This window comes from Variovorax ginsengisoli (genome assembly GCF_030486595.1).
GTDB lineage: Bacteria > Pseudomonadota > Gammaproteobacteria > Burkholderiales > Burkholderiaceae_C > Variovorax > Variovorax ginsengisoli_B.
Map to the genome: position 1 here is coordinate 110,354 of NZ_JAUJZH010000001.1, position 56,030 is coordinate 166,383.

At 68.4% G+C, this 56,030-nt stretch carries 52 protein-coding genes (2 of these 52 running past the window's edge); 32 read left to right on the plus strand and 20 right to left on the minus strand.

Translation table 11 applies throughout. The annotated features are described in order from the left end of the window. The 3 genes in view from amaB to QZH52_RS00535 are tightly spaced (at most 26 nt apart) and all read left to right on the plus strand, a layout consistent with a single transcriptional unit that may run on beyond the window. Nucleotides 1-667, plus strand: the 3' portion of a protein-coding gene (gene amaB / locus QZH52_RS00525) for an L-piperidine-6-carboxylate dehydrogenase (RefSeq protein WP_301802333.1). The gene continues 878 nt to the left of window position 1, outside the view; the window shows 667 of its 1,545 coding nt (coding positions 879-1,545); its start codon lies beyond the left edge, outside the window; the stop codon is at nt 665-667. Nucleotides 668-669: 2 nt separating this feature from the next. After that, the gene (locus QZH52_RS00530) at nt 670-1,917 is read left to right on the plus strand and encodes a pyridoxal phosphate-dependent aminotransferase (protein ID WP_301802336.1); all 1,248 of its coding nucleotides are present in this window, start codon (nt 670-672) and stop codon (nt 1,915-1,917) included. Between the two features lie 26 nt (nt 1,918-1,943). Further along, the gene (locus tag QZH52_RS00535) at nt 1,944-3,632 is read left to right on the plus strand and encodes a thiamine pyrophosphate-binding protein (RefSeq protein WP_301802337.1); all 1,689 of its coding nucleotides are present in this window, start codon (nt 1,944-1,946) and stop codon (nt 3,630-3,632) included. A 46-nt stretch (nt 3,633-3,678) separates the two neighbouring features. Here the strand turns inward: QZH52_RS00535 and QZH52_RS00540 are convergent, their stop codons facing one another. The 4 genes from QZH52_RS00540 to QZH52_RS00555 all read right to left on the minus strand — a co-directional run bounded on the left by QZH52_RS00540 (nt 3,679) and on the right by QZH52_RS00555 (nt 8,825). Further along, on the minus strand, nt 3,679-4,191 hold the full coding sequence (locus QZH52_RS00540; RefSeq protein WP_301802340.1) for a universal stress protein: 513 nt from the start codon (nt 4,189-4,191) through the stop codon (nt 3,679-3,681). 91 nt (nt 4,192-4,282) lie between these two features. Beyond that, complete coding sequence (locus tag QZH52_RS00545; RefSeq protein WP_301802342.1) at nt 4,283-5,644, minus strand: FAD-binding oxidoreductase; 1,362 nt, start codon at nt 5,642-5,644, stop codon at nt 4,283-4,285. Next, nucleotides 5,628-6,905: an SAM-dependent methyltransferase gene (locus QZH52_RS00550; RefSeq protein WP_301802345.1), complete on the minus strand. Its 1,278-nt coding sequence runs from the start codon at nt 6,903-6,905 to the stop codon at nt 5,628-5,630. The genes QZH52_RS00545 and QZH52_RS00550 overlap by 17 nt, the downstream gene beginning before the upstream one ends. A gap of 27 nt (nt 6,906-6,932) precedes the next feature. Continuing rightward, nucleotides 6,933-8,825: an adenosylcobalamin-dependent ribonucleoside-diphosphate reductase gene (locus tag QZH52_RS00555; protein ID WP_436411525.1), complete on the minus strand. Its 1,893-nt coding sequence runs from the start codon at nt 8,823-8,825 to the stop codon at nt 6,933-6,935. Between the two features lie 401 nt (nt 8,826-9,226). On the opposite strand from QZH52_RS00555, the gene QZH52_RS00560 reads away from it, so the two are divergent. Then, on the plus strand, nt 9,227-9,967 hold the full coding sequence (locus QZH52_RS00560) for an ATP-binding protein (protein ID WP_301802347.1): 741 nt from the start codon (nt 9,227-9,229) through the stop codon (nt 9,965-9,967). A gap of 41 nt (nt 9,968-10,008) precedes the next feature. Here the strand turns inward: QZH52_RS00560 and QZH52_RS00565 are convergent, their stop codons facing one another. Next, complete coding sequence (locus tag QZH52_RS00565; RefSeq protein WP_301802350.1) at nt 10,009-10,248, minus strand: hypothetical protein; 240 nt, start codon at nt 10,246-10,248, stop codon at nt 10,009-10,011. 28 nt (nt 10,249-10,276) lie between these two features. Continuing rightward, entirely contained in the window at nt 10,277-10,771 is a 495-nt protein-coding gene (locus QZH52_RS00570; protein WP_301802352.1) for a methyltransferase family protein, read from the minus strand. 206 nt (nt 10,772-10,977) lie between these two features. Between QZH52_RS00570 and QZH52_RS00575 the strand changes: the two genes are divergently transcribed. The 4 genes from QZH52_RS00575 to QZH52_RS00590 are packed head-to-tail and all read left to right on the plus strand — an operon-like array spanning nt 10,978 to nt 15,876. Further along, on the plus strand, nt 10,978-12,300 hold the full coding sequence (locus QZH52_RS00575) for a C4-dicarboxylate transporter DctA (protein WP_301802355.1): 1,323 nt from the start codon (nt 10,978-10,980) through the stop codon (nt 12,298-12,300). A 7-nt stretch (nt 12,301-12,307) separates the two neighbouring features. After that, entirely contained in the window at nt 12,308-13,006 is a 699-nt protein-coding gene (locus QZH52_RS00580; protein ID WP_286536705.1) for a GntR family transcriptional regulator, read from the plus strand. A gap of 50 nt (nt 13,007-13,056) precedes the next feature. Next, nucleotides 13,057-14,133, plus strand: coding sequence for an AI-2E family transporter (locus QZH52_RS00585; RefSeq protein WP_301802360.1), 1,077 nt, complete (start codon nt 13,057-13,059; stop codon nt 14,131-14,133). 15 nt (nt 14,134-14,148) lie between these two features. Continuing rightward, nucleotides 14,149-15,876: a peptidoglycan D,D-transpeptidase FtsI family protein gene (locus tag QZH52_RS00590; RefSeq protein ID WP_301802361.1), complete on the plus strand. Its 1,728-nt coding sequence runs from the start codon at nt 14,149-14,151 to the stop codon at nt 15,874-15,876. On the opposite strand, the gene QZH52_RS00595 is transcribed toward QZH52_RS00590, so the two are convergent. Continuing rightward, the gene (locus tag QZH52_RS00595; RefSeq protein ID WP_301802363.1) at nt 15,833-16,771 is read right to left on the minus strand and encodes a LysR family transcriptional regulator; all 939 of its coding nucleotides are present in this window, start codon (nt 16,769-16,771) and stop codon (nt 15,833-15,835) included. The genes QZH52_RS00590 and QZH52_RS00595 overlap by 44 nt on opposite strands. 110 nt (nt 16,772-16,881) lie before the next feature. Here QZH52_RS00595 and gcl point away from each other — a divergent pair, with 110 nt between their 5' ends. The 8 genes from gcl to QZH52_RS00635 all read left to right on the plus strand — a co-directional run bounded on the left by gcl (nt 16,882) and on the right by QZH52_RS00635 (nt 26,368). After that, the gene (gcl, locus tag QZH52_RS00600) at nt 16,882-18,675 is read left to right on the plus strand and encodes a glyoxylate carboligase (RefSeq protein ID WP_301802365.1); all 1,794 of its coding nucleotides are present in this window, start codon (nt 16,882-16,884) and stop codon (nt 18,673-18,675) included. Nucleotides 18,676-18,698: 23 nt separating this feature from the next. Continuing rightward, the gene (hyi, locus tag QZH52_RS00605; RefSeq protein ID WP_301802367.1) at nt 18,699-19,478 is read left to right on the plus strand and encodes a hydroxypyruvate isomerase; all 780 of its coding nucleotides are present in this window, start codon (nt 18,699-18,701) and stop codon (nt 19,476-19,478) included. A gap of 31 nt (nt 19,479-19,509) precedes the next feature. Continuing rightward, on the plus strand, nt 19,510-20,415 hold the full coding sequence (locus QZH52_RS00610; RefSeq protein WP_301802369.1) for a 2-hydroxy-3-oxopropionate reductase: 906 nt from the start codon (nt 19,510-19,512) through the stop codon (nt 20,413-20,415). Between the two features lie 458 nt (nt 20,416-20,873). Beyond that, complete coding sequence (locus tag QZH52_RS00615; protein ID WP_286536711.1) at nt 20,874-23,174, plus strand: NADP-dependent malic enzyme; 2,301 nt, start codon at nt 20,874-20,876, stop codon at nt 23,172-23,174. Nucleotides 23,175-23,367: 193 nt separating this feature from the next. Continuing rightward, on the plus strand, nt 23,368-24,396 hold the full coding sequence (locus tag QZH52_RS00620) for an ABC transporter substrate-binding protein (protein WP_286536712.1): 1,029 nt from the start codon (nt 23,368-23,370) through the stop codon (nt 24,394-24,396). Then, the gene (locus tag QZH52_RS00625) at nt 24,396-25,232 is read left to right on the plus strand and encodes an ABC transporter ATP-binding protein (protein WP_286536713.1); all 837 of its coding nucleotides are present in this window, start codon (nt 24,396-24,398) and stop codon (nt 25,230-25,232) included. The genes QZH52_RS00620 and QZH52_RS00625 overlap by 1 nt, the downstream gene beginning before the upstream one ends. 7 nt (nt 25,233-25,239) lie before the next feature. Next, nucleotides 25,240-26,010 carry an ABC transporter permease gene (locus QZH52_RS00630; RefSeq protein ID WP_286369269.1) on the plus strand — a complete coding sequence of 257 codons (771 nt, stop codon included), beginning with the start codon at nt 25,240-25,242 and terminating at the stop codon, nt 26,008-26,010. A gap of 43 nt (nt 26,011-26,053) precedes the next feature. After that, the gene (locus tag QZH52_RS00635; RefSeq protein WP_286369268.1) at nt 26,054-26,368 is read left to right on the plus strand and encodes an EthD family reductase; all 315 of its coding nucleotides are present in this window, start codon (nt 26,054-26,056) and stop codon (nt 26,366-26,368) included. Between the two features lie 6 nt (nt 26,369-26,374). Here QZH52_RS00635 and QZH52_RS00640 read toward each other — a convergent pair whose 3' ends face one another. Genes QZH52_RS00640 through QZH52_RS00655 form a run of 4 tightly spaced genes read right to left on the minus strand, consistent with a single transcriptional unit; the run spans nt 26,375 to nt 29,253 of the window. Next, a complete protein-coding gene (locus QZH52_RS00640; protein WP_286536714.1) occupies nt 26,375-26,773 on the minus strand; it encodes an OsmC family protein in 399 nt (132 codons plus the stop codon). A 22-nt stretch (nt 26,774-26,795) separates the two neighbouring features. Beyond that, a complete protein-coding gene (locus QZH52_RS00645) occupies nt 26,796-27,533 on the minus strand; it encodes an FAD-binding oxidoreductase (RefSeq protein ID WP_301802376.1) in 738 nt (245 codons plus the stop codon). Continuing rightward, nucleotides 27,530-28,138 (minus strand): sulfite oxidase-like oxidoreductase, encoded by a 609-nt coding sequence (locus QZH52_RS00650; protein ID WP_301802378.1) that lies wholly within the window; start codon nt 28,136-28,138, stop codon nt 27,530-27,532. The genes QZH52_RS00645 and QZH52_RS00650 overlap by 4 nt, the downstream gene beginning before the upstream one ends. A 38-nt stretch (nt 28,139-28,176) precedes the next feature. Beyond that, on the minus strand, nt 28,177-29,253 hold the full coding sequence (locus tag QZH52_RS00655) for an aromatic ring-hydroxylating dioxygenase subunit alpha (protein WP_301802381.1): 1,077 nt from the start codon (nt 29,251-29,253) through the stop codon (nt 28,177-28,179). Between the two features lie 271 nt (nt 29,254-29,524). On the opposite strand from QZH52_RS00655, the gene QZH52_RS00660 reads away from it, so the two are divergent. The 9 genes from QZH52_RS00660 to QZH52_RS00700 all read left to right on the plus strand — a co-directional run bounded on the left by QZH52_RS00660 (nt 29,525) and on the right by QZH52_RS00700 (nt 40,930). Beyond that, nucleotides 29,525-30,553 (plus strand): ABC transporter substrate-binding protein, encoded by a 1,029-nt coding sequence (locus QZH52_RS00660; protein WP_301802384.1) that lies wholly within the window; start codon nt 29,525-29,527, stop codon nt 30,551-30,553. Beyond that, nucleotides 30,550-31,071, plus strand: a complete 522-nt coding sequence (locus QZH52_RS00665; protein ID WP_301802388.1) for a nucleoside deaminase — start codon at nt 30,550-30,552, stop codon at nt 31,069-31,071. Before QZH52_RS00660 ends, QZH52_RS00665 begins: the two co-directional genes overlap by 4 nt. A gap of 177 nt (nt 31,072-31,248) precedes the next feature. Then, a complete protein-coding gene (locus tag QZH52_RS00670; protein WP_301802391.1) occupies nt 31,249-32,010 on the plus strand; it encodes an SDR family NAD(P)-dependent oxidoreductase in 762 nt (253 codons plus the stop codon). Further along, nucleotides 32,007-32,774 (plus strand): SDR family NAD(P)-dependent oxidoreductase, encoded by a 768-nt coding sequence (locus QZH52_RS00675; protein ID WP_301802393.1) that lies wholly within the window; start codon nt 32,007-32,009, stop codon nt 32,772-32,774. The genes QZH52_RS00670 and QZH52_RS00675 overlap by 4 nt, the downstream gene beginning before the upstream one ends. 32 nt (nt 32,775-32,806) lie before the next feature. After that, on the plus strand, nt 32,807-33,940 hold the full coding sequence (locus QZH52_RS00680) for a DUF5938 domain-containing protein (protein ID WP_301802394.1): 1,134 nt from the start codon (nt 32,807-32,809) through the stop codon (nt 33,938-33,940). Nucleotides 33,941-33,954: 14 nt separating this feature from the next. Next, entirely contained in the window at nt 33,955-35,835 is a 1,881-nt protein-coding gene (locus QZH52_RS00685) for an acyl-CoA synthetase (RefSeq protein WP_301802395.1), read from the plus strand. A gap of 38 nt (nt 35,836-35,873) precedes the next feature. After that, on the plus strand, nt 35,874-38,609 hold the full coding sequence (locus QZH52_RS00690; protein ID WP_301802396.1) for a winged helix-turn-helix domain-containing protein: 2,736 nt from the start codon (nt 35,874-35,876) through the stop codon (nt 38,607-38,609). 19 nt (nt 38,610-38,628) lie between these two features. Further along, nucleotides 38,629-39,459, plus strand: coding sequence for an urease accessory protein UreD (locus QZH52_RS00695; RefSeq protein WP_301802397.1), 831 nt, complete (start codon nt 38,629-38,631; stop codon nt 39,457-39,459). Between the two features lie 49 nt (nt 39,460-39,508). Then, nucleotides 39,509-40,930 carry an MFS transporter gene (locus QZH52_RS00700; RefSeq protein WP_301802398.1) on the plus strand — a complete coding sequence of 474 codons (1,422 nt, stop codon included), beginning with the start codon at nt 39,509-39,511 and terminating at the stop codon, nt 40,928-40,930. Between the two features lie 62 nt (nt 40,931-40,992). Here QZH52_RS00700 and QZH52_RS00705 read toward each other — a convergent pair whose 3' ends face one another. Next, nucleotides 40,993-42,201, minus strand: coding sequence for a YVTN family beta-propeller repeat protein (locus QZH52_RS00705; RefSeq protein WP_301802400.1), 1,209 nt, complete (start codon nt 42,199-42,201; stop codon nt 40,993-40,995). A 129-nt stretch (nt 42,202-42,330) separates the two neighbouring features. Here QZH52_RS00705 and QZH52_RS00710 point away from each other — a divergent pair, with 129 nt between their 5' ends. Next, the gene (locus QZH52_RS00710; protein ID WP_301802404.1) at nt 42,331-42,885 is read left to right on the plus strand and encodes a sigma-70 family RNA polymerase sigma factor; all 555 of its coding nucleotides are present in this window, start codon (nt 42,331-42,333) and stop codon (nt 42,883-42,885) included. After that, entirely contained in the window at nt 42,872-43,543 is a 672-nt protein-coding gene (locus QZH52_RS00715) for an anti-sigma factor family protein (RefSeq protein ID WP_301802406.1), read from the plus strand. The genes QZH52_RS00710 and QZH52_RS00715 overlap by 14 nt, the downstream gene beginning before the upstream one ends. An 18-nt stretch (nt 43,544-43,561) precedes the next feature. On the opposite strand, the gene urtE is transcribed toward QZH52_RS00715, so the two are convergent. The 5 genes from urtE to urtA form a co-directional block, all read right to left on the minus strand. Continuing rightward, complete coding sequence (gene urtE / locus QZH52_RS00720) at nt 43,562-44,254, minus strand: urea ABC transporter ATP-binding subunit UrtE (RefSeq protein ID WP_286536738.1); 693 nt, start codon at nt 44,252-44,254, stop codon at nt 43,562-43,564. 19 nt (nt 44,255-44,273) lie between these two features. Then, entirely contained in the window at nt 44,274-45,149 is an 876-nt protein-coding gene (gene urtD / locus QZH52_RS00725) for an urea ABC transporter ATP-binding protein UrtD (RefSeq protein ID WP_286523266.1), read from the minus strand. After that, nucleotides 45,146-46,378 carry an urea ABC transporter permease subunit UrtC gene (gene urtC, locus QZH52_RS00730; protein WP_301802414.1) on the minus strand — a complete coding sequence of 411 codons (1,233 nt, stop codon included), beginning with the start codon at nt 46,376-46,378 and terminating at the stop codon, nt 45,146-45,148. The genes urtD and urtC overlap by 4 nt, the downstream gene beginning before the upstream one ends. Next, the gene (gene urtB, locus QZH52_RS00735; protein WP_301802416.1) at nt 46,375-47,958 is read right to left on the minus strand and encodes an urea ABC transporter permease subunit UrtB; all 1,584 of its coding nucleotides are present in this window, start codon (nt 47,956-47,958) and stop codon (nt 46,375-46,377) included. Before urtB ends, urtC begins: the two co-directional genes overlap by 4 nt. Nucleotides 47,959-48,043: 85 nt before the next feature. Beyond that, on the minus strand, nt 48,044-49,312 hold the full coding sequence (urtA, locus tag QZH52_RS00740; protein WP_286504981.1) for an urea ABC transporter substrate-binding protein: 1,269 nt from the start codon (nt 49,310-49,312) through the stop codon (nt 48,044-48,046). A 331-nt stretch (nt 49,313-49,643) separates the two neighbouring features. On the opposite strand from urtA, the gene QZH52_RS00745 reads away from it, so the two are divergent. Further along, nucleotides 49,644-49,754 carry an addiction module toxin RelE gene (locus QZH52_RS00745; RefSeq protein WP_366919254.1) on the plus strand — a complete coding sequence of 37 codons (111 nt, stop codon included), beginning with the start codon at nt 49,644-49,646 and terminating at the stop codon, nt 49,752-49,754. Next, entirely contained in the window at nt 49,754-50,044 is a 291-nt protein-coding gene (locus QZH52_RS00750; protein ID WP_286504978.1) for an addiction module antidote protein, read from the plus strand. Before QZH52_RS00745 ends, QZH52_RS00750 begins: the two co-directional genes overlap by 1 nt. Before the next feature lie 127 nt (nt 50,045-50,171). Here QZH52_RS00750 and QZH52_RS00755 read toward each other — a convergent pair whose 3' ends face one another. From QZH52_RS00755 to ppk2, 3 genes are read right to left on the minus strand one after another with little or no spacing between them, the layout of a single operon-like run. Beyond that, nucleotides 50,172-51,020, minus strand: coding sequence for a lipase family protein (locus QZH52_RS00755; RefSeq protein WP_301802423.1), 849 nt, complete (start codon nt 51,018-51,020; stop codon nt 50,172-50,174). 23 nt (nt 51,021-51,043) lie between these two features. Beyond that, nucleotides 51,044-52,087, minus strand: coding sequence for an extracellular catalytic domain type 1 short-chain-length polyhydroxyalkanoate depolymerase (locus QZH52_RS00760; protein WP_301802427.1), 1,044 nt, complete (start codon nt 52,085-52,087; stop codon nt 51,044-51,046). 59 nt (nt 52,088-52,146) lie between these two features. Then, entirely contained in the window at nt 52,147-53,064 is a 918-nt protein-coding gene (gene ppk2, locus QZH52_RS00765; RefSeq protein WP_301802430.1) for a polyphosphate kinase 2, read from the minus strand. A 149-nt stretch (nt 53,065-53,213) separates the two neighbouring features. On the opposite strand from ppk2, the gene QZH52_RS00770 reads away from it, so the two are divergent. The 3 genes in view from QZH52_RS00770 to QZH52_RS00780 are tightly spaced (at most 46 nt apart) and all read left to right on the plus strand, a layout consistent with a single transcriptional unit that may run on beyond the window. After that, nucleotides 53,214-54,227: a transporter gene (locus QZH52_RS00770; protein WP_301802432.1), complete on the plus strand. Its 1,014-nt coding sequence runs from the start codon at nt 53,214-53,216 to the stop codon at nt 54,225-54,227. 46 nt (nt 54,228-54,273) lie between these two features. After that, nucleotides 54,274-55,128, plus strand: a complete 855-nt coding sequence (locus QZH52_RS00775; protein WP_301802435.1) for a 3',5'-nucleoside bisphosphate phosphatase — start codon at nt 54,274-54,276, stop codon at nt 55,126-55,128. Beyond that, nucleotides 55,128-56,030, plus strand: partial view of a DMT family transporter gene (locus QZH52_RS00780; RefSeq protein ID WP_301802438.1) — the 5' portion only. It continues 33 nt past the right edge of the window; only the first 903 of its 936 coding nucleotides appear in the window; it begins with the start codon at nt 55,128-55,130; its stop codon lies beyond the right edge, outside the window. The genes QZH52_RS00775 and QZH52_RS00780 overlap by 1 nt, the downstream gene beginning before the upstream one ends.

Sequence of the window (56,030 nt, forward strand, 5' to 3'; positions counted from 1 at the left end):
GGGCACGGCCGGCCAGCGCTGCACCACGCTGCGCCGGCTCTTCGTGCATGACGGCATCTACGACACGCTGGTGCCCAGGCTCGCGAAGGTCTATGGCCAGGTGAAGGTCGGCGACCCGCGCGCCCCCGGAACGCTGGTCGGGCCGCTGATCGATGGCGCCGCATTCGACGGCATGCAGAAGGCGCTGGCGGAAAGCCGCGCGGCCGGCGCGACCGTCCATGGAGGCGAACGCGTGGCCGGCATCGGCGGCGATGGCGCGTACTACGTCCGCCCCGCGCTGGTCGAGCTGCCGGCCCACGCCGGCCCGGCCTTGCGCGAGACCTTCGCGCCGATCCTCTACGTCGTGCGCTACAGCAGCTTCGACCAGGCCATCGAGTGGCACAACGCGGTCGGCGCCGGCCTGTCGTCCTCGATCTTCACGCTCGACATGCGCGAAGCCGAGCGCTTCATGTCGTGCGCCGGATCCGACTGCGGCATCGCCAACGTCAACATCGGCCCGAGCGGCGCGGAGATCGGTGGCGCCTTCGGAGGCGAGAAGGAAACCGGCGGCGGCCGCGAAGCCGGCTCCGACGCATGGAAGGCCTACATGCGCCGCGCGACCAACACCATCAACTACTCGACCGCGCTGCCGCTGGCCCAGGGCGTGACTTTCGACATCGGGGACTGAGCGTGAGCGCCACCGCCACCCTGGCGCACGAAGCGGCGCCAGCGCCAGCGTTCGCGCCGTCGCAGCGCATTCGCGCCATCGGCGTCTCCGAGATCCTGCGCATCACCGACCATGCGAATGCGCTGCGCCGCGCCGGCCGTCCGGTGATCGTGCTGGGTGCGGGCGAACCCGACTTCGAGACGCCGGAGCACATCCGTGCGGCGGCCACGCGAGCCATCGCGCGCGGCGAGACGCGCTACACCGTGCTCGACGGCAGCAACGAGATGAAGACTGCCGTGCGCCACAAGTTCCAGCGCGACAACGCGCTGGACTACGCCCTCGACGAGATCAGCGTCAGCGCCGGCGCCAAGCAGGTGATCTTCAATGCGCTGATGGCCAGCCTGGAACCGGGCGACGAGGTGATCCTCCCGGCGCCCTACTGGACCTCCTATGCCGACATCGTCCGGATTTGCGGCGGTGTGCCGGTGGTGCTGCCCTGCAGCGAGGCGCGCGGCTTCCGCCTCGATGCCGGACAGCTCGACGCGGCGATCACGCCGCGCACGCGCTGGGTCTTCCTGAATTCGCCCTCCAACCCGAGCGGCACGGCCTACAGCGCGGCGCAGCTGCGACCTCTCACCGAGGTGCTGCTGCGTCATCCGCAGGTCTGGCTGCTGGCCGACGACATCTACGAACACATCCTCTATGACGGCCTGGCCTTCGCGACGCCGGCTGCCGTGGAACCCGGGCTGCGCGAGCGCACGCTGACCGTCAATGGCGTCTCCAAGGCCTATGCAATGACCGGTTGGCGCATCGGCTACGGCGCCGGCCCGCGCGACCTGATCGCGGCCATGGCCGTCGTGCAGAGCCAGTCGACGTCCTGCCCGTCTTCGGTCAGCCAGGCCGCCGCGATCGAGGCACTGACCGGGTCGCAGGCGCTCATCGGCGCGCGCCGCGCCGATTTCGAGGCCCGCCGCGATGTAGTCGTGGAAGCGCTCAACGCAATCCGCGGCCTGCACTGCCGCAGGCCCGAGGGCGCGTTCTACACCTACGCCAGCTGCGCCGGCGTGCTCGGTCGCTCCACCCGTCGCGGCATGCGACTGCAGACCGACGCCGACTTCTGCCGCTATCTGCTGGAGGACTTCGAGGTCGCGGTCGTGCCGGGCAGCGTGTTCGGGCTGGCGCCGTATTTCCGCATCTCCTATGCCACTTCGATGGCGCAGCTGCAGGAGGCCTGCGCGCGCATATCTGCGGCCTGCGCGGCGCTCGAATAACGGCCTCTCCCCGCTTGGAAACTCCCATGACAACCCTCCGCACCGGCGGCCAGATCCTGGTCGACCAACTCGTCGCGCATGGCGTGCAGCAGCTCTTCTGCGTCCCCGGCGAGAGCTTTCTCGCCGTGCTCGACGCCCTCCACGATGCTTCCATCGCCGTCACCGTCTGCCGCCAGGAGGGTGGCGCGGCGATGATGGCCGAGGCCCAGGGAAAGCTCACCGGCCGCCCCGGCATCTGCTTCGTCACGCGCGGGCCCGGCGCCACCAACGCCGCCGCCGGGGTGCACATCGCGCACCAGGACTCGACACCGATGCTGCTCTTCGTGGGCCAGGTGGCGCGCGACGCACTGGGGCGCGAAGCCTTCCAGGAACTCGACTACGGCGCCGTCTTCGGCACCCTGGCCAAGTGGGTCGTCGAGGTCGACGATCCTGAGCGGCTGCCCGAACTGGTGTCGCGCGCCTTCCACGTCGCCACGTCCGGCCGCCCCGGCCCGGTGGTCATCGCCTTGCCCGAAGACATGCTGACCGAAGCCACGGATGTCGCCGACGCCCAGCCGTATGCGGTGACCGAAACCCATCCGGGCGCGGGCCAGATGGGCGAGCTGATGCGGCGCCTGGCCGCGGCGGAGCGTCCCGTCATGGTGCTGGGAGGAAGCCGCTGGTCGGAAGCCGCGACGAAGCAGATCGCGGCCTTCGCCGAGGCCTTTTCGCTTCCGGTGTACTGCTCGTTCCGCCGCCAGATGCTGTTCAGCGCCGAGCACCCCTGCTATGCCGGCGATCTCGGCCTGGGCGTCAATCCCGCGGTGCTGGCGCGCATCCGCGCGGCCGACCTGGTCCTGCTGGTCGGCGGACGCCTGTCCGAAGTGCCGTCGCAGGGCTATGAACTGCTCGATATCCCGACGCCCCGGCAGGCGCTGGTGCACGTGCATGCCGACGCCGACGAGCTTGGCAAGCTGTACCGTGCGACGCAGGCCATCCACGCCACGCCGCAGGGCTTCGCCGAGGCAGCCGCCACGCTGCACCCCGCTTCGGCGCCGAGCTGGCAGGCCGCGACCGCCCAGGCGCGCGCGGCATTCCTGGCCTGGAGTGATCCGGCGCCGATCCGCATCCCGGGCCCCTTGCAGATGGGCGAGGTGATGACCCATCTGCGCGAGGTGCTGCCGGCCGACACGATCTTCTGCAACGGCGCCGGAAACTTCGCCACCTGGGTCCATCGCTTCTGGCCGTTTCGCACCTTCGCCAGCCAGCTGGCGCCGACCAGCGGCTCGATGGGCTACGGCCTGCCGGCCGGGGTCGGCGCCAAGCGGCTGTGGCCCGAACGCGAGGTGGTGGTGTTCGCCGGCGACGGCGACTTCCTGATGCATGGCCAGGAGTTCGCGACCGCCGTGCAGTACGGCCTGCCGATCATCGTGGTGCTGCTGGACAACGCCATGTACGGCACCATCCGCATGCACCAGGAGAAGCACTACCCGGGCCGCGTCAGCGCCACGCAGTTGAAGAACCCGGACTTCCGGGGCTATGCGCAGGTGTTCGGCGGCCACGGCGAACGCGTGACGTCCACGGCGGAGTTCGCACCGGCACTCGCGCGCGCACGGGCCAGCGGCAAGCCGGCGATCCTGCATTGCCTGCTCGACCCGGAAGCGATCACCCCGACCAGCACCTTGGAGGGCATTCGCGCCGCGGCGGCGAGAAACCTCGTGCGAATGGGTGCTTGAGTTCAGAGTCTGGAGTCGCGTATCGATGGCGCCCTCGTTCGCGGCGTCATTTGCCGGCCAGGGCGACCACAGAAGCGCTGGCGCGCAGCAAGTCGGCGGCGGCGTCCTTCTCGTCCGGCGGACGGACCAGCAGGACCGGGACGGGCGCGAGGCGCAGGATGCGTTCCGCCCCGCTGCCCAGCAACAGCCGCTTTGCGCCACGCCGTCCATGCGTTCCCAGGACGATGAGGTCGGCGCCCCAGTCGCGCGCCTCGGCCGCCACCTGGTCCTGCAGGGAAGAGGGGAAAGTGTCGCGAAAGCGCGTGTCCGCCTCCACGCCCGCAGACTTTGCCGTGGCCAGCGCCGCATCGAGAATCCGCTTGGCTTCCGAGCGCATGGTGTTCACCGCATCGCTGGCGTAGGCGGACTCGCTGCCCATTGCGAGCGCGAACGAAAGCTCGTCGATCACATAGAGGAGCCGAACCTGCCCGTCGGTCAACTTGGCAACGCGGATGGCTTCATCGAGGCCGCACATCGATGTGGCGCTGCCGTCGACGGGAACGAGGATTCGCTGGTACATGGCATCTTCCTTTGCACAGATCAAGGTGCCTTCCAGTATTGCCACCGCGCGCGCGCCCACCTTGACGCGGCGCAAACAGTCGTGCGCGGGCTCAGCGATTCAGTACGCACTTGTCGAACAGGTGCGGGGCGTGGCCCTCGGGGTCGTAGCGCTGCTTGAGCCGGGCGTACGCGTCCATGTCGTAGGCGCGGTCGAACTCCTCGCGCGTAAAGAAGCTGTCCGAGTAGAGCGACTTGATGCCGCCCAGGCGCAGCACTTCCTGCTCGACCAGCCGATTGAAATGGCCGGGCTCGTGGGCTTCGCGGCGCTCGACGACATCCCAGAAGCCGAAGTTGACATACAGCGTGCCTGCCCCGAGCGGAAACAGAGGAAACACCACGCCTGGGTCGGGGGCACGCATCGGGCAGATCCAGACAGGCAGGATGCCGATCTCGCGCTGCAGGAACTCCAGGAAGTCGGGCGCCGCGCGCAACGGAATGTCGACGTCCTGGATGACCGATTCGGTGTGCAGCCCGCGCCACCTGGCCAGGCGCCTGGTGATGCCCCAGCGGGCATTCAGGCGCATGAGCCGCGTGTAGGTCCGAGAGTTCAGGTGCCGGCGGCCAAACAGCTGGCGCATCACCGGGTTCTGCGCGCCAACGTTGCGCGAGCACCAGAACCAGTCGGTATCCCAGCGCCAGAGATAGTCATGCACGCTCAGGTGGTCCACCGGCATTTCCAGCAGCGACCGGTAGTAGATGCGCCTGAACTCGTAGTTGCTCAGCCAAGGCGCGGAAGTCTCGAAGCGCGCGACGTTCAGCACCAGCGAACGGGCGCCGAACACCACGCCGTCGACGAAATCGGCGTCGCCCATGCAGGCCTCGGCCAAGGCCGCGAAGAAGCCCTGGGGGTGGTCGAAGGCGACGTGCTCAACGCGTACGCAGGGCTGCACGGGCAAGGTGCGCAACACCAGCCGCAACGCGTAGCCGAGCGAGCCGTAGGAGTTGGGAAAGCCGAAGAACAGGTCGCGGCATGCGTTGTCAGGCGTGCAATTCACGATGCGCCCATCCGGCAGCAGGACGTCGAGTTCCAGCATCGAATGATGCACCAGTCCCTGGCGCATCGAAGTCGCCTCGATGCCCACGCCCGCCACCGCGCCACCCACCGTGATGGTCTTGAGCTGCGGCACCACGGCCGGCATCATCCCGTGCCGCAGCGTGGCCGCGACCAGGCTCTCATAGGTTGCCATGCCCTCGACCTCGACGGTGTTGCGCGCAATGTCGAGGCCGATGACGTGGTCGAAGTCTCGGAGGTCGATCCGGCGGCGCGGGCCCGCTTCGCGGTCGCGGAAGAGGTTGGACGTGCGCTTGGCAAGCGCAACCTGCGCCGCAGGTCCCGGCTCTCCTGCATTCAGCGCGGCCAGCAGGCGGGTTCTTCGCGCCGCATGGGCCAAGCCCTCAGCGCTCGGGACCATACAGATGTCCACGGCTCATCGGGTAGCCGCTGCTTGCATTGCCCTTGCTGAAGACGATCTGAAAAAGGTGCGTATAGCCTGCCGGCGAGCGGAACATCTCGGCGCAGCCCATCAGGTAAGTGCGCCAGAGGCGTCGAAAGCGCTCGTCGAAGCGCTGCGGATCCAGCGCCTGTATGGCGGGCCACTGCTGCTCGAACCGCTCGGCCCAGGCATCGAGCGTGGGGGCGTAGTGCCGCCGCAGGTTCTCGATGTCCAGCACTTCCAGTCCCCTGCGCTCCATTTCCACGATCACGTCGGCCAGGCTGGGGATCCAGCCGCCGGGGAACACGTGCTTCCGGATGAAGAGCTCGGTCTCGAATCGCCCCACATGGCCGATGAAGTGCAGGATGCCGAGGCCGCCCGGCTTCAGGAACTGCGCGTGCGCCTGGATCACTTCGGGGAGCTGGTCGCGCCCCGCGTGTTCGAGCGTGCCGATCGAGACGACCTTGTCGTACTGCGCGTCGACATCCCGGAAATCGGCCTCGCGCACCTGCAGCGATCCCTCCAGCCCGCGCCGCGCAATCTCGTCGCGCAGCCACTCGACCTGTTCGGTGGTGGTATTGAGGCCGACGCCCGTTGCGCCGATGGTTTCCTGGGCACGAAACATGAAGCCGCCGAAGCCGCAGCCGATGTCGATGAAGCGGTCTTCGGGCTTCAGCAGTATCTTGCGGGCCACATGATCGATCTTGTGGCGCTGCGCTTCTTCCAGGCTGCGCGTTCCCTCGGGCCAGTAGCCGCAGGTGTACATCATCAGCGGGTCGTCCAGCCACAGCCGATAGAAGCCGGTGCCCAGGCCGTAGTGCGCTCGCGCGTTCGCCTTGGCCTGGGCCGGGTTGCGGTTGGAGTGGCGGAATTCGTGCAGATTGTTCTCGATCCCGTTGAGCGCGCCGGCCTGCCGGTCGAATCCCGAGGCCATGCCGGCTGCCAGGCCGGCGCCGAAGTCGCCCTCGACATCCACTTCCTGGCCGAAGTAGGCCTCCATCAAACCAATGTGGCCCCGCGTTGCAGTGGCGAACAGGGCGGCCTCGGTATGGAATGTGATGGTGAAGACCGGGGCGCCCTCGCCAACCGGAAAACGGCTGCCATCGGGCATGACGACCGCGAAGCAGGTTGCCGCTCGCTCGCCGATGCCGTCCAGCATGTTGCGCAAGGGCGCTGACAACATCGTGGTGTCGCCGGCACGCTGGGCGTGCCGGTGTCGTTGAGAGGCGTCGTCGGGCATGGGCGTGTCGGCAGCGAGGATTCGATCCTAGGGTGGCATCGCGGGAGGCGCTTGACGCACATCAAGCAACGACGCGTCTCGTTCCCCGGCCCGGGCAGGTGCCTGGCGGCACCGCGCCCCGGCCGTTGCCGGGAAAGGAGTCAGTACCGCACCGAGCCCCGCGCCGGGCCGGAACGTCGCCAGGCCCTTGAGCCCGCAGCGCCAGGCGTGCAAGTACAAGTCCTTGAATTCCTCGTAGGAGCAGTCGGCGGGCACATTGACCGTCTTTGAAATGGCCGCGTCGATGTAGGGCGCCACCGCCGCCACCATCTCCACATGCGCCAGCGCGCTCATCTGATGCGCCGTGACGAAGGCCGGGCCGAGCGCGGCCTGCGCGCCCTTGCGCTGGCGAAAGAGCCTTAGCGCATGGTCCTCGACCGCATAGTCCTCGATGCCGCCCTCGGCCAGGCGCTTGCGCCGCACGAAGGTCCAGGCGTACGCCGGCTCGATGCCGTTGCTCGCGTTGTCCGCGAAGGCCAGGCTGATGGTGCCGGCGGGTGCGATCGACAGCAGGTGGGAATTGCGCATGCCGTGGGCGCGAATTCGCGCCTTCAGCGGCGGCGGAAGGCGGGACGCGAAAGTGTCCCGGCCCAGGTAGGCGTCGGCATCGAAAAGTGCAAACGCGCCTCGCTCCCGGGAGAGTTCGCACGATGCGACATAGGCCGCATCCCGAAGAGTCCGCGCAATTCGCCGCGCCGCTTCGCGGCCTTCGGGGTCGTCGTACCGCAGGTTGAGCATGACCAGCGCATCGCCCAGCCCGGTAAAACCCAGTCCGATGCGCCGCTTGCCGAGCGCCTCCTGGCGCTGTCGCTCCAGGGGCCAGGCGGTGATGTCCAGCACGTTGTCCAGCATGCGCACGGCCACGCCGGCCAGGCGGGCGAAGCCCACGTCATCGAATCGTGCGGAAGGCTCGAACGGATCCTCCACGAAGCGCGTGAGGTCGATCGATCCGAGGCAGCAGGCGCCATAGGGCGGCAAGGGCTGCTCGCCACAGGGATTGCAGGCCGCGAGTGTTTCGCACGCCGACAGGTTGTTATCGGCGTTGATGCGGCCCAGGAACAGCGCACCGGGCTCCGCATGCGCGTAGGCCGACCGCATGATCTGGTCCCACAGTGCTCGCGCGTGCCGCACCCCATACACCCAAAGCCCGTCGCCGCGCCGATGGTGGGCGCCGGTGCGGATGCGGGGGCCTGGCTCGGCCCGATGCACCAACTCGATGGACCGGTCACCGCAAACCGCCTCCATGAACGCATCGGTCAGCCCCACCGACAGGTTGAAGTTCGACAGTTCGCCGTGGTCCTTCGCGCGGACGAAGTCCTCGATGTCGGGATGGTCGCAGCGCAGCACGCCCATCTGGGCGCCGCGCCGGGCCCCGGAAGATTCGAGGGTCTGGCAGGAGCAGTCGAATACCCGCATGAACGGCACGGGCCCGGACGCGCTCGACTGCGTACCGGCCACCCAGGCGCCCCGCGGCCGGATGCGCGAGAAGTCGTAGCCCACGCCACCGCCACGGCGCATCGTCTCGGCCGCCTCGGCCAGGGCGACATAGATGCCTGGGTATCCCTCGTCATCCCCCGTGATCGAATCTCCTATGGGTTGCACGAAGCAATTGATGAGGGTGGTCAACAGCGTGGTGCCGGCTGCCGATTGAATGCGTCCCGCGGGCAGGAAGCCACTTCGCAGCGCCTGGAGAAACCGCGATGCCCAGGCCTCGCGATGCTCCGGCTTTTCGGCCTGCGCCAGGGCGCGCGCCACGCGGCGATGAATGTCGTCGATGTCGCGCTCGCCCTCTCGGGCGTATTTTTCGATCAGCACGTCGCGGCTGATGGGCTGTGCGGGCAACGCGGGAAATGACGGGCCGCCGGGGGCATCGATTGCCATGGGCATCACCAGGAGTGAGCACTTTGGAAACCCCATGATCGCCGCGGCCACCCCTTCGGACTTGCGCTAGCGCAACCGCGGGCGCTGCGTCGTGCCGCACAGATCCCGAGCTTGCGCAAGGCGACCCCTCATTCAGTCGACGGCACCGCCGATGGGTGGTCGCACAGCGTCATCAGGTCACCGAGCACCATGCGTGAGGGAACGAGTTGGCTGTCACAGATTCGAGCATCAAGCGCGGCGCCGAATTCGAACTTGATCTGGCGAAAGGACCGCCGCTTTGAAACGCGAACTGGACGCGCTATTGTTGATAGTTTCATTGGGAGAGATAGAATTTCTATCCCCCACGAAACGCCCCCCAACCTCGCCCTCCGGGCCTGGGTCGCGCAGGCGGGAGTTGATCTATGAACGCATGCGCTCAGGAGATTGGCAGTGATCATGATCGAGCGCTGTTGATCGCCGCTGCCAGAGCCGTCCAGGCCTTGGCAGCCGGGATGCGCGAGACCTTCACGGCGGCGCAGAAGGCGGCGGACGGATTCCCGAAGGACGATCGGATCATCGCGCCGCAGCTGTGGCCTTCTGTCCATCGGGCCGAGTTGTTCGCCAGCCAGATGCTCGCCTACGCCGGCGCGCAGTCCCTGGCGCCTGCCCGGCTCGAGTTGCTTCCCTTCCTGTCCGACCTGGGCAACAGCCTGTTTCAGACGCTGGACATGCGCGTGCGCGTGTTCGTCGACGTTGGCCACGACTGTCCACTGTGCTTCGCGGACGGTGAAGCCCTTCGGGATGCGCTCTTGAATCTGGTCATCAACGCGCGCGACGCCATGCGTGATGGGGGACGAATTCAGCTCTCGGCAAATGCCGCCACTGCCGACGACGGCAGCCCTGCGGTGGCCATCTCGGTGGCCGACGATGGTGTCGGCATGGCAGCCGATCTTGCGGGTCGCGCGATGCTCCCGTTCGTCACCACCAAGACCAACGACCCGAAGGCCGGCATGGGCCTCGCGGCCACCGATGGCTTCGCCCGTCAGTCGGGAGGACGCCTCGAACTGTCCTGTCGGCAGGGTGGCGTGACCGCGACCCTGATCCTGCCGCAGTCTGCCTCCGAGGGTCTCCGACAAGGTCCGGGTGACATGGCGAACGCGTGACGATCGAGTTGGGTCGGCAGACGCCGTCAGCCTCACGCGCTTCATCCATGCATCGCCCACTCCTTGCCGATGCCCGCTTTTCCGGCGGCCGCGTCCTTGCCCGTGGCGATGGCGCTGATCCCGGATGACTTCGCTTCGTCGCCGACCGGCTTCTTCGCCTTCCCTTGCGGGCGCGCGTCCACCTTGGCCTGTGCCCGGCTCTGCTGCTTGCTGTTGGTGATTGTCTGCTGCTCGGACGATGCACCTGGCGGATTCTGTGCATAGGCACTGGCCGCCAGCATCGCGCTCGGGCTGGATCGTCTTTGCCGCCTACCCGCGCCATGGGGTGATGCGCGGTAGCCATCGCCTCACGTTCGCCCGGTAGCGCTTGTACTCGTCGCCGAACTGCTCGCCCAGCACAGGCTCTTCGTAGGCGACAACGAACAAGAAGAATCCGGCCCACACGATCGCGCCGTACCCCAGCACCATGACGCTCCCGAACAGGAGGCCCTGGCCGGCGATCAACGCCGTGACTGCGACGTACATCGGATTGCGGACGTAGCGATAGAGCCCGGTGACGACGAGGCGCTTGGGAGGCATGACGGGTGCCGGCGTGCCGAGGCCCTGCAACGCGAAGCGAGCGAATGAATCGAGCAAGATGGGCAACCCGGCCACGATCAGGGCGGCGCCGAGCACGCGCGCGGTCGGGAACAGCGCAGGCGCGAAGTGCCAGAGAGTGAGGTACCAAGGGAGGTACACGGCGAGCGTGCCCGGAGCGATGACCAGGAAGATCGCGGAACCGATGATCGCGGGGGCGCGCTGCACGACAGGATCGTACTCAACGCCTCCGAGAATCGTGCGGATTGGGCGAGCGCTGGCGTCGCGTGATGTCCTGTGCGAGGTCGTCGTCGCCGCGAGTTCTACACCGCGCACCCGGGAATACCCTCAAACACCCCCTTTCGAATCTTGCCTACATTTCTTGTATGCAAGACAACGTGCAGCTTGCATGCAAACCTTCATGAGGAATCTTCATGCCACGTTTCGCCAAATCGCTTTTCGGTCAGGTGGTCATCGCGCTGGTGCTCGGCGTCGTGGCGGGCCTGTTCTTCCCGGACTTCGCCGTCAAGCTCAAGCCTCTCGGCGACGGCTTCATCAAGCTGATCAAGATGATCATCCCGGTGCTGGTGTTCTGCGTCGTGGTGCACGGCATCTCGGGCGCCGGCGACCTCCGGCGGGTCGGCCGGGTCGGGGTCAAGGCGCTGGTCTACTTCGAGGTGCTGACCACCGTCGCCCTGGCGCTCGGGCTGGTGCTGGCCTTCGTCTTCAAGCCCGGCGTCGGCATGAACGTCGACCCGTCCAAGCTCGACCCGGCGGCCATGAGCGCCTATGCCTCGACCGCCGACAAGCTCACCAGCGGCGGCACGGTCGAGTTCCTGATGAAGCTGATCCCGACCACGGTGGTCAACGCCTTCGCGACCGGCGACGTGCTGCAGGTGCTGCTGTTCGCGGTGCTGTTCGGCTGCGCGCTGACCTTGCTCGGCGAACGCGGCCGCCCGGTGGCGCAGGTGGTCGATGCGCTCTCGCTGGTGCTGTTCAAGATCATGGGCATCATCATCAAGCTGGCGCCGCTGGGCGTGCTGGGCGCCATCGCGTTCACCGTCGGGCAGTACGGCGTCGGCTCGCTCAAGCAGCTGGGCATGCTGGTGGCGCTGTTCTATGTCGCGGTGCTGTTCTTCGTCTTCGTGGTGCTCGGGCTGGTGATGCGCCTGTCGGGCTTCAGCCTTGTCAAGCTGCTGCGCTACCTGCGCGAAGAGCTCACCATCGTCTTCGCCACCACCTCCTCCGACAGCGTGCTGCCGCAGATCATGGCCAAGCTGCGCCACATGGGCATCCGCGACTCGACCGTGGGCCTGGTGATTCCGACCGGCTACTCGTTCAACCTCGACGCCTTCTCGATCTACATCACGCTGGCCGCGGTGTTCATCGCCCAGGCCACCAACACGCCGATCTCGATGGCCGACCTGCTGACCATCCTCGCGATCGCGCTGGTCACCTCCAAGGGTGCGCACGGCGTGCCGGGCTCGGCCATCGTGGTGCTGGCCGCCACTTTGCACGCCATCCCCGCGATCCCCGCCATCGGGCTGGTGCTGGTGCTGTCAGTCGACTGGTTCATGGGCATTGCCCGCGCGCTCGGCAACTTGATCGGCAACTGCGTGGCCACCGTGGCGATCGCCGCCTGGGAGGGCGACATCGACCGCGAACGGGCCCATGCGGTGCTCAACGGCACGCACTCGCCCGAAGACGAGCCCTTGGCCGAACCGGGCTCGCCGGCCGCCATCCCGGCCACCCATTGACCCGCCGATGACCGACGTCACGCCCACCCACATCGCCGAGCGCGTGGTCGAAGCCATCCTGGCGCAGAAGCTGGCGCCCGGGGAGCGGCTCGGCGAGCAGGCCCTGGCCGAGAACTTCGGCGTCAGCCGGACCATGGTGCGCGAGGCGCTGATGCAATTGCAGGCACGCGGCTTTGTAGAGGTCCAGTCGCGGCGCGGCTGGTACGTGGTCGAACCCTCGGCCGACGAGGCACGCGACGCCTTCGCCGCCCGCCGCATCGTCGAAGCCGGCATCCTGGCCGAAGCCGGCCGGCCGCTCGCCAAGGTGATCCGCAAGCTGCGCGAGCACATCGCCGACGAGCAGCGCGCAATCGCCGGCGCCGACGCCGCCACCCGCGCCTTTCTGCTGGCTGACTTCCACGTCTGCCTGGCCGACCAGATGGGCCACCGCCTGCTGTGCGACGTGCTGCGCGACCTGACCGCACGCACCACCCTGGCGGCCACCCTCTTCCAGTCGCGGCACGAAGCGGTCGAGTCGTGCGCCGAGCACGCCGCGATCGTGGCCGCGCTGGAAGCCGGCGACACGCCCCACGCCCGGCAACTGATGCTCGACCACATCGGCAACGTCGAGCAGGCGCTGCAGGTCGAGGCCCCGCCGCAGCCCGACGCCGACGAACGCCTGCGCAGCACGCTGGCGCCGGTCGCACTGCCTCGCGGCATCCGCTGACACGCGTCGACCCTGAAACGAAGGCGGTTTCGGCTAAAGTCGATCCGGCTATGAATTCACCAGCGCTGCAGCGCGGCACCTTTCTCTTCCTGCTGGCGGTCGTCACGATCGCCTTCGGATGGATCCTCTTCCCCTTCTTCGGTGCCGTGATGTGGGGCCTCGCCCTCGCGATCCTGTTCACTCCGATCTACCGGCGGCTGCTCAAGAAGATGGGCGGCCGGCGCAACCTGGCCGCCATCACGACGCTGCTGATGGCGATGGTGGTGGTGATCATCCCACTGGTCGCGGTCAGCCTGTCGCTGGTCGAGGAAGTGTCGCTGCTGTCGCAGAAGATCCGCTCCGGCGACATCAGCTTCTCCAGCTACTTCCAGCAGGTGGTCAACGCGATCCCGAAATGGGCGCTGAGCCTGCTCGACCGCTTCGGCCTCGGCAACGTCGAAGGCCTGATCAAGCAGGTCTCGCAGGCGGCCGCCCGGGGCAGCCAGGCGATCGCCACCCACGCCGTGGCGATCGGCCAGAACACTTTCGAATTCCTCATCAGCTTCGGCATCATGCTGTACCTGCTGTTCTTCCTGCTGCGCGACGGCGCCGAGCTGTCGAAGACGATCCGCGCCTCGCTGCCGCTGGCCAAGCCGCACACCCACTACCTGCTGAACAAGTTCACCACCGTGATCCGCGCCACCATCAAGGGCAACGTCGCGGTGGCGGCGGCGCAGGGCCTCATCGGCGGCGTTACCTTCTCGCTGATGGGCTTGCAGGGCTCGCTGCTCTGGGGGGCGCTGATGGCCTTCCTGTCGCTGCTGCCGGCGGTCGGCGCGGCGCTGATCTGGGGTCCGGTGGCGATCTACTTCCTGGCCGTCGGCGCCACGGCCAAGGCCCTCGGCCTGATCTTCGTCGGCGTCTTCGTGATCGGCCTGGTCGACAACATCCTGCGGCCCCTGCTGGTCGGCAAGGACACCCAGATGCCCGACTACGTGGTGCTGATGTCGACCATCGGCGGGATCGCGCTGTTCGGCATCAACGGCTTCGTGATCGGCCCGGTGATCGCGGCGCTCTTCATGGCGGCCTGGGATCTGTTCGCCTCCTCGAACGAAGCCGACGACAACGCGCCGCCCCCATTGTCCTGACAGGGAACCCGAACCATGAATCGCAGCGGGCCCAGCCTGCGCTACGCCACCAGCCCCTTGCTGGCGAGCAAGACGCCGGCCTGGCGCAGCAAGTTCATCGTCGCCGGCATCGCGCTGGGCTTCGCCGTGCTGGCCGGCCGCGCGATCGACGTGCAGGTGATCGACAACGACTTCTTCCAGCACCAGGGCGAGGCGCGCTACGCCCGCACGCTCGAGCTGCCGGCCAGCCGCGGCCACATCCTCGACCGCAACGGGCTGATCCTGGCCTCCGACGTGCCGGCGCCCAGCATCTGGGCGATTCCGGAAGACGTCGACCAGGACGACCCGGCGCTGGCCCCCCGCCTGCGCAAGCTCGCCGAACTGCTCGGCATGCCGGTGGCCGAGGTCTCGCGCAAGCTCGGAGAGGACAAGAGCTTCGTCTGGCTCAAGCGCCAGGTCGACGACGGCGTCGCCAAGCAGATCGCGGCGCTCGACATCAAGGGCATCTACCAGCGCCGCGAGTACAAGCGCCAGTACCCCGAGGGCGAGGCGGCGGCGCACGTGGCCGGCTTCACCAACGTCGAGGACGTCGGCCAGGAGGGCATCGAGCTGGCCTTCGACAAGGAACTGTCGGGCAAGGCCGGCTCGCGCCGGGTGATCAAGAACCGGCTCGGCGCGGTCGTCGAGGACCTGGGCGAGCAGGTGCCGCCGGTCGACGGCCACGATGTCCAGCTGAGCCTGGACGACCGGGTGCAGGCGGTCGCCTACGAGACGCTGCGCGACGCCGTGGTCGCCAACAAGGCCAGGGCCGGCAGCGCGGTGGTGGTCGATGCGGCCACCGGCGAACTGCTGGCGATGGCCAACTACCCGAGCTTCGACCCCAACGACCGCCGCAAGATGACCGGCGAGCAGCTGCGCAACCGGGCCATGACCGACGTCTTCGAACCCGGCTCGACGATGAAGCCGATCACCGTGGCGACCGCGCTGCAGCTGGGCCGGATCACGCCGCAGACCGTGATCGACACCAATCCGGGCCGCATCACGGTGGCCGGCGCCACCATCCACGACGACGAGAACTTCGGCGTCCTGACGACCGAGACGGTGATCCAGAAGTCGAGCAACGTGGGCGCCACCAAGATCTCGCAGCGCATGACGCCCAAGGAGATGTGGGACTCCTACACCTCGCTCGGCTTCGGGCAGAAGCCTCAGACCCAGTTCCCGGGCGCCGTGACCGGCCGGCTGCGGCCCTGGAAGTCCTGGCGCCCGATCGAGCAGGCCACGATGTCGTACGGCTACGGCCTGTCGGCCTCGCTGTTCCAGATCGCCCATGCCTACACCGCGTTCGCCAACGGCGGCAAGGTGATCCCGATCACCATGCTCAAGACCCATGAGCCACCGGTCGGCGTCCCGGTGTTCTCGGAGCTGGTCGCGGCCCAGGTCCGCAAGATGATGCACATGGCGGCCGCGCCCGGCGGCACCGCGCCGCTGGCGCAGACCGAAGGCTATTCGGTCGGCGGCAAGACCGGCACCGCCCACAAGCAGGTCGGCAAGGGCTATGCGAGCAACAAATACCGCGCCTGGTACACCGGCATGTCGCCGATCGACAAGCCGCGCATCATCGTCGCGGTGATGATCGACGAGCCGAGCGCCGGCAAGTACTTCGGCGGCCTGGTGGCGGCGCCGGTGTTCAGCGCCGTGGTGCAGCAGACGCTGCGGATCCTCAACGTGCTGCCCGATCTTCCGGTGGCGTCGCAGGCGCATTGAGCCACCACTGCTCGCCGAAGCGGCCCTGCAGGAAGGCGACGAAGCTCGACACCTTGCCCGGCACCAGCTTGGGCGAGGGGAACACGGCGTGGATCTCCTGCTCGGCCAGCCCATGGTCGGCCAGCACTTCGCTCACCTGCCCCGACGCCAGCGAATCGCTCGCCACGTAGCGCGGCATCAGCGCGATGCCGAGGCCGGCCCGCGCGGCGGCCAGCACGGCCGACACGTTGTTCGAGCGCAGTCGGCCCGACACCGGCACCGTGACCGGCTCGCCCTTGGGCGTGTGCAGGTGCCAGACGTCGTCGCCGACCACGCTGCTGTAGATCAGCGCCACGTGGGCGCTCAGGTCCTGGGCCTTCTTGGGCGCTCCGTGGGCCCGGAGATAGGCCGGCGCCGCCACCATCACCCATGGATTCATCCCGAGGAAACGCGCGCCCAGCGACGAATCGGCCAGCTTGCCCATGCGGATCGCCACGTCGATGCCCTGCGCCACCAGGTCGACATAGCGATCCTCGAAGCTCAGGTCGACCTGCACCTGCGGGTGCCGGGCCATGAATTCGAGCGCCAGCGGCACCACCACCCGGCGGCCGAAGGCGGTCGAGGTGCCGATCCGCAGCAGGCCCTGCGCCTGCGACTGGCGGAGCTTGACGATGCTCTCGGCCTCCTCGGCCTCGCGCACGATCGACTTGCACTTCTCGTAATAGAGCGCGCCCGCTTCGGTGAGGCTGACGCCGCGGGTGTTGCGGTTCAGGAGCCGGGCCCCGAGACGGGCCTCGGTGGCCGCGACCTGCTTGGTGACAGTGGGCTGGGTGGTGTTGAACTCGCGCGCCGCCTTGGAGAAGCTGCCGGTCTCCACCACGCGCACGAACATCTCCATCGCCAGCAATCGGTCCATCCCCGGATGGTAGCCAGTTATTCCACCCAGGAATAGGCTTTATGGCCGCGAGCCGTCTTCTGCAAACCGGCCCGAATTCCTACAGTCGAGCCCAACCCAAGGAGACTCGCATGGCAAAGATGACCGCGGCCCAGGCCGCTGTGCTCGTGATGGAAAAGGAAGGCGTGACCCAGGCCTTCGGCGTTCCCGGCGCCGCCATCAACCCACTGTATTCGGCATTGCGCAAGCAGGGCAGCATCGCCCACATCCTGGCGCGCCACGTCGAAGGCGCCTCGCACATGGCCGAGGGCTACACCCGCGCAGTGGCCGGCAACATCGGCGTGTGCATCGGCACCTCGGGGCCGGCCGGCACCGACATGATCACCGGCCTCTACTCGGCCTGGGCCGATTCGATCCCGATCCTGTGCATCACCGGCCAGGCGCCGCGCGCCCGGCTCTACAAGGAAGATTTCCAGGCGGTCGACATCGAGTCGATCTCCAAGCCGGTCACCAAGTGGTCGGTCACGGTGCGCGAGCCGGGCCAGGTGCCGCAGGTGTTCCAGCAGGCCTTCCACCTGATGCGCTCGGGCCGCCCCGGCCCGGTGTTGATCGACCTGCCCTTCGACGTCCAGATGGCGCAGATCGAGTTCGACATCGACAGCTACGAGCCGCTTACACCCTACAAGCCGGCCGCCACGCGGGCCCAGGTCGAGAAGGCGCTGGCGATGCTGAATGCCGCCGAACGGCCCTTGATCGTCGCCGGCGGCGGCGTCATCAACGCCGACGCCAGCGACCTGCTGGTTCGCTTCGCCGAAGCCACCGGCGTGCCGGTGATCCCGACCCTGATGGCCTGGGGCGCGATCCCCGACGACCATCCGCTGATGGCCGGCATGTGCGGCCTGCAGACCAGCCACCGCTATGGCAACGCGACCATGCTGGCGTCGGACTTCGTGCTCGGCATCGGCAACCGCTGGGCCAACCGCCATACCGGCTCGGTCGAGGTCTACACCAAGGGCCGCACCTTCGTGCACGTCGACATCGAGCCGACCCAGATCGGCCGCGTCTTCACGCCCGACTTCGGCATCGTGTCGGACGCCAGGGCGGCGCTCGAACTCTTCGTGCAGGTGGCCGAGGAGATGAAGGCGAAGGGCCAGTTGCGCGACCGCGGCGAATGGGCCGGCGAGTGCCGCGGGCGCAAGAAGACGATGCTGCGCAAGACCAACTTCGCCGACGTGCCGATGAAGCCGCAGCGCGTGTACCAGTGCATGAACAACAACTTCAGCCACGACACCTGCTATGTGAGCACCATCGGCCTGTCGCAGATCGCGGCGGCGCAATTCCTGCATGTGTACAACCCGCGCCACTGGATCAATTGCGGCCAGGCCGGCCCATTGGGCTGGACCATTCCGGCGGCGCTGGGCGTTCGCGCGGCCGACCCGACCCGCAAGATCGTCGCGCTCTCGGGCGACTACGACTTCCAGTTCATGATCGAGGAGCTGGCCGTGGGCGCGCAGTTCAAGCTGCCCTACATCCACATCGTGGTCAACAACTCCTACCTCGGGCTGATCCGCCAGGCGCAGCGCGGCTTCGAGATGGACTACTGCGTGCAGCTCGGCTTCGACAACATCAACGCGGCCGAGGATGCCGGCGTCGAGCGCAGTTATGGCGTCGACCACATGAAGGTGGTCGAGGGCCTGGGCTGCAAGGCGATCCGGGTCTACAAGCAGGAAGAGATGACGCCGGCGATCCAGCGCGCCGAGCAGCTGATGGCCGAGTTCGGCGTGCCGGTGGTGATCGAGGTGATGCTCGAGCGCGTGACCAACATCGCGATGGGCACCGAGATCGATGCCATCAACGAATTCGAGGCGCTGGCCGAAAGCGCCGAGGACGCACCGACGGCGATCGCGGCCGCGATGTTGGACTGACCGATTCACGAGGAGACAAACACATGCCCAAGTTCGCAGCCAACCTCACGATGCTGTTCACCGAGCTGCCCTTCATGCAGCGCTTCGAGGCCGCCGCCAAGGCCGGCTTCAAGGCCGTCGAGTACCTGTTCCCCTACGCCTACGAAAAGAAGGAGCTGGCCGCCGCCCTGCGCGACAACGGCCTGGCGCAGGTGCTGCACAACCTGCCGGCCGGCAACTGGGATGCGGGCGAGCGCGGCATCGGCTGCCATCCGGACCGCGTGGGCGAGTTCCGCGAAGGCGTGGCGCGCGCGATCGACTACGCCACGGCGCTGGGCTGCCCGCAGGTCAACTGCCTGCTCGGCAAGCTGCCCGAAGGGGTGACGCATGCGGATGCGCGCAAGGTGGTGGTCGACAACCTGCGCTTCGCATCGAAGGAGTTGCTGGGCGCTGGCATCCGGCTGCTGATCGAGCCGATCAACACCTTCGACATCCCGGGCTTCTACCTGAACCGCACCGACCAGGCGCTGGCACTGATCGACGAGGTCGGCTCGCCCAACCTGCGGGTGCAGTACGACATCTACCACGCGCAGCGCATGGAGGGCGAACTCGGCAACACGCTGGCCCGGAACATCGCCCGGATCGGCCACATCCAGCTGGCCGACAACCCGGGGCGCGGCGAACCGGGCACGGGCGAGATCAACTACCCGTGGCTGTTCAAGCACATCGATTCGCTGGGCTATGCCGGGTGGATCGGCTGCGAATACAAGCCGCGCGGCACGACGCTCGACGGCCTCGGATGGCGCACGGCGCTGACCCAATAACCAAAGACCAAAGACAAGGACATCTCGCGACATGACGCAAACGAACGCACAAAAAATCGGCTTTATCGGCCTCGGCATCATGGGTGCGCCGATGGCAGGCCACCTGCTCGATGCCGGCCATGCGCTCTTCGTGAACACGCGCGGCGATGTGCCGCAGCCGTTCGCTTCGCGGGCCAGGGTCTGCGTGTCGGCCACCGAGGTGGCGCGGCAGGCGGACATCGTCTTCATCATGGTGCCGGACACGCCGGACGTCGAGAAGGTGCTGTTCGGCGAAGGCGGCGTGGCCGCAGGCTTGTCCAAGGGCAAGGTGGTGGTCGATTGCAGCTCGATCGATCCGATCGCGACCAAGGACTTCGCGCAGCGGATCATCGGCCTGGGCTGCGGCTACATCGATGCGCCGGTCTCGGGCGGCGAGGTGGGCGCGAAGGCAGCAAGCCTCACGATCATGTGCGGCGGCGACGAAGGCACGTTCGGGCGCGTTCGGCCCTTGCTCGAGAAGATGGGCAAGAACATCACGCTGGTCGGCAACGTCGGCGACGGGCAGGTCTGCAAGGTGGCCAATCAGATCATCGTGGCGCTCAACATCGCGGCGGTCGGCGAGGCGCTGGTGTTCGCCTCCAAGGCCGGGGCCGATCCGGCGAAGGTGCGGCAGGCACTGATGGGCGGCTTCGCGTCGTCGCGTATCCTCGAAGTGCACGGCGAGCGCATGATCAAGCGCACCTTCGCACCGGGCTTCCGCATCGCCTTGCACCAGAAGGATCTGAACCTGGCGCTGCAAGGGGCGCGTGCGCTGGGGGTGGCGCTGCCGCAGACTGCGAGTGCGGCGCAGTTGATGAACGCATGCTCGGCGCTGGGGTACGGGCAAGAGGACCATTCGGCATTGGTGCGTGCCTTGGAGGCGATGGCGCAGCATCCTGTTGCGCCGGACGCTGGTTGACAGACCGGGGCGGCGGCGCGTTTCGGGGTGGCGATGGCGGGCGGTATGCCCTGTGCCTCAACGGCCGGCCCCGTAAATACCGCCCGCCACCGCTGACACGTTATGGTTGCATCGGCGTTGGAGACGTCATCGCGCTTTGAACACCCCCAAGCCCGGCAAGCGGTGCGGGACGGGCGATCCCCTCTGCGCCGCTGAGGAGCGCAGCTTCAGGCGGAAAAAGGGCCGCGCGTGTTTGAGCGAAGCGAGTTTGCGCGGACCCCGCCTGAAGCGAGCACCGCAAGGAAGCCCGAAGGGCCGGCGCAGTGGGGTCGACCGGCCCGCACCGCTTGCCGGGCCTCTCCTGGCGCACGCCTCTCCATCACACCCCCCACGCTTTCCCGAACCCACCCACCAAACCACCTCCGAGAGCGAACTTTGGGGTAGCCTCTACCCTGAGCCAAGACAGCAAGGAGACACCGATGGCAAACACCCTCTCCCCCGCCGAAGAAGCATTGCGAGATGCCGCGCGGGAATATCACCGATCGCCCGTCAAGGGCAAGATATCGATCTCGCCGACCAAGCCGCTGCTGAACCAGCGCGACCTGTCGTTGGCCTATTCGCCCGGCGTGGCCTATCCTTGCCTGGACATCGAGGCCGACCCCTCGCTGGCGGCGGAGTACACCTCGCGCGGCAACCTGGTGGGCGTGGTCACCAACGGCACCGCCGTGCTCGGCCTGGGCAACATCGGCCCGCTGGCCAGCAAGCCGGTGATGGAGGGCAAGGGCTGCCTGTTCAAGAAGTTCGCCGGCATCGATGTCTTCGACATCGAACTGGCCGAGAACGACCCCGACAAGCTGGTCGAGATCATCGCGGCGCTCGAGCCGACGCTGGGCGGCATCAACCTCGAGGACATCAAGGCACCCGAGTGCTTCTACATCGAGAAGAAGCTGCGCGAGCGCATGAACATCCCGGTGTTCCACGACGACCAGCACGGCACCGCGATCATCTCGGCGGCCGCGCTGCTCAACGGCCTGGAACTCGTCGGCAAGAAGATCGAGGACGTCAAGATCGCCGTCTCGGGTGCCGGCGCCGCCGCCATCGCCTGCCTCGACGTCATGGTCGGCCTGGGCGCCAAGCCGGCCAACATCTTCGCGGTCGACTCCAAGGGCCTGATCTACATCGGCCGGCCCGGCGGTTTCGACGACTCCAAGACACGCTACGCCCAGAAGGACACCGGCGACCGCACCCTGGCCGATGTCATGAAGAACGCCGACGTCTTCCTCGGCTGCTCGGCGCCCGGCGTGGTCGACCAGGACATGGTCAAGAGCATGGGCAGCCAGCCGATCATCCTGGCGCTGGCCAACCCCGAGCCCGAGATCCGGCCTGAACTGGCCAAGGCCGTGCGCCCCGACTGCATCATCGCCACCGGCCGCTCGGACTACCCGAACCAGGTCAACAACGTGCTGTGCTTCCCCTACATCTTCCGCGGCGCGCTCGATTGCGGCGCCAGCAAGATCACCGAGGAAATGAAGCTGGCCTGCGTGCGCGAGATCGCCGATCTCACCAAGGCCGACATCAGCGAGGAAGTGGCCACCGCCTACGCCGGCCAGGAACTCGCGTTCGGGCCCGACTACATCATCCCCAAGCCCTTCGACTCGCGGCTGATCCTGCGCATCGCGCCCGCGGTCGCCAAGGCGGCGCAGGCCTCGGGCGTGGCGACGCGGCCCATCGAAGACCTCGACACCTACCGCCAGCACCTGACCCGCTTCGTCTACCAGACCGGCATGTTCATGCGGCCGGTGTTCAGTGCCGCCAAGGTGGCGAGCCACAAGCGCGTGGCCTACGCCGAAGGCGAGGACGACCGCGTGCTGCGCGCCGCCCAGTTGGCGGTCGACGAGGGGCTGGCCAAGCCGATCCTGATCGGGCGCCCGGCGGTCATCGAGGCCCGCATCAAGAAGGCCGGCCTGCACATCACCCTGGGCAAGGAGGTCGAGTGCGTCGACCCCGAGGACGATCCGCGCTTTCGCACCTACTGGGAGACCTACCACCAGATCATGGGCCGGCGCGGCATCACGCCCGAGGCCTCGAAGGCCATGGTGCGGCGCTCCAACACCACCATCGCCTCGCTGATGCTGCACCTGGGCGACGCCGACGCGATGCTGTGCGGCCTGGTGGGGCGCTTCGACAGCCACCTGAAGATCCTGAACCAGGTGCTGGGCCTGAAGCGCGGCGCGCCGGGCTTCGCGACGCTCAATGCGCTCACGCTCGAGAAGTACACCCTCTTCATCGCCGACACCAACGTCCATGAAGACCCGAGCGCAGAGACCCTGGCCAACATCGCCATGATGGCCGCCGACGAGGTGCGCCGCTTCGGCCTGCCGCCCAAGGTCGCGTTCCTGTCGCATTCCAACTTCGGCTCTTCGGAACGCGCCTCGGCGCGCAAGATGCGACTGGCCCGCGACCTGTTCGCCAAGATGGCGCCCGACATCGAATGCGACGGCGAGATGCACGGCGACGCCGCCCTGTCCGAAGACGTGCGGCGCAAGGCGCTGCCCGAGACCCAGCTCACGGGCGAGGCCAACCTGCTGATCTGCCCGAACCTCGACGCCGCGAACATCCTGTTCAACGTGCTCAAGATGACTGGCGGCAACGGCGTGACCGTCGGCCCGATCCTGATGGGCGCGCAGGGCTCGGCCCATATCCTGACGCCGTCGTCGACGGTGCGCCGGGTGGTCAACATGACCGCGCTGGCGGTGGCCGACGCCAACTCGACGCGCTGATCTCCGCACCAATTTGGACGCCCCGCCGCGGTGCACGCGGCGGGGCGTTTTTTCGTGCGTTCTCCTCTGGCGGGTGGAAACCCGCAGTTACCGCATGCACCCGCATGGAGACATCGAGAGGGTTCGCACCAAGTGCGTGCCGGCACCGTTTTTGCTTGAATCCCGTGCATCCACCCTTTCATGGAATTCCTGAATGAACAAGCGCCATCTGCTCCAGACCTTCCTCGCCGCCTCCGCCCTCAGCTTCGGGCTGGGCACTGCGCATGCGCAGACGACGCCGATCAAGTTCCAGCTGGACTGGCGCTTCGAGGGACCCGGGGCCTTCTTCACGCACCCGGCCGCCAAGGGCTACTTCAAGGCCAGCGGGCTCGATGTCACGGTCGACGCCGGCAACGGCTCGGGCGGCGCGGTCACGCGGGTGGCCTCGGGCGCCTACGACATGGGCTTCGCCGACCTCGCGGCGCTGATGGAGTTCCACGCCAACAACCCCGACAGCCCGAACAAGCCGGTGGCGGTGATGATGGTCTACAACAACACGCCGGCCTCGGTCATGGCGCTCAAGAAGAGCGGCATCGCGAAGCCCACCGACCTGACGGGCAAGAAGCTCGGCGCCCCGGTGTTCGATGCCGGCCGCCGCGCCTTCCCGATCTTCGCCAAGGCCAACAACATCGGCGCGGTGAACTGGACCGCGATGGACCCGACCCTGCGCGAGACCATGCTGCTGCGCGGCGACATCGACGCCATCACGGGCTTCACGTTCACGTCGCTGCTCAACCTCGAGGCGCGCGGCGCCAAGGCGGCCGACATCGTGATCCTGCCCTACCCCGACTTCGGCGTGAAGCTCTACGGCAACGCGATCATCGCCTCGCCCAAGCTCATCAAGGAGAACCCGGCGGCCGTCAAGGCCTTCCTCTCGGCCTTCACCAAGGGCGCCAAGGACGTGATCGCCAACCCGGCGGTCGCGATCGAATCGATCAAGGCGCGCGACGGCATCGTCAACAGCGAACTCGAGACGCGCCGCCTCAAGCTCGCGATCGACACAGTGGTCAACACGCCCGACGCCCGCGCCGAGGGCTTCGGCCAGGTCAACGCCGGCCGGCTGTCGCTGATGGCGTCGCAGGTGTCGGACGCTTTCGGGACCAAGACCCGCGTGAACCCCGATGCGGTGTGGAATGGTTCGCTGCTGCCGCCCGCCGCAGAACTGAACATTCTCCGCAAGTGATGGCGGAGAACGCCAACGCGCCCTTCGTCGATTTCCAGGACGTCTGGCTCGCCTACAACGAGGAACTGCTGCGGGCCAACCACTTCGCGGTCGAGGCGATCGACCTGAAGGTCCAGCGCGGCGAGTTCATCGCCATCGTCGGGCCCTCGGGCTGCGGCAAGTCGACCTTCATGAAGCTCACGACCGGGCTTCGGATGCCCTCGATGGGCAAGATCCGGATCGATGGCCAACCGGTGACGGGGCCGCTGAAGATCTCGGGCATGGCCTTCCAGGCGCCGTCGCTGCTGCCCTGGCGCACCACGGTCGACAACGTGCTGCTGCCGCTGGAGATCGTCGAGCCCTACCGCTCGACCTTCAAGGCGAAGCGCAGGGAATACGTCGAGCGGGCCCGCAGGCTGCTGCAGAAGGTCGGCCTGGGCGGCTACGAGGACAAGTTCCCGTGGCAGCTCTCGGGCGGCATGCAGCAGCGCGCGAGCATCTGCCGGGCGCTGATCCACGAGCCCAAGATGCTGCTGCTCGACGAGCCATTCGGCGCGCTCGACGCCTTCACGCGCGAAGAGCTCTGGTGCATCCTGCGCGACCTCTGGACCGAGCAGCAGTTCAACGTGATCCTGGTGACGCACGACCTGCGCGAGTCGGTGTTCCTGGCCGACACGGTCTACGTCATGAGCAAGAGCCCGGGCCGCTTCGTAGTCAAGCGCGAGATCGACCTGCCGCGCCCGCGCGAGCTGGAACTGACCTACACCAAGGAGTTCACCGACATCGTGCACGAACTGCGCGGCCACATCGGCGCCATTCGCAGCCAGGCCATCGCCACCGCCGCGATCCCGCAATGAGCCATTCATGAAGAACAACAAGCAAATCGAACGCTGGTCGCCCTGGCTGCTGCTGGTCGCGGTCATCGTGCTGTGGCAGATCATCTGCTCGGGCTTCGGCGTCTCGGAGTTCATCTTCCCGAGCCCCTGGCGAATCTGGACCCAGTTCTGGGAGTTCAAGGAAATCATCGCCGGCCACGCCTGGCGCACCTTCTGGGTCACGATGGCGGGCTTCGGCCTGGCGATCGTGGTGGGCGTGCTGCTGGGCTTCGTGATCGGCAGTTCGCGGCTGGCCTACGCGGCGATGTACCCGCTGATGACCGCCTTCAACGCACTGCCGAAGGCGGCCTTCGTGCCGATCCTGGTGGTCTGGTTCGGCATCGGCGTCGGACCGGCGATCCTCACGGCCTTCCTGATCAGCTTCTTCCCGATCATGGTCAACATCGCGACCGGCCTGGCGACCTTGGAGCCCGAACTCGAGGACGTGCTGCGGGTGCTGGGCGCCAAGCGCTGGGACGTGCTCATGAAGATCGGCTTTCCGCGCTCGATGCCCTACTTCTTCGCCTCGCTCAAGGTGGCGATCACGCTGGCCTTCGTCGGCACCACGGTGTCGGAGATGACCGCCGCCAACGAAGGCATCGGCTACCTGCTGATTTCGGCCGGCTCGTCGATGCAGATGGGCCTGGCCTTCGCCGGCCTGATGGTGGTGGGCGCGATGGCGATGGGCATGTACGAACTGTTCAGCGCGGTCGAGAAGCACACGACGGGCTGGGCGCATCGGGGTTCGCAGGGGGAGTGAAATCCCGTAACCTTGCGGGTTCTTTTTCAGGAGAGACGAACCCATGATCAAGGTCAGCGTGATGTATCCCTTCTCCCCCGGCGCCCGGTTCGACCACGCCTACTACCGCGACAAGCACATGCCGCTGCTCGCGAACCGGATGGGCGACGCCTGCAAGTCCTACACGATCGACAAGGGGCTGGCCGGCGGTGCGCCCGGCCAGCCGCCCACCTACGTCGGCATGTGCCACGTCTTCGCCGACTCGGTGGAGTCTTTCCAGGCCGCCTTCGGGCCGCATGCGAAGGAGATCCTGGCGGACATCGCCAACTACACCGACATCCAGCCGGTGATGCAGATCAGCGAAGTGGTGGTGGGTTAGGCCCGTTCACACCAGCCGGGTCTCGATCTCGGTCTTGACCTCGGTCATCAGGCGGTGCACCGGGCACTTGCCCGCCACCCGCAGCAGTTCGGCGCGTTGCGCCTCGGTCAGTTCACCCGTGACCCGCAGCGTGCTGTCGAGGCGATAGACGCCGTGGCGCTCCTCGCTGTCGTCGCGGTCGACCGCGACCTCGATCTCCTCGATCGGCATGCCCTTGCGCCGCGCATAGATCAGCACGGTCAAGGCCTTGCAGGCCGCCAGCGAGGCATCGTAGAGGTCGTGCGGCGACGGGCCGGCATCGGCGCCGCCGCCGTCGGGCGAGGCGTCGACCGGGATCTCGTGGGCGCGGATCTTGAGGATGTGGCGGGTGCCTGTGACGCCGTCGCGCCGGACCGTGAGGGTCATTCGAATTGCTCCTGATTGAAATTCATTCGGCGCCACCATAGCGCTCGGTGCGGATCATGCCCGCTGCGAGCGCGGCATCGGCCAGGCCCCGGGTCACGCCCTCGACGAAGCGGTTCGAGCCGCACACGAAGACGTGGCGCGGCACATGGCCCCATTGCGTGATCAGTTCCCTCAGCGCGGGTGCATCGAGCCGCTGCGTCCGATCGGCGGGGCGGTGGCCGGGACCGCGCGTGATCGCGGCAACGAATCGGAAATCCGCGCGGCTTGCTTCGAGTCGCTCCAGCGCTTCGCCGAAGGGCAGTTCGTCCCACGTGCGAGCCGAACAGACCAGCATCATCGGCAGACCGGCCGCGGCGCGCGCCCAGTCGCGCACCATCGCCATCAGCGGCGCGATGCCCGAGCCGCCCGCCACCAGCAGCACGGGCCCGCCGTCCTCGGCGCGCCAGATGAAATGGCCGCCCAGCGGACCGCGCACCTCGATGGCGTCGCCGGCTTGGGCGATGTCGTGGAAATACGGCGAGACCTCGCCATCGTCGAGCTTCTCGATGATCAGCTCGACCGGCTGCCCGGGCGCCGAGGCGATCGAATAGCTGCGCTGGGCCGCGTAGCCGTCGGGCGCGGTCAGGCGCACATCGAGATGCTGACCCGCAACATGTCGCGCCAGGTCCGCCTTCAGCATCACGCTGACGATGCGCGGCGTCAGCGGCGCGATGCGCTCGATCACAGCCTCCTGCCAGCGCGTGGGCCCCTGCGCGCTCACGGATCGTCCGAGTAGCGCTGCTGCTTCCACGGATCGCCGTGCTTGTGGTAGCCGCGCAGCTCCCAGAAGCCGGCCTCGTCGCGCGCCGTGAAGCGCAGGCCCTTGAGCCACTTGGCGCTCTTCCAGAAGTACAGGTGCGGCACCAGCAGCCGTGCCGGCCCGCCGTGCTCGGCCGTGAGCGGCTGGCCGTCGAAATGGGTCGCCACCATCGCGCGCCCGCCGACCAGGTCGGCCACCGGCACGTTGGTGTCGTAGTCGTCGTGCGAGAGCGCCAGCAAGAAAGCACTGGGCGGCGCCACGCCCGCGGCGGCCAGCAGGTCGTCGATGCTCACGCCCTCCCAGCGGGTGTCGAACTTGGACCAGGTCGTGACGCAATGGATGTCGCCCTGCCACAGCGTGCGCGGCAGCGCCTGGAACTCGGCCCAGTTCCAGCTCGCGAGCGGACGCGGACCCTGGCTCAGCGTGAAGCGCCAGGCCGCGAGATCGATCTCCGGCGTCGGCCCCTTGGCCAGCACCGGAAAGTCGTCGGTCTCGAACTGGCCGGGCGGCAGGCGGCGGGCGAAGGCAGCAGTCGGACGTCGTCCTGTGAATCCACGCGTGACCATCGGCACTCCTTCGATTGGAGCGCCATGGTAGCGCCGCTTCAGGCGGCTTGCTGCAGCGGCACGACACGCATGCCGCGATGCACCTCGACCTCGCCGTGTTTCGCCAGCAGCTGCATCAGGTGCTTGCGGATCAGCATGCCCGGGCGGTCCGACTCCATCGAATACTCGACGCCGCGCCGGCGCGTGTCGACCAGCGCATCGGGGTCGGTCGACTCGAGGATGTCCTTGTCCTCGCGCGTGATCTCCTCGTCGAAGTCGATCAGCATCTGCGCCGCGCAGTCGGCCTCGGTGTCGTTGCGGAACAGCCACTGGCACAGCTGCATGCGGCCGTCGTCGATCGGCGTGAAGCAGTTGATGATGATGTGGCGGATGCCCGAGGGGTATTCGATGTCGAGCCGGCGCGAGAACGGCAGAAAGTAGGCGTTGCGCATGTGGCGGGTCGTGATCGGATCGGTCACGCCGCTGATCGCATGGAACTTCACCGGGTTGACCGCCTGGATCACGGTCTCGGCGTAGAAGCCCGATTCGTTCTCGACCAGTTCGTACTTGCTCGGCTTCGGGCTCGCGGCGACGCCGAAGGTCGCCCGGTGCACGAAGCTGAAGTGCGAGTTGTCGAAGGAGTTCTCGAGCGCGCGCATCGGGCTGGTCTGCCATTCCTCGTAGAACTGGTGAATGGTGCGAAAGCCGGGATCGTCGAACTCCGGGATCGCCGGGATCTCCGCGATCGGCTCCTCGAGCGCGACCCAGGCATAGCCGTAGCGCGCGCTGCAGTGGTAGGCGGTGGTCTTGTACTCGGGCGAGATCTTGCGGTCGGCCTCGTACTGGGGGATGCGGATCACCTGGCCGCTGCGGTCGTAGGTCCATCCGTGGTAGCCGCACTGGATCGCGCCCTGCCCGCAGGCCTTGCCTTCGCCATCGACGCACCAGCCCCTTGACAGCTTCGCGGTGCGGTGGCAGCAGCGGTCGCGCAAGGCGGCCGGCTGGCCGTCGGCATCGAGGAACAGGACGATGTTCTCGCCGAGCAGCGTGAAGGGCTTCGGGCCCTGCTGCAGATCGGCCAGGGGCATGACGGCATGCCAGAACTTGCGGAAAACGGGTTGCTGCGTGACGAGCATGAAAAGACTCCTTCGGTTGCGTGAGGACCAACTTGAAAGAGCAATTTCCCGCCATGGGCGCTTGCGCACCAAAGCTGAACGCTTCTACTCTGCGCCGATTCTCATGCAAATAGCGGGCCCGCGTCGCTGGCATGCGTCCTGCATGTGTTTGGCCAAGAGTAGAAGCGTTCAGCAGCGCACGCACCCACCGTGCGCCGCCCGGAAATTGCTCTTGAAGTGCCTCGCCGGCCCGGCGGGGTGTTCAAGACCCACCAATTCCGGAGATCCCTTCATGCAACGCCGCCACTTCATCACCTCGGGCGCCGCCTGTGCCGCCGCCCTCGCCGCCCCTGCCGTCCTCGCGCAGGTCGGCAAGCCGACGCCGCTCAAGTTCACCCTCGACTTCCGCATCAACGGCCAGACCGCGCCCTTCTTCCTGGCCGAGAGCAAGGGCTACTACAAGGACGAAGGACTCGACGTCACGATCGACACCGGGGCCGGCTCGGTAGCCTCCATCACCCGGATCGCGAGCGGCGTCTACCAGCTCGGGCTCGGCGACATCAGCTCGCTGGTCGAATTCAATGCGCAGAACCCGGGCACCCCGATGGTGCAGGCGGTCTACCAGTACTACAACCGCGCACCGTTCGTGATCATCGGGCGCAAGGACCGCGGCATCAGCGGCGACTTCAGGAGCCTTCAGGGCAAGAAGGTCGCCGCCGCGGCGGTCGAATCGACGCGCCGCGCCTGGCCGATGGTGGCGCGCAAGCAGGGCATGAAGCCCGACGCCTTCCAGTGGCAGACCACCGACTTCAGCGCCCGCGACAACGTGATGGTGCGCGGCGACGTCGATGCCGCCACCTACTTCCACGACTCCGCAGTCTCGCTGTTCGCGCGCATGAAGGCCGATGAGCTCTCGGTGCTCAAGTACGCGGACGCCGGCGTCAACCTGTACGGCAATGCGATCCTCGCCAGCAGCAACCTGATCGCCCAGAACCCGAAGGCGGTGGCGGCCTTCCTGCGGGCCACCAACCGCGCGATCGTCGAGACCTTCGCCCAGCCGGCGCCCAGCATCGCGGCGATGCGCCAGCGCGAGCCGATCCTCGACCCGAAGATCGAGCTCGATCGCTGGGCCATCACGGCGCAGTACGTCGGCGCGCCGGACACGCGCGGCCACGGCCTCGGCGACATCCGCAAACTGCTGCTCGAGCAGCAGGTCGACGAAGTGGCAGAGGTGTTCGGACTCAAGACCAGGCCGTCGGCCGACGCCATCTTCAACAGCTCGATGCTGCCGGCGCGCAATGAACGTAGCATTCAGGCATGAGTTCACTTCTTTCAGAAACCTTTCCGGCCGAGCAGCAGCTCGACGAGCGCGACGGCCGCTACCTGCGCAAGGCCATCGTCTGGTCGCATGCCGGCCGCCGGCGCGGCAACCGGCCCTTCGGCGCGGTGGTGGTCTCGGCCGCCGGCGAAGTGCTGGCCGAGGCCTACTGCAACACCGCCGAGACCGGCGACGTCACGGGCCATGCCGAGGTCAACGCGGTGCGCATGCTTGGCGAGCGCAAGCTGTCGCGCGACGAACTGGCCGGCGCCACGATCTACTCGTCGGGCGAGCCCTGCGTGATGTGCGCGGGCGCGATCTTCTGGTCGAACATCGGCCGCGTGGTGTTCGGCATCGACGCCGAGCGGCTGCGGGTGTTCCGCGGCGAGCGCGGCGACCAGCGCGATGCCGAGCTGTCCTGCCGCGACGTGTTCCGGGCCTCGCCGCATCCGATCGAATGCATCGGCCCGGCGCTGGTCGACGAAGCCGGCGCCGCCCACGTCGGCGCCTGGAAGGCTTGACGGCCCCCACGGCCTGACCCTGAGATCCACGAGGCATGTGCTGCGCCGCAGCACGAAAAACCAACCTTTAGGTGGGCGGCAGGCCGCGCTCCGAGTTTTCGAATAGCGCCAGCCCCAGACGCCGCGCCGCACGAGCGCGGCCGGCGGGCCGGACTTTCGAACCCAGGAGACAAACGCATGATCGAACTGCAGGGCCGAAAGGCCCTCATCTCAGGGGCGGCGCAGGGGCTCGGGCGCGCCATTGCCGGGCTCTTCGTCGAACGCGGCGCGCAGGTGATGCTCGCCGACATCGACGAGGCGGGTGCCGCCAAGGCCGCCGACGAACTCGGGCCGATGGCCCGGTCGGTGCGGTGCGACGTCACGAAGGCGGCCGACTGGGCCCGCGCCGTCGAGGCCACCACCGCCGCTTTCGGCGGCCTCGACACGCTGGTCAACAATGCCGGCATCGAGATCGTCAAGCCGCTGTTCGAGCAGACCGAGGAAGAAGTCGGCCGGCTCATGAACATCAACGTGATGGGCGTCTTCCTCGGCATGAAGAGCGCGCTGGGGCCGTTGGTCGCGTCGGGCAAGGGCTCGGTGGTCAACATCTCGTCGCTGGCCGGCACCAACGGCGTGCCGCTGTTCGGCTCCTATGCGGCGTCGAAGTCGGCGGTGATCCAGCTCACGCGCACCGCCGCGGCCGAGCTGAAGCCGACCGGCATCCGGGTCAACGCGGTGTGCCCGGGCTTCGTCGGCACGGCGATGGTCGACCGGCTGATACCCACGGTCGAAGCCATCGTCGGCGTGCCTTTCAGCGCGCTGGTCGCGGCCAAGCAGCTGCGGCTCGGCACGCCGCTCGAAGTGGCCGAGATGACCGCCTTCCTCGCCTCCGACGCCGCCAGCTGGACCACCGGCTCCCACTACATCCTGGACGGCGGCCTGTCTGCCGGATTGCTATGAGCAAGTTGCTGCTTCAAGACAAGGTCGCGATCGTCACCGGCGCGGGGCGCGGGCTCGGCGAGGCCATTGCACGCGCCTACGCCGCCGAGGGCGCGAAGGTCATCGTGTCGGACATCGACGCCGAGGCGGCGCGAAAGATCGCGGCATCGCTGCAGGGCGCCAGCGCGGTGGCCTGCGACGTGCGGGTGCCGGCGCAGGTCGAGGCGCTGGTCGCTGCGGCCACCCAGCAGCACGGCCGGCTCGACATCATGGTCGCCAACGCCGGCGTCGCCATGCTCTCGCCGCTGGTCGCCACGAGCTACGAACAATGGCGCGAGGTGACATCGGTCAACCTCGACGGCGTGTTCCTCTGCATCCGCTATGCAGCGCCGGCGCTGATCGCGGCGGGCGGCGGCGCGATCGTCACGATGGCCTCGGTCACGGCGAAGGCGGCTTGCCCGCTGATCGGCAGCTATGCGGCGGCCAAGGCCGGCGTCGTGTCGCTCACGCAGACCGCCGCCACCGAGCTGCGCGCGCACAACATCCGGGTCAACGCGATCCTGCCGGCCTTCATCGAGACCGACATGGTCAAGCCGCGCAAGAAGGAGTTCGAGCAGATGCTCGGCATCCCGGACTTCGACGCGGTCATTGCACAGCGCCAGGGGCGCTACGGCACGCCGCAGGAGGTGGCCAACCTGGCCGTCTTCCTGGCCTCGGAGCGGGCCAGCTTCTCGAACGGCAGCCCCTTCGTGCTGGACGGCGGCGTGAGCTCGTCCCTTCTCTGAACCCATCCAACGGACCCCGGGGAACCCACACCATGAGCAGCAACAAGAAGCCCGTCGTCGTCTACGGCGCCAGCGGCTACACCGGCCGGCTGATCTGCGAATACCTGCGCGAGTACGGCGTGCCCTTCATTGCGGCCGGCCGCAGTGCGGAGAAGCTGGACGCGGCCATGAAGGCGAATGTGGCCGGCATCGAGACCGCGGACTATGAAGTCGTCGAGGTGGCGCACACCACCGAGGCGCTGACAAAGCTCTTCACCGGCGCATCGGTGGTGCTGAACACCGTCGGCCCGTTCGCCCGCTTCGGCCCCGAAGTGGTAAAGGCCTGCCTGGCCGCCAAGTGCCACTACACCGACACCACCGGCGAGCAGGACTGGCTGATCACGCTCGAGGAAGAGTTCGGCGCCAGGTTCGCGCAGGCCGGGCTGCTGCTGTCGCCCGGGCTGGCGCAGATGTACACCACCGGCGAAATCGCGGCGCAGCTCTGCCTGGAGACACCGGGCCTGGACACCCTGGACATCGCGGTGTTCTGGGGCGGCAGCCCGACGATCGCGTCGACGCAGACCATCCTGGTCAATGCCGCGACGTCGAAGGCCTTCTTCCTGCACCAGAACAAGATGGTCGAGTGGCAGCCCGACGCCGGCCTCTACAGCCTGGCCATTCCCGGCCAGCACGAAATGGCGCTGGCGCTGCCCTGGGGCGGCACCTCGCATCCGGTGTGGTTCCGCAAGGACCCGCGGGTGGCCAACGTCAAGGTGCTGGGCGGCGTGTTCAACAAGCCGTTGATGCTGGGCGTGCCGCAGATCGTCGCGGCCGCGCTGAAAGCCACCGAAGGCATGAAGCCGGACGAGCGCTACGCCGCACTGGCGCAGACTGCCGCCGGCGTGATGAACAGCATGCCCCCGCGCGAGAACCCGCGCCTGAACAAGTCGGTCGACTCGGTGCACGCCACCGGGCCTCTGGGCCGCGCGCATTGCGTCATCTTCGGCAACTGCAACTACAAGCAGACCGGCCTGCTGCAGGCCCACGCCGCCTACTCGCTGCTGCAGCAGCCGCCGAAGCGGGTCGGCTTCGCATCGGGCTGCCAGGCCTTCGGACACCATGAACTGCTTGGGGTGCTGCGCAGCTTCGGACTGGTGGCCAAGCCCGAACTCACGGTCCAGGCCTGAAGCGGCCGCCGCAGATGACGAGCCTTCGGACGCCCCTGCGCAATCTGGCCGACGTCGAGGCGCTGGAGGCAATGCCGATCGAGGCCCGCCTCGAGCGGCCGGTGTCGAGCTACGCCGCCATCGCGCGGCAAGCGGCGGCCACGCCCGGCGCACCGGCCCTGACCTTCGTGCCGACCGGCGATCCGGCGGACGGCGAAACGCGCTTCGACTACGCCACGCTGCTGCAGCGCATCACGCAGGCGGCCAACGTCTTCGCGGGCCTGGGCGTAGGGCGCGGCGACGTCGTTTCGTACTTGCTGCCGAACCTGCCCGAGACGCACTTCACGCTCTGGGGCGCGGAGGCCGCGGGCATCGTGAACCCGGTCAACCCGTTCCTCGAAGTCGAGCACATGGCCGGCATCCTCAACGCCGCGGGCACCGTGGTTCTGGTGGCGCTGGGGCGGCAGTCGCAGCCCGGCATCTGGGAGAAGGTCGAGGCCCTGCGCGAGCGCGTGCCGACGCTGCGCGCCGTCCTGCGCATCGGCGGTCTCGGCCTGTGCCCGCCCTGGGCGCTGGACTTCGACGCCCTGCTGGCCCAGCAGCCGGGCGACAGGCTGCTGGGCACGCCGCCCAGGGGCGAGGACGTGGCCTCGTACTTCCACACCGGCGGCACCACCGGCACGCCCAAGCTGGCGCGCCGCACGCATTTCAACGAAGCCGCCAATGCCTGGTCGCTGACCACCGTCGCCGACATCGGCAGCGGCGACACGCTGCTGTGCGGCCTGCCGCTCTTCCACTCGAACGCGATGTTGATCACCGGGCTCGCGGCCTTCGGCGTCGGCGCACACGTGGTGCTGCTGTCGCCCGCGGGCTATCGTGATCCGCGCACCTTCGCGGCCTTCTGGCGGTCGGTCGAGCGCTATCGGGCGACCTTCTTCAGTGCGGTGCCGACGGTGCTGTCCGCCCTGCTCAACGTGCCGCGCGACGGCGCCGACATCGGCTCGCTGCGCTTCGCGATCTGCGGCGCCGCGCCGCTCGCGCCCGAGCTGTTCCAGCGCTTCGAACAAGCCACGGGCCTCAAGCTGCTCGAGGGCTACGGCATGACCGAGGCGACCTGCGTCAGCTCGATCAACCCGCGCGACGGCGAACGCGCGATCGGCTCCATCGGCCTGCGCCTGCCCTACCAGCAGATGAAGGTGGCGCAACTCGGCGCCGACGGCGAGGTCGAGCGCGAGGCCGCGGTCGACGAGATCGGCACGATCCTGCTGCGCGGCCCCTTCGTCTTCGCGGGCTACGTGAAGGACAGCGACAACCGCGGCGTCTGCCTGGCCGACGGCTGGCTCAACACCGGCGACCTCGGCCGGCAGGATGCCAAGGGCTACTTCTGGCTGACCGGCCGGGCCAAGGACCTGATCATCCGCGGCGGCCACAACATCGACCCGGCCATCATCGAGGAAGGCCTGATGCGCCATCCGGCGGTCGATATCGCGGCCGCCGTGGGCAAGCCCGATGGGCACGCCGGCGAACTGCCGATGGCCTACGTGACCCTGCGCAAGGGCGCCCAGTGCGATCCGGCCGAGTTGCTCGCGCATGCGCGCAGCACGATCACCGAGCGGGCGGCGGTGCCGGTCGAGGTGGTGGTGCTCGACGCGATGCCGCTGACCGCGGTCAACAAGATCTTCAAGCCCGCGCTGCGCCAGCAGGCGATCACGCGGGCGCTGGCCGAGGCGGTGCGCGCCGCCTGCGGCGAGGTCGAGGTGCAGGTCGAGGTCGAGCCGCATCCGAAGCACGGGCTGGAAGCCCGCATCACCGCCGCACGGCCCGGCGGCCCGGACGCTGAAGCGCGCATGCGGGCGGCGGAGGCCGGGCTGGCCGCCCTGCCGGTGCACTGGACGCTTGCCTGGCGCACCGGATGAGGCACACTTATCGCCCCTCGTTGCAGCAAGGAACCCCCATGGCGCGGGCGACAGGCAAGTCCGGAGACAGACCCGCATCGGCGGCCGTGCTGGTCGAATCGAAGCTCGCGCCGCCGCAGCTGTCGCTGCGCCTGCTCGCGCGCTCCGCGCTCTCGACGCGGCTGCACGCGGGCCTGATGCAGCGCGTGATCAGCGCGACCGCGCCGGCCGGCTACGGCAAGACCACGGCACTGGCCCAGTTCGTCGCACAGCTGGAGCCGCACGGCATCACCTGCGCCTGGCTCAGCCTCGACGCCGAGGACAACGATCCGCTGCATTTCGTGCGCTATGTCGCCGCCGCCCTGCACCACGCGGATGCCCGGCTCGGCCGCAGCGCGCTCGCACAGACCGACGGCGGCACGATGGCCTCGCCCGATGCGGTGGTCGCCTCGCTGCTGCACGACCTCATGGGCCACGACCATCGGCTGCTGCTGGTGCTCGACGACTTCCACCTGGTGCATGACGACGGCGTGCACCGCAAGCTCGAATGGCTGATCGGCCACCTGCCCCCGACCATCGGCCTGGTGATCGCCAGCCGCACCCGGCTGCCGCTGTCGCTGAGCCAGCTGCGGCTGCGCGGCGAATTGCTCGAGCTGGACGCCTCGCATTTCGGACTCGGTCTCGACGAGGCCGCCGACTTCGTCGGCCGCGTCAGCGGCGCGCCGCTGGAGCGCAGCCAGCTCCAGACGCTGCACGAACGCACCGAAGGCTGGATCGCCGGCCTTCAGCTGGCCTCGCTGGCGCTGCGCGAGAGCGGCGACCGGGGCGCATTCCTGGCGGCCTTCTCGGGCACCGACCGCGACATCACGGACTACCTCGGCGAGCAGGTGCTCGACAGCCTGCGGCCCGCGCTGCGCGACTTCCTGCTCGACACGGCGGGGCTCGACCGCTTCTGCGCCGAGCTCTGCGACGAAGTGCTGCAGCGCGACGACAGCCATGCGATGCTGGCCGAGATCCAGGCCCGCAACCTGTTTCTCTCGGGGCTCGATCGCTCGCGCACCTGGTTTCGCTACCACCACCTGTTCGCCGACTACCTGCGCGGGCGCGGCAAGGAGCGCCCGGGCGAGGCGGCGCGGGCGATCTGCCTGCGCGCCAGCGACTGGTTCAACCGGCATCGGCTGCCGCACGAGGCGGTGCGCTATGCCTTCGACGGCCAGGACATCGAGCGCGCCGCCGACCTGGTGGCGGAATTCTCGGGCGAGCTGGTGCAGTACCGCGGCGAGCACGCCACGCTGCTCGGCTGGCTCACGCGGCTGCCGCAGGCGCTGATCCATGCACGGCCCAAGATCCGCACCGGCCATGCCTGGTCGCTGGTGCTGACCCGACGCCATGCCGAGGCCGACCAGGAACTGCGCGCGCTCGAAAGCGCCTGCGCCGGCGATGGCGACGGCGGCGTGCGCTGCGTGGTCGAGATGATCCGCTGCGTGTACTTCGCGCTGTCCGACCAGCCGCTCCTGGCCAAGTCCGCGAGCGAGGCCTGGCTCAAGTCCTGGCCGCGGGCCGAAGCCTTCCGCACCGGCGTGGTGGCCAACGTGCTGGCGGCCGGCTGCTCGGCCACCGACGCCTTCGAGCAGGGCCTGCAGGCGCTCGCGATCGCCCGCCGCGCCTTCGAGGAATGCGGCGCCCACTACGGCCTGGCCTGGGCCAGTGCGCTGGCGATGGTGATCGCGATGCGGCGCGGCGACTTTCCCGAGGCAATGGCCCAGGCCCGCCTCGGCCTGGCCACGGTCGAGCCCAGCCTGGGCGTCGCTTCCTACGCGGGCTCGATGCTGACCTTGCTCGCGGCCGAGGTCTGCTACGAGCAAGGCGAGCTCGCGCAGGCCCAGCGCTACCTGGACCTCGGCCTGCCTTTCATCGACGAGCACGGGCTGGTCGAGATGAGCGCCGCCGGCTACCTCACGCGCGCCCGGCTGCTGCGCCTGCGCGGCGACCTGGCGGGCGCCGACAGCTGCCTGCTCGAAGGCGAATCGCTCGGCCACCGCCTGAGCCTGCCGCGGCTGGCGCGCATCCTGGCCGCCGAGCGCTGCGTGCTGCGCCTTTCGGTGGCCTCGCTCGACGATGCGCTCAAGCTCGCGCAGTCCTACGGCTTCATCGGCCACGGCGGCGCGGCCCCGGCCGGCGCCGTGGCGGCCGAGGAAGACAGCGTCGGCCTGGCCATCCTGCGGCTGCGGCTGGCCCAAGGCGGCGGCGCGCCCGTGGCCGGCGCCCTCAACGATGCGCTGCGGCGCGCCCAGCGCGATGGCCACCAGGCGCAGCAGGCGCGGCTGCTGCTGCTGCGGGCCCTGCACCAGCACCGCTCACACGACCAGGCCCTGGCCCTGCGCACGCTCGACGATGCGCTGGCCCTGGCGGCCCGCTGCGGCCTGCTGCGCAGCCTGGTCGATGCCGAGCCGCAGCTGCTCGACCTGGTCGAGGCGATAGCCGCCCGGCGGCCGATGGCACCGCCCGGCGTCGACGACTACCTGCGCCGCCTGCTCGCAGCGGCGGGCCGCACGCCGGTCGCCGCCGCGGCGCCGGAGCCGCCGCACGAGCGCAGCGAGGCCGAGGAACTCACCGAGCGCGAAATCAAGATCCTGAGGCTGCTCAAGGCCGGCCTCGGCAACCGCGAGCTGGCACAGAGCCTGTTCCTCTCGGAGGCCACCGTGAAATGGCACCTCCACAACATCTTCGCCAAGCTGGGCGTCAAGAACCGGATCGGCGCGCTGGCCCGGGCGCAAGAGAAGTCGCTGCTCTGAGTCCCTACACTCGGTGCCCATGCCCTGGCACGCGCGACTCGACCTCGACTACCAACTTGAACACGCCCGCAGCGTGGCCCGCTTTCGCCACGAAGGCCCGCTGCGCATCCTGCAGAGCCTCTACCCCGAGGGCGATGCGGTGTGCCACAACGTGCTGGTGCACCCGCCCGGCGGGCTGGTCGGCGGCGACACGCTGGACATCCGGGTGCGGGCCGCGGCCGGCAGCCACGGGCTGATCACCACGCCCGGTGCCTCGCGCTTCTACCGCTCGGACGGCGAGCTGGCGCTGCAGCGCACCGACCTGCGCCTCGATACCGGTGCCCGACTCGAATGGCTGCCGCTGGAGGCGATCTGCTTCAGCGGCTGCCGGGCCGAGAACCGGCTGACCCTGCGCGTCGCGGAAGGCGCCGAGCTGATCGGCTGGGACGTCACGGCGCTCGGGCTGCCGAACGCGGGCAAGCCCTTCGAACGCGGCACGCTGCAGCAGCACATCGAGGCGCCGGGCCGATGGCTGGAGCGCGGGCGCCTCGACGCCGCCGACGGACGCCTGCTGCAGAGCCCGCTCGGGCTGGCGGGCCAGCGCTGCCTGGCGTCGATCTTCTTCGTTGCCGGCACGCCCCTGTCGCGCACGCGGCGCGATGCGGCGCTCGACGCCGCCCGCGCACTGATCGAAGCACATGAGCTGAACGCGCGTGCCGGCGCCACCAGCCCGCATCCGGAGATCATCGTGCTGCGCGTGCTGGCCCCGGTGGTCGAGCCGGCGATGCAGCTGCTGCGCCAGGTCTGGAAGGCGTGGCGGGCCGAGCTCTGGCACATGACCGGCGAGCCGCCGCGCATCTGGTCGATGTAGGGTTCCCGTCCGACGGGGGCGCGCAGCGACACTCCCTAGACTGGCCGCGATGACCCGCACCGACATCCCGGCCCGCCTCGACCGCCTGCCCTGGTCGCGCTGGCACTGGCGCGTGGTGGTCGCGCTCGGCGTGGCCTGGGTGCTCGACGGGTTGGAGGTGACCCTGGTCGGATCGATCGGCGGCGTACTCGAACGGCCCGACACCTTGGGCTTGAGCGGGGCGCAGATCGGCTGGACCGGCTCGCTCTACATCGGCGGCGCCGTGATCGGTGCACTGGTGTTCGGTCGCCTGGCCGATCGTCTGGGTCGCAAGAAGCTGTTCCTCATCACCTTGGCGGTCTATGCCGCGGCCACGCTGGCCACCGCCTTCTCGCCCAACTTCGTCTTCTTCGCGCTGTGCCGTTTCGCCACCGGCCTGGGCATAGGCGGCGAGTACGCGGCCATCAATTCGGCCATCGACGAGCTGATCCCGGCGCGGGTGCGCGGCCGCGTCAACCTGGCGATCAACGGCAGCTTCTGGATCGGCGCCGCGCTCGGCGCCGGGCTGAGCCTGTGGCTGCTCGATCCGCAGGTGCTCGGCCCGGTGTGGGGCTGGCGCGCCGCCTTCGGGCTCGGCGCGCTGCTGGCCGTGGCCATCCTGCTGGTGCGGCGCGACGTGCCCGAGAGCCCGCGCTGGCTGATCGCGCACGGCCGCGCCGAGGAAGCCGAGCGCATCGTGCAGCGGATCGAGGCGCAGGTGAGCGCACAGCACGGGCCGCTCGCACCTGCAGTCGGCCACCTGAGCTTCGGCGGCCGCGCCAGCCCCGCCTGGCGCGAGGTGGCCCAGGTGCTGCTGCGGCGCTACCCGCGGCGCAGCGCGGTGGCGCTGGCATTGATGATTTCGCAGGCCTTCTTCTACAACGCGATCTTCTTCACCTACGCGCTGGTGCTGACCCGCTTCCACGGCGTGCCGGCCGAAAGGGTCGCGCTCTATATCTTCCCCTTCGCGCTCGGCAACGTGCTCGGCCCGCTGCTGCTGGGCCCGCTGTTCGACCGCGTCGGCCGGCGCCGGATGATCGCGCTGACCTATGTGCTGTCGGGGGTCGGCCTGGCGCTGACCGGCTGGGCCTTCATGCAGGGATGGCTCGACGCCCGCAGCCAGGCGCTGTGCTGGTCGGCCGTGTTCTTTCTCGCATCGGCGGCCGCCAGTTCGGCCTACCTCACGGTCAGCGAGGTGTTTCCGCTCGAGATGCGCGCGGTCGCGATCTCGATCTTCTATGCGGTGGGCACCGGCGCCGGCGGCTTCGTCGCGCCGGTGCTGTTCGGCGCGCTGATCGACACCGGCAGCCGGGGCGCGGTCGCCGTCGGCTACGCGATCGGCGCTGCGCTGGTGATCTTCGCGGGCCTGCTGGCCTGGCGCTACGCCGTCGATGCCGAGCGCAAGCCGCTGGAGGAGGTGGCGCCGCCGCTCGGCTCGGACCTCACTCGATGATCGCGCGGCCGCGCGCTCGGACCGGGCCCAGCAGTTCCTGTCGAAGATCCTCCAGCACTGAGCTACTGCACCGTGACGCGCGCCATCATGTACGGGTGCACCGAGCAGACGTAGTCGAACACGCCGGCCTTGGCGAACACGCGGCTGAAGCTCTGCCCCGGCAGCATGTCCGTGGTGCCCGGCGCGCCGTCGTTGAAGGCCAGGCCGTGCGGGGCGCCGTCGTCGTTGGTCCAGGTCACGCTGTCGCCGGCGTTGATGGCGAGTTGCGCCGGACCGAAGGCGAAGTTGTTGATCGAGACCTTCGCGCTGCCGCCGGCGGCGCGGTGCTGCACCGCCACCTTGCGCGGCGCATTGCCCACCGGGATCGTGACCACCGGGCCGCCCGCGAGGTCGACCAGGCTGACGTCGTTCGATCCCTCGTTGGTGACCAGCACCTTCTTGCCGCCCGGCAGCATGTCGACCCAGTGCGGCTGCTTGCCGACCGCGATGCTGCCGGTCGACGCCTGGGTCGCCGGGTCGAACAGCATCAGCTCGCCCGGCCCCTGCACCACCACCACGCCGGAGCGCGCGCCGGCGAAGAGGTGCGCCACGTGCGGGGAGACGCCGGTCGGAATCTGCATCAACGGCTTGTTCGATGCCGTGTCGAAGACCTGCACCGCGCTGAGGCCGGCCATCGTCACATAGAGCACCTTTCCGTCGGGACTGAGTTCGAGGTCGCGAGGTGTCTTCTCGAGCGGCACGCTCGCGGCCACCGCGCGCGTCGGCAGGTCGATCACCACCAGCGCGAAGCTGCCGGGCGCCTGCGAGGACACGTAGGCCCTCTTGCCGTCCGGAGAAACCGTGAGCGTGTGCGGCTTGGCGACCGGCACGGTCGCCGCGACCGCATGGGTGGCGGCGTCGACGAACGCGACCCGGTCCTCGCCGTTCACGGCCACCAGCAGCCAGCGGCCGTCGGGCGTCAGGGCCAGGCCCTGCGGTCCCTTGCCCACTTCCACGGTGTCGACGATGCGGTCGGTGGCGGTGTCGATCACGCTCAGGCTGGAGGCACTGGCGCCGCTCACGAACACCTGGCGATCGTTGCGGCCGACCGCGATGCCGTCGGGCCCGGCGGCCACCGGCACGGTCGCGACCAGGCGCTGCGAACCAGTGTCGATCACGCTGACCGTGTTGTCCTTGAAGTTGCCGACATAGGCCTTGGGACCGGCGGCGAAGGCGGGGTTGGCCAACATCAGGGCGGCCAGCGCGGTGGCGAGGATCGGATGACGCTTCATGGGGGGCTCCTTCAAAACGGGGAAAGGATCAGAATCGCAATGGGCATGACGCAGCCGGCGTCCCGGCTATTCCCGGACTCCGCGGGAATAAGCAGCGGCCCCGGTCCGTCAAGCAAGGGAAGGAACCCGTTGAACGACCGCACCCGTCGATTCGAAGCCGCGGCCCTGCCGCACCTGCCTGCCGCGTACAACCTCGCGCGCTGGCTGCTGCGCGACGACCGGCAGGCCGAGGACGCCGTGCAGGAGGCCTATCTGCGCGCCTTCCGCTTCTTCGACGACCTGCGCGGCGATGCGGCCCGCCCCTGGCTGCTCGGCATCGTGCGCAACGCCTGCTACGACTGGATGCGCCAGCACCGCCACCTGGCCGACCAGGTCGAGTTCGACGAGCTGCGCGACAGCGGCGACGCTGCAGCGGCGTTCGGCGACCCCGCGCTGGCCTGGGAACGGCAGGCCCGCGGCCAGCGCGTCGATGCCGCCATCGAAGCCCTGGCGCCGCCGTTCCGCGAGGTCATCGTGCTGCGCGAACTGGAGGAGATGTCGTACGAGGACATCGCGCGCGTCGCCGGCATTCCGATCGGCACCGTGATGTCGCGGCTGTCGCGGGCCCGAGCCCTGCTGCGCACCGCGCTGCAGGCGGAAGTGCCGCACGAACCGAAGCAAGGAAGGCGTGATGCAAGCAGTTGACGACGACGAACTGGGGGCGCTGATCCGGCGCGAGGGCACCCGCCACGCGCCGTCCGCGGCGCTGGCCGACCGCATCCGGGCCGACCTGCGGAGCCGGGAAGCGCCCGCGCCGGGCGCCGGCCGATCGTTCCCGGCCCGCTGGCTGCAGGCCCTGGCCCTGTTCGGCGCCGGCGCCGCCACGGCCTGGGGCCTGGCGCTGGCGCTGCTCGTGGCGCCGGTAGCGGACGCGACCAGTGACGCGCTCACCGACAGCCATGTGCGCTCGCTGATGGGCGCGCACCTGGCCGACGTGGCCTCCTCCGACCACCACACCGTCAAGCCCTGGTTCGCCGGCAAGCTGGACTTCTCGCCGCCGGTGGTCGACCTGGCGTCCGACGGCCTGCCGCTCACCGGCGGCCGGCTGGACTACGTCGACGGGCATCCGGTGGCCGCGCTGGTCTACCGTTCGGGCCCGCACGTGATCAACCTGTTCGTCTGGCCCGCCGCCGACGCCAGGGCCCGCGCACCGCAGTCGCTGGTGAAGCGCGGCTACAACCTGGTGCACTGGACCGAGGCCGGGATGCAGGCCTGGGCGGTGTCGGACCTCAATGCGGCCGAGCTGCAGGCCTTCGCGGCGCTGGCCCGCGAGCGGATGGCGCAGGGCACCGCGACCCGCTGATCAGATCGATCAGATCGATCAGATCGCCACCAGCTGGCGCACGCCCTGGGCTTCCATGTCCTTGCCGAGGCCGCGTGCGATCACCTCGCCGCGCTCCATCACGAGGTAGTCGTCCGCCAGCTCCTGGGCGAAGTCGTAGTACTGCTCGCACAGCACGATCGCCATGTCGCCGCGGTCGGCCAGCATGCGGATCACGCGGCCGATGTCCTTGATGATGCTCGGCTGGATGCCTTCGGTGGGCTCGTCGAGGATCAGCAGCTTCGGCTTGGGCGCCAGCGCGCGCGCGATCGCCAGCTGCTGCTGCTGGCCGCCCGAGAGGTCGCCGCCGCGCCGGTTCAGCATCTGCTTGAGCACCGGGAACAGCTCGTAGAGTTCGGGCGGGATCGGCGTGCCGCCCGACTTGTAGGCCAGGCCCATGCGCAGGTTCTCCTCGACCGTCAGGCGGGCGAAGATCTCGCGGCCCTGCGGCACGAAGCCCATGCCGGCGCGGGCCCGCTCGTAGGGCGTCTTCTTCTGGATCGGCGCGCCGTCGAACTCGATGCTGCCGCTCTTGATCGGCACCAGGCCCATCAGCGACTTGAGCAGCGTGGTCTTGCCGACGCCGTTGCGGCCCAGCAGCACCGTGACCTTGCCGAGCCGGGCTTCGAAACTGACGTCGCGCAGGATGTGCGAGCCGCCGTAGTACTGGTGGATGTTCTTGACGCTGAGCATGGTCTTCTTTCCTTCCTGGTCAGCGGCCGAGGTAGACCTCGATCACCCGCTCGTCCGCCTGCACTTCGTCCAACGTGCCCTGCGCCAGCACCGCGCCGTCGCACAGCACGGTGACGATCTCCGAGATGGTCCGGATGAAGCTCATGTCGTGCTCCACCACCATCAGCGAGTGCTTGCCCTTCAAGCTCAGGAACAGCTCGGCCGTGCGGGCCGTCTCCTCGTCGGTCATGCCCGCCACCGGCTCGTCGAGCAGCAGCAGCTTCGGGTCCTGCATCAGCAGCATGCCGATCTCCAACCACTGCTTCTGGCCGTGGCTCAGGTTGCCGGCCAGGCGCAGCACGCTGTCTTCGAGGTGGATCGTGTGCAGCACCTCGGCCAGCCGGTCGGCCTGCGCCGAGTCGAGCCTGAACATCATCGAGGCCTTGACGCCCTTGTCGGTCTTGAGCGCCAGCTCGAGGTTCTCGAACACCGTCAGGTGCTCGAACACGGTCGGCTTCTGGAACTTGCGGCCGATGCCGAGCTGCGCGATCTCGGCCTCCTTGTGGCGCAGCAGGTCGATGGTGCTGCCGAAGAACACAGTGCCCTCGTCGGGCCGCGTCTTGCCGGTGATGATGTCCATCATCGTGGTCTTGCCCGCTCCGTTGGGGCCGATGATGCAGCGCAGCTCGCCGGGCGCGATGTCGAGCGACAGCTTGTTGATCGCCTTGAAGCCGTCGAAGCTCACGCTGACGTCTTCCAGGTAGAGGATGCGGCCATGCGTGACATCGACCTCGCCGGTCGCATGCCGACCGTAGCCCGCCGCGCGGCCGCCGGATTCGGTCTGCAGCGCCTGGTCGATGTGGTGGGCATGCCGCGCCACGCGCTCGGCGCCGGCTTCCATCAGGTCGGGGGTCATGCGCGGGCTCCCTTCGGTTCGACGCCAGCCAGGGGCGGCGGGGTCGGCGCCACGGCCGCCGGCTCGACGCCTTGCTCCACCGCCATCGATCGCCGGGCCTCGCGCCGGCCTTCGCTCGGCGCCTTGGCCCGGGCCATCCACTTCCTGACCAGGCCGACGATGCCGTCGGGCAGGAACAGGGTGACGGCGATGAACAGCGCACCGAGGAAATAGAGCCAGTATTCGGGATAGGCCACCGTGAGCCAGCTCTTCGCGCCGTTGACGATGAAGGCGCCGATGATCGGTCCGATCAAGGTCGCCCGGCCACCGACCGCGGCCCAGATCGCGATCTCGATCGAGTTGGCCGCGCTCATCTCGCCCGGGTTGATGATGCCGACCTGCGGCACGTACAAGGCACCGGCCACGCCGCACATGATGGCCGAGATGACCCAGATCGTGAGCTTGTAGCCGAGCGGGTTGTAGCCCGAGAACATGACCCGCGTCTCGGCGTCGCGGATGGCCTGCAGCACGCGGCCGAACTTGCTGCCGATCAGCCACTTCGAGAACAGGAAGAAGCCCAGCAGCGTCAGGCCGGTCAGCGCGAACAGCGTCATGCGCATCTCTTGCGTCTGGATCGGAATGCCCAGGATGCGCTTGAAGTCGGTGAAGCCGTTGTTGCCGCCGAAGCCGGTCTCGTTGCGGAAGAACAGCAGCATCGCGGCGAAGGTCATGGCCTGCGTGATGATCGAGAAATACACGCCCTTGATGCGCGAGCGGAAGGCGAAGAAGCCGAACACGAAGGCGATCAGGCCCGGCACCGCGACGATCAGCACCAGGGTGGCGACGAAGCTGTCGCTGAAGGTCCAGTGCCAGGGCAGCGTCTTCCAGTCGAGGAAGACCATGAAGTCCGGCAGGTCGCTCTTGTAGTTGCCGTCGCGGCCGATCTGGCGCATCAGGTACATGCCCATCATGTAGCCGCCAAGCGCGAAGAACATGCCGTGGCCGAGCGACAGGATGCCGGTGTAGCCCCAGATCAGGTCCATCGCCAGCGCGCAGATGGCGTAGCACATGATCTTGCCGACCAGCGCCACCGCGTAGTCGCTCATGTGCAGCGCGCTGCCGGCGGGCACCATGATGTTGAGCACCGGCGCCAGCGCGCAGACCGCGATCAGCGCGACGAAGAAGACGGTCCAGCCCTTGCCGCTCAACAGCGGCCCCTTCGAAGGTAGTACTGCTGCTGAATTGCTCATGCCTCTGCGCTCCGGCCTTTCATTGCGAAGATGCCTTGCGGACGCTTCTGGATGAAGATGATGATGAAGACCAGCACCGCGATCTTCGCGAGCACCGCGCCGGCCCAGCCTTCGATGAACTTGTTCAGGATGCCCAGGCCCATCGCGGCGTAGACCGTGCCCGCGAGCTGGCCGACGCCGCCCATCACGACCACCATGAAGGAGTCGACGATGTAGCTCTGGCCGAGGTCGGGCCCGACATTGCCGATCTGCGACAGGGCGCAGCCCGCCAGCCCGGCGATGCCCGAGCCGAGTGCGAAGGCGTAGGTGTCGATGCGTGCCGTGTTGACGCCCATGCAGGAGGCGATCGGCCGGTTCTGCGTGACGCCGCGCACGAACAGGCCGAGCCGCGTGCGGCCGATCAGCCAGCCCATCGCCAGCAGCACCAGGCCGGCGAAGATGATGATGCAGATGCGGTTCCAGGGCAGCACGACGTTGCTCAGCATCGTCAGGCCGCCGCTCATCCAGGACGGGTTCTCGACGCCGACGTTCTGGGCGCCGAAGAGCGAGCGCACCAGCTGCTGCAGCATCAGCGAGATGCCCCAGGTGGCCAGCAGCGTCTCGAGCGGCCGGCCGTACAGGAAGCGGATCACGCCCCGCTCGAGCACCGCGCCGACCAGCGCCGAGGCCAGGAAGGCCACCGGGATCGCCGCCACCAGGTACCAGCCGAAGGCCGACTCGGGAAAGTAGCGCTGGAAGATGCCCTGCATCACGTAGGTGGCGTAGGCGCCGATCATCATCAGCTCGCCGTGCGCCATGTTGATCACGCCCATCAGGCCGTAGGTGATCGCCAGGCCGAGCGCCGCCAGCAGCAGCACCGAGCCGAGGCTGATGCCGCTGAAGATCGCGTTGATGCGGTCGCCCCACACCAGCGAGCCGTCGATGCTGCGGATCGAGGCCGCGATGGCGGCCTTGACGTCGGCCTCGGTTTCGTCGGCCAGGCGCTGGTTCAGCAGCAGCTTGGTCTCGGGGCTGCGGCTGGCGCCGAGGTCGCTGGCGGCGGCCAGGCGCTTGTCCTTGTCGGTGCTGCTGAGCATGCTGGCGGCGCGCACCAGTTCGAGCTGCGCCTTGATCTTCGGGTTGGCCTCGGCGGCCAGCGCCTTCTCGACCAGCGGCAGGCGCGATTCGTCGGGCTCCTTGAAGAGCGCCTGGGCGGCCTCGGCGCGCACCGCGTCGTCCTTGCTGGTGAGCTTGAGGGCGGCCTGCGCGGCATCCAGCGCGCCGCGCATCATGTTGTTGTTGACCACGTCCTCGGCGTCGTCGGGCAGTTTCTGCTCGGCGCCGGTGACCGGGTCGAAGGCCTTGTCGTCCTTGATGACGAACACCTTGTCGGCCGTGAACTTGACCGCATCGTCCGACATCGCCTGGATGAAGGCCGCGGTCTTATCGTCGGCGGTGGCGACCGCCTTGTTAAGCGCCGCGATGCGGGCTTCGGATTCGCCCGAGGCGATGGCCTTGGCCTCGTCGGCGGTCAGCGCGTGCGCCACGCCGGTGACCAGCAGGCAGGCGGCGAGAGCGGATGAAAGAAGAGTCCGGAGCATAGGCGGGCCGGTGAGGAAGAACGAAAGGGCGAAGACAGGCTCCGCAATGAAGCGGCGCGCCGTGGCGCGCCGCTTTCAGGTCAACTTACATCGACTTGCCGGACGGGTAATCGGGCTTCTTGTCGTTGCCTTCGATGAAGGGGCTCCACGGCTTGGCGCGCACCGGGCCCGGCGTCTTCCACACCACGTTGAACTGGCCGTCGGCCTTGATCTCGCCGATGAACACGCTCTTGTGCAGGTGGTGGTTCTTCTCGTCCATCTTCGAGACGATGCCCGAGGGTGCGTTGAAGGTCTGGCCGGCCATCGCAGCGATCACCTTGTCGGTGTCGGTGCTCTTGGCCTTCTCGACCGCCTGCTTCCACATGTGGATGCCGATCCAGGTGGCTTCCATCGGGTCGTTGGTCAGCGGCTTGTCCTTGTGGCCCGGGATGTTCTTGGCCTTGGCATAGTCGCTCCACTGCTTGATGAAGGCCGTGTTGGTCGGGTTCTTCAGGCTCATGAAGTAGTTCCAGGCGGCCAGGTGACCGACCAGCGGCTTGGTGTCGACGCCGCGCAGTTCTTCCTCACCGACCGAGAAGGCCACCACCGGCACGTCCTTGGCCTTCAGGCCGGCGTTGCCGAGTTCCTTGTAGAAGGGCACGTTGGAGTCGCCGTTGATGGTCGACACCACGGCCGTCTTGCCGCCGGCCGAGAACTTCTTGATGTCGGCGACGATGGTCTGGTAGTCGCTGTGGCCGAAGGGCGTGTACTTCTCGTCGATGTCGCTTTCCTTCACGCCCTTGCTCTTGAGGTAGGCGCGCAGGATCTTGTTGGTGGTGCGCGGATAGACGTAGTCGGTGCCCAGCAGCACCCAGCGCTTGGCGCCGCCGCCTTCCTTGCTCATCAGGTAGTCGACCGCGGGGATCGCCTGCTGGTTGGGTGCGGCGCCGGTGTAGAACACGTTCTTGCTGAGCTCTTCGCCTTCGTACTGCACGGGGTAGAACAACAGGCCGTTCATTTCTTCCAGCACCGGCAGCACCGACTTGCGCGAGACCGAGGTCCAGCAGCCGAAGATCACCGACACCTTGTCCTGGCCCAGCAGCTGCTTGGTCTTTTCAGCGAACAGCGGCCAGTTGGAGGCCGGGTCGACCACCACGGGCTCGAGCTTCTTGCCCAGCACGCCGCCCTTGGCGTTGATGTCGTCGATGGCCATCAGCACCGTGTCCTTCAGCACGGTCTCGGAGATCGCCATCGTGCCCGACAGCGAATGCAGGATGCCGACCTTGATGGTGTCCTGCGCGAAGGCAGGCACGGCGGACAGGCTCGCGAGAGCGACGGCGGCAGTCATCGCCTTGAGTGTGAATCGACGTTGCATGGTGAGGACCTTCTCCTGGTTTGGTTGGAACGATGGAGAGAGTCTGCGCACCGGTGGCCGGGGCGGAAATACGCCGGGTGGCGTACAGATTGGCTCGCCCCCAGGTTGCCCCGCACTTCGTGTCGGGGCGCCCACCCCCTACCGGGGGCAACACCTGCGGCCTGGCGAAGCCAGTTCCGCGGTGTTTCACCAACGAGCCTGGCTGCGCCGGCCGGGGCCGCTCGGCTCCGACAGAAGTCAGCCGCACTGTCGGTCCCGCTCGTCGGGGGATGAACTTCGCGGAGTCGACCATGTAGCCATGCGGCTACAATTCTTCGGCCCGGGCTGGCGAATGTACTACGTGGAGCGCTCGGGCGCGATCATCGTCATGCTCGGTGGCGGCGACAAATCCAACCAAGCCGCCGACATCAGAAAGGCCATCAAGTTGGCGAAGGAATTGTGATGAGCAAGATCAAGACGAGGCCATTTGACATGGCGAACTACCTCACGACGGACGAAGACGTGAAGGAGTATCTGAGCCAGGTGCTGGAGGACGGCGACCCGGCCGAGTTGGCTGGCGCTCTGGGGCACATCGCGCGTGCACGCGGCATGGCCAAACTGGCCGCCGACACCGGCCTTTCCCGAGAAAGCCTCTACAAGAGCTTGTCCGGGGAGCGCGCGCCCAACTCGGACACCCTGTTCAAGGTCATGCGGGCGCTCGGGTTCACTTTGACGCTGGGTCAGCGGCGGTGATTTGCCTCTACGAGCCTCTACGAGTTTGCGGCTGGGGAAATCCGCCACATGTGACTCGGCACACTTCGGTGCGCAAACCACGATAGCGGAGACGAGCCTGCCTTCGCCTATGGAGCGACCACCATGCCTAGAAAAACCCGCGCGCGTAATTGATCGGCGCGTGGTCCGCCAGCTCGCGCAGCAGCACCGACCCCGGCCGCCAGGCGTGTTCGGCCGCGTAGCGGGCGCGGCCCTGGAGCCGGTCGGCCTCGATCTCGGACGGGCTCGGGTCGTCCACGCAGACGCCGTCGAGGCAGCGGATGTAGCGCACGGCCCCGGCGTGGGCATAGAAGGACAGCGCCGGCGGCAGTTGCGTGACGACGTCGCAGCCGTCGACGATGCGCATCACGTGCAGCTCGGCCAGCGCCGCGACGAAATCCGCATCGCCGACCCGCGGCGAGCCGAGCGTCACGGTCAGGGCCGGCTGCAGCACGGTGGCGGCCAGGGTGGCGAGCGCCGCGCCCAGGCTGTGGCCGGCCAGGATCAACCGGCTGTGCTGCCGCGCCTCGCCGCCCAGCCAGTCGCGCATCTGCGGCAAGACCGACCGCGCGGCCTTGGCGAATCCGGCATGCACACGGCCGCCGCTTTCGCTCCATTCGGTCTGCTGGGCCTGCAGGTTGGTCGCCAGGTGACGGATCTCGTCGGGCTGCGTGCCGCGGAACGCGATCAGTGCGGTGCCGTCGCCCCCGTTCGAGGTGCCGAAGGCGCAGGTGGCGTGGTCCCTGAAAAACCTCGGCGCACCGAAGCCGGCGCTTCCCAGCGCCTCGGCAAGCCGCAGCCGCTCGGCTTCCGACTCCTCGGCGCGGTAATAGGCCAGCCGCGCCGCCTCGACCGCCCACTGAACGGGCGTGTGGGCGCGCCCGGCCTCGAACAGCGTCGGGTGCCGCTCGGGCGTGTAGAGCGCGCTCCGGCTGGCGTCGTAGGCAATGGTGGGCATCGGCGGTTTCCGGCAGGTCGACGCTAGGGGGTCGTCATGGTGCGCCGGAACTGGCGCGCCGCAAAGGCCCACACCAGTTTCGAGGCATCGGGCCCGGCCGCGTCGGTGAAGCGCATGCTGGACGCGCCGCCGCTCCAGGCGTGGCCCAGCCCGGTGATCTCGCACAGGGTCACCACGGCCTGGCCGGCGCGCAGGTAGTCGGTGACCCGCATCGCATGCCGCTTGCCCCGTTGCAGCGCCCGGGCGGCGCCAGGCCGGCTGCCGGTGGCCACGGCCCAGACCTCGGCGCTGCTGCCGGCGTTGCTCGGGGCCACGACACTGTCGGCGTCGCCATGCAGAATCAAGAGCGGCGGCAGCGTGCCGAAGACCGCTGCGGCACCCATCGCCTTGCCGACCGCGGTGGCCGGCATCGGCGGCACGTGCCGCCCGCGCATGGCGCCCAGCGCCGTGGCCGGCGATTTGGCGGCGCCCGGCGCCACGCCCGAATGCATGGCCACCGCCCGGAATCGCAGCGGATAGCGGGTGGCCAGCAGGGCCGCCATGCTCGCGCCGGCGGACAGGCCTGCAACCGCCACCCGCTCGCGATCGGCCGGATAGAGCAGCAGCACCTGGTCGATCGCGGCCATCAGTGTCGCGGCCTCGGCATCGGCCTTGCCCGAACGGCGGTCATACCAGTTCCAGCAACCCTGCGCGTTGGCCAGGCGATCCTGCTCCGGGTAGAGGACCAGGAAGCGCTCGCGGTCCGCCACCCGGTTCATGCGGGTGGCGATCGCGAATTCGCGTCCGGTCTGCGCGCAGCCGTGCAGCATGACCATCAGCGGCAGCTTCTCGCCCGGCTGGAGCTGGAGCGCGGGCGGCCGATAGAGGTGGAAGGCCCGGGCCCCTGCCGGTCCCAGCGCGGCGCCCGCGATCCAGTCGCCAGGCCCAGGTGGCGGCTTGAGCTGCTGCGTCGCGGCATCGGCGACCCGCCGAGCAATGCGCTTGCCGTTGCCCAGCGCGACCTTGGTCAACGCCTTCAGGTTGCGCTCGTAGGCACGCGTCAGGGGGGAAAGGGAGCGGCGGGACATCGTTGCGGACACGGTAGCAGCTTCGCCCCTGCCCAGCTACCGGCACCGAAAGGAACGGATCAGTACCTTTCCGGCACGTACATGCTGGCCGGCACCGGATGGCGCAGGTAGTCGGCGTTGCGCACCCGCGCCGGCAGCTCGACCGGCGGATGCGGCACATCGTGGTAGGGCATCTGGCCCAGCAGGTGGCTGATGCAGTTCAGGCGCGCCTTCTTCTTGTCGACCGCCTGCACCACCCACCAGGGCGCCTCGGGGATGTGGGTGCGGTCCAGCATCGTTTCCTTGGCCTTGGTGTACTCCTCCCAGCGGCGGCGCGACTCCAGGTCCATCGGGCTCAGCTTCCACTGCTTCAGCGGGTCGTGGATGCGGCCGAGGAAGCGCATGTGCTGCTCCTCGTCGGTGATCGAGAACCAGTACTTGATCAGCTTGATGCCCGAGCGCACCAGCATCCGCTCGAAGTCGGGCACCGTGCGGAAGAACTCCTCGTACTCGTCGTCGGAGCAGAAGCCCATCACCCGCTCGACGCCGGCGCGGTTGTACCAGCTGCGGTCGAACAGCACCATCTCGCCGGCCGCCGGCAGGTGCGCCACGTAGCGCTGGAAGTACCACTGGGTGCGCTCGCGGTCGTTCGGCGCCGGCAGCGCCGCCACCCGGACCACGCGCGGGTTGAGCCGTTGCGTGATGCGCTTGATGACACCGCCCTTGCCGGCCGCGTCGCGCCCCTCGAACAGGATCACGACCTTCTGCTTGCTGTGCTGCACCCAGTCCTGCAGCTTCACGAGCTCGCCCTGGAGCCGGAACAGCTCCTTGAAGTAGGCCTGCCGTCCCGCCTTGTCGGTGATGGTTCCCGACTCGAGCTCGTCGAGGTTGCGGTCCTCGAGCTCGAGCTCGATCTCCTCGTCGTAGCTGTCCACCAGGTCGCGGGCGATGCGTGCCATCAGTTCGTCATGGTCGCCGAGGGTGCTGGGAAGGGTCATGGTCTTCTCTGTGGGAGGCAGGGCAATCCCCCATGCTGCAGCCGCCGGATGACGATTGCGTGACAGAAAGTACGCCAACCCGACGCCGTCACATGGCTGACACATGCGGCCCGCACCATCGGCACGACTCCCACCATGCCCCTCGCTCCATGAATTCGATCGCTGGCGCCTACGGCAGCGACGAAGCCGGCCTGATCTGCGGCTACCTGTTCGATGCCGCCGCCCCCGCCCCGGTCCGCGCGGTCGATTCCGCCCAGGCCGCCGACTGGCTGGCCGCGGGCACGCCCCCCGGGGCCTACATGTGGCTGCACTTCAACCTGAGCCATGCCCAGGCCGAGCGCTGGCTGCAGCGCCACGCCGGCCTGTCCGACCTCTTCTTCGAGACCCTGAAGGAAGGGCTGCACTCGACCCGCATCGAGCGCGCCGACGACTCGCTGATCGCGGTCATCAACGACGTCCACTTCGAGTTCAGCTTCGAACCCTCGGACATCTCGACCCTGTGGATCAGCGTCGGCCCGCGGCTGGTCGTCACCGCCCGCACCCAGCCGCTGCGCTCGGTCGACGCGCTGCGCACCGCGGTCAAGGCCGGCGACGCGCCGCGCTCCAGCACCGAGCTGCTCGAGCACCTGTTGCGGGTGCAGGCCGACGTGCTGGTGCGCATCGTGCGCGGCGTGACCTCCCGCATCGACGACATCGAAGATGCGCTGCTGGCCGGCCGGCTCGATCACAAGCGGGCCCGGCTGGGGATGCTGCGGCGGGTGCTGGTGCGCTTGCAGCGCCTGCTGGCGCCCGAACCGGCGGCGCTGTTCCGGCTGCTGCAGAGCCCGCCCGCCTGGATGAGCGAGCCCGACGCCCAGGAGCTGCGCGGATCGACCGAAGAGTTCTCGGTCGTCCTGCGCGACATGGGCGCGCTGCAGGAACGCATCAAGCTGCTGCAGGAAGAGATCGCCGACAACGTCAACGAGGACAACAACCGCAGCCTGTTCGTGCTGACCGTGGTGACCGTGCTGGCCCTGCCGATCAACATCCTGGCCGGCCTGTTCGGCATGAACGTCGGCGGCATCCCGCTGGCGGAGCACAAGCACGGCTTCTGGATCGTGGTCGCCATCGTGATGACCTTCACCGCCATCGCCGCCTGGGTCGCGTTCCGGAAAAAGCGCTGAAACCGACCCCGCCGCAAGCCATTCCGAGAAGGAATAAACTCGTGCGGTGACCTCCATCCTCAACGCCGACCTTCACTGCCACTCCGTGGTGTCGGACGGCACGCTGACGCCCGAGGCGCTGGCCGAGCGCGCCGCCGCCAACGGGGTCGAGCTCTGGTCGCTGACCGATCACGACGAGATCGGCGGCCAGCACCGGGCCGCCGCCGCCGCCCGCGAGCGCGGCATGAAGTACCTCACGGGCACCGAGATCTCGGTCACCTTCGCCGGCGAGACCGTCCACATTGTCGGGCTGGGCTTCGACCCCGACGACGCCGCCATCAGCCAGGGTCTCTACGACACCCGTGGCGGACGCGGCAAGCGCGCCCAGGAGATGGCCGAAGGCCTGGCAAAGGTCGGCATCCACGGCGCCTACGAGGGCGCGCTGCGCTTCGTCGGCAACCCCGAACTGATCTCGCGCACCCATTTCGCCCGTTTCCTGGTCGAGGCCGGCCATTGCCGCGACACCGCCGAGGTGTTCCGCAAGTTCCTGACCGAAGGCAAGCCGGGCTACGTGCCGCACCGCTGGGCCACGCTCAAGGATGCCGTGCAGTGGATCACCGCGGCCAAGGGCATGGCCGTGATCGCCCATCCCGGCCGCTACAAGTTCACGGCCAACGAGGAATACGCCCTGTTCGTCGAGTTCAAGGCTCATGGCGGCCAGGCGATCGAGGTGGTCACCGGCAGCCACACGCCGGCCGAGTACGTCGAGTACGCCGACAAGGCGCTCGAGTTCGACTTCGCCGCCTCGCGAGGCAGCGATTTCCACAGCCCCGACGAAAGCCATTGCGACCTCGGCAAGCTGCCGCCGCTGCCCGGCAAGCTGACGCCGGTCTGGGACTTGCTGGCCCACCGCATCCAGTGATGGCGTCGGCGAGCGAGGCCACCGCCGGCAGGAGCACGCGCGACCTGGAATCCGAGCGGATCCTGGCCGGCATCGGGCTGGTGCTGCTCGCGGTCGCCTGCTTCGCCACGCTGGACACCGCCACCAAGCTGTCGACCGCGGCGGTGCCGATCCTGATGGGCGTCTGGGTCCGGTACATGTTCCAGGCGGTGGCGACCACGCTGGTGCTGCTGCCGCGCCACGGCACGGCGCTGCTGCGCACCCGCCATCCGCGCTACCAGCTGCTGCGCGGCGCCCTGCTGCTCGCCTCGAGCACGCTGGCCTTCTTCAGCCTGCGCTACATGCCGCTGGCCGAGTTCACCTCGATCGTGCTGATTGCGCCGCTGGTGATCACGCTGCTGGCCGCCACCACGCTCAAGGAGCACGTGTCGCCCCTGCGCTGGACGCTGGTCGCGGGCGGCTTCGCGGGCACGCTGGTGATCCTGCGCCCGGGTGGAGAAGCCTTCAGCTGGGCCATGTTCCTGCCGATCGGGCTGGTGCTGACCAACGCCTGGTTCCAGGTGCTGACCAGCAAGCTGGCGCAGACCGAGAACCCGCTCACGATGCACTTCTATACCGGCTGGGTGGGCGCGCTGCTGGCGTCGTTCGCAGTGCCTTTCGTCTGGACCGCGCTGCCCTCCTGGCACTGGTGGGGCCTGCTGTGCCTGATGGGCTTCATGGGCACGGTCGGCCATTTCATCCTGATCCTGGCCTACCAGCGCGCCCCCGCCTCCACGCTCACACCCTATCTCTATGCCCAGATCGCCTTCGCGATGCTGGGCGGCTGGGTCATGTTCTCCTATGTGCCGGACCGCATTTCGCTGATCGGCATGAGCCTGATCGCAGTCTGCGGGGCGGCCGGCGCCTGGCTCACCGTCCGCGAA

Bases quoted from the DNA above. Each gene is read 5' to 3' on its own strand.
- QZH52_RS00705 (WP_301802400.1), bottom strand. From the start codon at position 42,201: ATGAAGCGTCATCCGATCCTCGCCACCGCGCTGGCCGCCCTGATGTTG.
- urtE (WP_286536738.1), bottom strand. From the start codon at position 44,254: ATGCTCAGCGTCAAGAACATCCACCAGTACTACGGCGGCTCGCACATC.
- QZH52_RS00700 (WP_301802398.1), top strand. From the start codon at position 39,509: ATGACCCGCACCGACATCCCGGCCCGCCTCGACCGCCTGCCCTGGTCG.
- QZH52_RS00675 (WP_301802393.1), top strand. From the start codon at position 32,007: ATGAGCAAGTTGCTGCTTCAAGACAAGGTCGCGATCGTCACCGGCGCG.
- QZH52_RS00550 (WP_301802345.1), bottom strand. From the start codon at position 6,905: ATGCCCGACGACGCCTCTCAACGACACCGGCACGCCCAGCGTGCCGGC.
- QZH52_RS00545 (WP_301802342.1), bottom strand. From the start codon at position 5,644: ATGGTCCCGAGCGCTGAGGGCTTGGCCCATGCGGCGCGAAGAACCCGC.
- QZH52_RS00635 (WP_286369268.1), top strand. From the start codon at position 26,054: ATGATCAAGGTCAGCGTGATGTATCCCTTCTCCCCCGGCGCCCGGTTC.
- QZH52_RS00585 (WP_301802360.1), top strand. From the start codon at position 13,057: ATGAATTCACCAGCGCTGCAGCGCGGCACCTTTCTCTTCCTGCTGGCG.
- QZH52_RS00575 (WP_301802355.1), top strand. From the start codon at position 10,978: ATGCCACGTTTCGCCAAATCGCTTTTCGGTCAGGTGGTCATCGCGCTG.
- QZH52_RS00655 (WP_301802381.1), bottom strand. From the start codon at position 29,253: ATGCTCGTCACGCAGCAACCCGTTTTCCGCAAGTTCTGGCATGCCGTC.
- QZH52_RS00625 (WP_286536713.1), top strand. From the start codon at position 24,396: ATGGCGGAGAACGCCAACGCGCCCTTCGTCGATTTCCAGGACGTCTGG.
- QZH52_RS00610 (WP_301802369.1), top strand. From the start codon at position 19,510: ATGACGCAAACGAACGCACAAAAAATCGGCTTTATCGGCCTCGGCATC.
- QZH52_RS00715 (WP_301802406.1), top strand. From the start codon at position 42,872: ATGCAAGCAGTTGACGACGACGAACTGGGGGCGCTGATCCGGCGCGAG.
- QZH52_RS00670 (WP_301802391.1), top strand. From the start codon at position 31,249: ATGATCGAACTGCAGGGCCGAAAGGCCCTCATCTCAGGGGCGGCGCAG.
- QZH52_RS00615 (WP_286536711.1), top strand. From the start codon at position 20,874: ATGGCAAACACCCTCTCCCCCGCCGAAGAAGCATTGCGAGATGCCGCG.
- QZH52_RS00685 (WP_301802395.1), top strand. From the start codon at position 33,955: ATGACGAGCCTTCGGACGCCCCTGCGCAATCTGGCCGACGTCGAGGCG.
- urtC (WP_301802414.1), bottom strand. From the start codon at position 46,378: ATGAGCAATTCAGCAGCAGTACTACCTTCGAAGGGGCCGCTGTTGAGC.
- QZH52_RS00640 (WP_286536714.1), bottom strand. From the start codon at position 26,773: ATGACCCTCACGGTCCGGCGCGACGGCGTCACAGGCACCCGCCACATC.
- urtB (WP_301802416.1), bottom strand. From the start codon at position 47,958: ATGCTCCGGACTCTTCTTTCATCCGCTCTCGCCGCCTGCCTGCTGGTC.
- QZH52_RS00650 (WP_301802378.1), bottom strand. From the start codon at position 28,138: ATGGTCACGCGTGGATTCACAGGACGACGTCCGACTGCTGCCTTCGCC.
- QZH52_RS00620 (WP_286536712.1), top strand. From the start codon at position 23,368: ATGAACAAGCGCCATCTGCTCCAGACCTTCCTCGCCGCCTCCGCCCTC.
- QZH52_RS00595 (WP_301802363.1), bottom strand. From the start codon at position 16,771: ATGGACCGATTGCTGGCGATGGAGATGTTCGTGCGCGTGGTGGAGACC.
- QZH52_RS00680 (WP_301802394.1), top strand. From the start codon at position 32,807: ATGAGCAGCAACAAGAAGCCCGTCGTCGTCTACGGCGCCAGCGGCTAC.
- QZH52_RS00770 (WP_301802432.1), top strand. From the start codon at position 53,214: ATGAATTCGATCGCTGGCGCCTACGGCAGCGACGAAGCCGGCCTGATC.
- QZH52_RS00560 (WP_301802347.1), top strand. From the start codon at position 9,227: ATGAACGCATGCGCTCAGGAGATTGGCAGTGATCATGATCGAGCGCTG.
- QZH52_RS00535 (WP_301802337.1), top strand. From the start codon at position 1,944: ATGACAACCCTCCGCACCGGCGGCCAGATCCTGGTCGACCAACTCGTC.
- hyi (WP_301802367.1), top strand. From the start codon at position 18,699: ATGCCCAAGTTCGCAGCCAACCTCACGATGCTGTTCACCGAGCTGCCC.
- QZH52_RS00590 (WP_301802361.1), top strand. From the start codon at position 14,149: ATGAATCGCAGCGGGCCCAGCCTGCGCTACGCCACCAGCCCCTTGCTG.
- gcl (WP_301802365.1), top strand. From the start codon at position 16,882: ATGGCAAAGATGACCGCGGCCCAGGCCGCTGTGCTCGTGATGGAAAAG.
- QZH52_RS00630 (WP_286369269.1), top strand. From the start codon at position 25,240: ATGAAGAACAACAAGCAAATCGAACGCTGGTCGCCCTGGCTGCTGCTG.
- QZH52_RS00750 (WP_286504978.1), top strand. From the start codon at position 49,754: ATGAGCAAGATCAAGACGAGGCCATTTGACATGGCGAACTACCTCACG.
- QZH52_RS00665 (WP_301802388.1), top strand. From the start codon at position 30,550: ATGAGTTCACTTCTTTCAGAAACCTTTCCGGCCGAGCAGCAGCTCGAC.
- QZH52_RS00580 (WP_286536705.1), top strand. From the start codon at position 12,308: ATGACCGACGTCACGCCCACCCACATCGCCGAGCGCGTGGTCGAAGCC.
- QZH52_RS00755 (WP_301802423.1), bottom strand. From the start codon at position 51,020: ATGCCCACCATTGCCTACGACGCCAGCCGGAGCGCGCTCTACACGCCC.
- QZH52_RS00760 (WP_301802427.1), bottom strand. From the start codon at position 52,087: ATGTCCCGCCGCTCCCTTTCCCCCCTGACGCGTGCCTACGAGCGCAAC.
- urtA (WP_286504981.1), bottom strand. From the start codon at position 49,312: ATGCAACGTCGATTCACACTCAAGGCGATGACTGCCGCCGTCGCTCTC.
- QZH52_RS00540 (WP_301802340.1), bottom strand. From the start codon at position 4,191: ATGTACCAGCGAATCCTCGTTCCCGTCGACGGCAGCGCCACATCGATG.
- QZH52_RS00690 (WP_301802396.1), top strand. From the start codon at position 35,874: ATGGCGCGGGCGACAGGCAAGTCCGGAGACAGACCCGCATCGGCGGCC.
- QZH52_RS00555 (WP_436411525.1), bottom strand. From the start codon at position 8,825: ATGGCAATCGATGCCCCCGGCGGCCCGTCATTTCCCGCGTTGCCCGCA.
- QZH52_RS00695 (WP_301802397.1), top strand. From the start codon at position 38,629: ATGCCCTGGCACGCGCGACTCGACCTCGACTACCAACTTGAACACGCC.
- QZH52_RS00565 (WP_301802350.1), bottom strand. From the start codon at position 10,248: ATGCTGGCGGCCAGTGCCTATGCACAGAATCCGCCAGGTGCATCGTCC.
- QZH52_RS00745 (WP_366919254.1), top strand. From the start codon at position 49,644: ATGTACTACGTGGAGCGCTCGGGCGCGATCATCGTCATGCTCGGTGGC.
- ppk2 (WP_301802430.1), bottom strand. From the start codon at position 53,064: ATGACCCTTCCCAGCACCCTCGGCGACCATGACGAACTGATGGCACGC.
- urtD (WP_286523266.1), bottom strand. From the start codon at position 45,149: ATGACCCCCGACCTGATGGAAGCCGGCGCCGAGCGCGTGGCGCGGCAT.
- QZH52_RS00660 (WP_301802384.1), top strand. From the start codon at position 29,525: ATGCAACGCCGCCACTTCATCACCTCGGGCGCCGCCTGTGCCGCCGCC.